The organism is Bradyrhizobium sp. CCBAU 11386 (assembly GCF_028128955.1).
Taxonomy (GTDB): domain Bacteria; phylum Pseudomonadota; class Alphaproteobacteria; order Rhizobiales; family Xanthobacteraceae; genus Bradyrhizobium.
Window position 1 is genome coordinate 1 of record NZ_LBKA01000256.1, and the last position, 56,439, is coordinate 56,439.

The following is a 56,439-nucleotide window of genomic DNA, read 5'->3' on the forward strand; positions in this document are numbered from 1 at the left end:
GGATCTTCCAGGACCGCGAGGTCCCGCCGGCGTCCCATCTTCCTTCAGGAAGATGCCGACAACATGCAATCCGGGACCCATACCCACCGGGAGAAGTTTGGCGAAGACTTGGAGTGGGAGCCTCGCGCAACGTCTCCTCCCTGTGGTTATGGGTCCCGGCCTACGCCGGGACGACACTGAATGTGTCGAGCCCGCTCGCGAAATTACCCCAGCCGCTGGTCCCGCACGTCCTGCGTATCTTCCGTCGCTGCCTTGACGGCTGCTTTCTCCGCGCCCCTGCCGGCTCCCTTGCGGCTCGCGATCTCGGTCGCCTTGCGGCCCGAGATCTCGTGACCGGCATCAGTGGGCATCTGCCAGAAGAACCAGCTCGACGCCGCCGAGGTCAGCGCGACCACGACGAAGGCCGGGGCGAACACGGTGGCGTTGAGCTCGCTGACATGGCTGAGCCACATCGTCGTCTCCACGGACGCTGCGCCGACGGCGACGCCGGCGGAGACTGCGAGCTGCTGGTTGACGCTGACCAGCGTGGTGGCGCGGCTCATCTGCGCGGTCTCGACCTCGGCATAGGCTATCGTGTTGATCGCGGTGAACTCGAGCGAGCGGAAGAAGCCGCCGACCACCAGGATCACCATGATGATCAGCAGCGGCGTCGTCACCGTGAACAGCGCGCAGACGCCGAGGAAGAACGCGCTGACGATCGCGTTCACCGTCATCAGATTGCGGAAGCCGAAGGTGCGGATGATCCGCGCCGCCAGCGTCTTCATGCCCATGGCGCCGAGCGAAGAGGCAAACGTGACGAGACCCGAATGGAACGGCGACAGGCCGAAGCCGATCTGCATCAGGAGCGGAAGCAGGAACGGCAGCGCGCCGATGCCGAGACGGAACAGGAAGCCGCCGAAGACGGCGGCGCGCAGCGTCGGCAAGGTCAGCAGCGAGAAGTCCAGCACCGGCGATCCGGTCCGCCGGGCGTGGAGCACATACAGCGTCATCGAGATCGATCCGCCGACGACCAGGGCGGCGACCGTGCTCCAGGGCAGCAAATTGAGGCCGGCTACCGACAGGCCGAAGGCGATGCCGGCAAGCCCGAGCCCGGCGAGCACCATGCCGTAGAGATCGAACGGCTCCCGCTCTTCGCTCTTGATGGGATCGATGAAGCGCAAGGCCATGAAGATGCCGAGCAGCCCGATCGGGATGTTGATCAGGAAGATCCAGTGCCAGGACGCGTAGGTCGTGATGAAGCCGCCGAGCGGCGGGCCGATCACCGGGCCTATCAGGGCAGGGACCGTCACCCAGGCCATCGCATTGACCAGCGCGCTCTTGTCGACCGAGCGCAGCAGCACGAGACGCCCGACCGGCGTCATCATCGCCCCACCCATGCCCTGGAGGATGCGCGCGAACACGAAATCGGTGACCGAGGTCGAGAGCGCGCAGCCGACCGAGCCGACCATGAAGACGCCAACGGCGATCGCGAACACCATGCGCGCGCCGAAGCGGTCGGCGGTCCAGCCGCTCGCCGGGATGAACACCGCGAGCGACAGCAGATAGGAGGTGATGGCGAGCTTCAGCGTCAGGGGGCTGGTGCCGATGTCGGCCGCGATCGCCGGCAGCGAGGTCGCGATCACCGTCGAGTCCATGTTCTCCATGAACAGGGCGGTGGCCACGATCAGCGGAATGACGCGTTGCTTGTCGACCATGACGGATTGGTAACGAAAATCGGAAGGAAGGGTGGAATTGCGGCTTAACACCGCCGCCGGGCCGCGACCATTGCGGATCGACGCATAGCACCTAAATCCTCGGTAATAACGGTGTGACCCTCTCTCGTCATTCCGGGGCGCGCCACTTGGCGCGAGCCCGGAATCCATCGGGCCCCGGAGACTGCTGCGGGATGGATTCCGGGCTCGCGACGTCGTCGCGCCCCGGAATGACGAGGACGGGCCGCCCCCCGGCCATCCACGCTGAATTTACCCAAAAAGCCTGTGCATGGCTGGCCGGCGGTTCGATTTGCTTTGATTCGTCACGCGGCCGTGCTATCGACCCGCGTCAACCCCACCGATGGGCTCCGATTCTCCGGCGATGCCGCAAGGTACGCCGAGGGCGGCGCTCATCCATAGCTATTTGCGGCAGGGCCGCAGGAAGGAGTTGGCAGATGGCCACGGTGCAAGTTCAAGGCATCCGCGAAGCCCTTACGTTCGACGACGTGCTGTTGAAGCCAGGCCTCTCGGACGTCATGCCGGGCGAGGTCGACATCCGCTCCCGCGTCACCCGCGCCATCCCGCTCAACATCCCGATCATGGCCTCCGCCATGGACACCGTCACCGAGGCCCGCATGGCGATCGCCATGGCGCAGGCCGGCGGCCTCGGTGTCATCCATCGCAATTTCGATCCCGAAGGGCAGGCCGCCCAGGTCCGCCAGGTCAAGCGCTACGAGTCGGGCATGGTGGTGAACCCGCTCACCATCAGCCCCGAGGCCACGCTCGACGATGCGCTCAAGCTCATGAGCGATCACGGCATCTCCGGCATTCCCGTCGTCACCGGCGCGGGCAAGTCCACACCGGGCAAGCTGGTCGGCATCCTCACCAACCGCGACGTGCGGTTCGCCACCGACCGCCGGCAAAAAGTCTCCGAGCTGATGACGCATGAAGGTCTCGTCACCGTGCGCGAGAACGTCAGCCAGGACGAGGCGCGGCGGATGCTGCACCAGCATCGCATCGAGAAGCTGCTCGTGGTCGACGAGCAATATCGCTGCGTCGGCCTCGTCACCGTGAAGGACATGGAAAAGGCGGTCGCCCATCCGCTCGCCTGCAAGGACGCGCAGGGCCGCCTCCGCGTCGCCGCCGCCACCACCGTCGGCGACACCGGCTTCGAGCGCACCGAGCGGCTGATCGACGCCGGCGTCGACCTCGTCGTGGTCGACACCGCGCACGGCCATTCGCGCCACGTGCTGCACGCGGTGAATCGCATCAAACGTCTCTCCAACTCGGTGCAGGTCGTCGCCGGCAACGTCGCGACCTCCGAAGGCGCGCAGGCGCTGATCGATGCGGGCGCAGACTGCATCAAGGTCGGCATCGGCCCGGGCTCGATCTGCACCACGCGTATCGTCGCCGGCGTCGGCGTTCCCCAGCTCACCGCGATCATGGATGCGGTCGAGGCCGCGAAGAAGTCCGACATCCCCGTCATCGCCGACGGCGGCATCAAATTCTCCGGCGACCTTGCGAAAGCGCTCGCCGCCGGCGCCGACATCGCCATGGTCGGCTCGCTGCTCGCCGGCACCGACGAGACGCCCGGCGAAGTCTTCCTGTGGCAGGGCCGTTCCTACAAGGCCTATCGCGGCATGGGGTCGGTCGGCGCGATGGCGCGGGGATCTGCCGATCGCTACTTCCAGCAGGACATCAAGGACACGCTCAAGCTCGTGCCTGAAGGCATCGAGGGCCAGGTGCCCTACAAGGGCCCGGTCGGCAACGTCATGCATCAGCTCGCCGGCGGCCTCCGCGCCGCGATGGGCTATGTCGGCGCCCGCGACATGAAGGATCTGCACCAGAAGGCCCAGTTCGTCCGCATCACCGGGGCGGGCCTGCGCGAAAGCCACGTCCACGACGTCACCATCACGCGCGAGAGCCCGAACTATCCGGGCGGGGGTTAGGCGCTTCGCTCGATCGCTCTGCTCTCTCCTTCGTCATGGCCGGGCTTGACCCGGCCATCCACGTCTGGCGGCTCGCTCTGTGGCCCGTGGATGCCCGGGTCAAGCCCGGGCATGACGACGGAGAATGAGGCGCCGGCTTTCTCAAACCCGCCAATGCGACAAACGCGAGCGACGAAGCGCTCCACCGCTTTTGTATTGACGCGCTTCGCTCCCTCCGCTTCGCTCGCGCCGAAGAAACTCAGGAGGAAGCCACCATGTCCCAAGCAAAGCGCATCGTTCTCGCCGCGCGTCCCGTCGGCGAGCCCAAGCCGTCTGATTTCCGCATCGAGGAATTCGCGGTCCCGACGCCCGGCGCGGGCGAAGTTCTGCTGCGCACGATCTGGCTGTCGCTCGATCCCTATATGCGCGGCCGCATGAGTGACAGTCCGTCCTATGCCGCGCCGGTGCCGATCGGCGGCGTGATGGAGGGCGAGGCGGTCAGCGAGGTCGCGGCCTCCAACAATCCTGATTTCGCCAAAGGCGACATCGTGCGCATCCGCTCGGGCTGGCAGACGCACGCCATCTCCAGCGGCAAGGGCCTGATCAAGGTCGATCCCAAGCTCGGCCCGATCTCGACCTCGATCGGCGTGCTCGGCATGCCCGGCATGACCGCGTACACGGGCCTGCTCGACATCGGCAAGCCGCAGGAAGGCGAGACCGTCGTCGTCGCCGGCGCCTCCGGCGCGGTCGGCTCGGCCGTCGGCCAGATCGCCAAGATCAAGGGCGCGCGTGCGGTCGGCATCGCCGGCGGCAAGGACAAGTGCGACTACGTGGTGAAGGAGCTCGGCTTTGACGCGTGTCTCGATCATCGCGAAACCGATTTTCCGGTCAAGCTGAAGTTCGCCTGCCCGAAGGGCATCGACGTCTATTTCGAGAATGTCGGCGGCGCCGTGTTCGAAGCGGTCTTCCCGCTGCTCAACCCGTTCGCGCGCGTGCCGGTCTGCGGCCTGATCGCGCACTATAACGACACCGAGGCCAAGCCGCCGAAATGGGCCGCCAGCATCATGCGCGCGACCCTGACCAAGCGGCTGACCTTCCGCGGCTTCATCGTCTCCGACTTCGCCGCGCGCCATGGCGACTTCCTGCGCGACATGTCCGGCTGGGTCCGCGACGGCAAGGTGAAATACAAGGAGTTCGTCACCGAGGGCCTGGAGAGCGCCCCCGGCGCCTTCATGGGGCTCCTGAAGGGGGCCAATTTCGGCAAGCAGCTGGTGCGGGTGGGGCCAGATAAGGCTTACTTGCATGGCCTGGTTGCACCGCCCTCCGGGCGGCGGATGGTTAACAAAGAGTCACCAAACGGCCACACCTGCCGGCAAAAGCCACAGGTGTGACCGCCGGTTCATTGACCGGCGAGCGAAGGCATTGAATCATCGCGCATATTTTGGGTGTTGCGATGTTAGAGATCAGTGTTTTCTGCGTAATCCTTCTCGCCGCCGGCTATTGGACGACGATGTTCGTCATGGGCCGCCGCGACGACGTCATCCATGGCAAGTTCGTTCGCGCCGAGGAGGAGGGCCATGTCACCCGGCCCGCGATGCCGGCACCGCCGCCATTCCCGAAGCGTCCGCTCAAAGCTGCGCAGCTCGCCGGTGTCCAGTCCGTCAACGTCCAGCCCGGGATGGCCGAGGCGAAGCCGGTGAACAGCGCAGCGCTGGAATCCTTGCTGGCTGCGATCCAGCAGGACCTCAAGAGCGTGGCGTAAGCCGCAATCCTCAAACGCTGCCGCGCTCGACCAGGAACAGGTCGACGGCGAGCCGCTGTTCGGCAAGCTGCGTGCCGGACAGGCGCGCCAGCAGCAGTTCGGCCGCGATACGCCCCACGGCCGCAGCATCGAACGAGATGCTGGTGAGGCCGGGCGTGATCTGATCGGCGACGTCGTTGTCGCCGAAGCCGAGCACGGCGAGATCGCGTGGCACCGACAGGCCGCGGGCGCGCGCCTCGATCAGCGCGCCGGTTGCGAGCAGATCGTTGGCGCAGAACACGGCATCGGCGCGGCCGCCGCGGTCGAGCAGGGCGGTGAAGGCGGCACGGCCGTCGACGAGGCCCGTGATCTCGCCGACGCCGATCTCGTGGACGATCTCGAGGCCGAGCTGTGCGGCTGCGGCGCGAAAGCCGTCGCGGCGCAGCGCGCCACGGCCGCTGCTGCGGCCGATGAAGGCGACGCGGCGATGTCCGGCCTCGGCCAGCCTGCGCGCCGCCATCGCACCGGCATCCGCGTTGGGCAGGCCGACCAGCATGTCGATGGGATCGCGCGGAAACGCCCAGGTCTCGATCACGGGAATGCCGAGCTCCAGGAGCGCGGCGCGATTCTCCTCGAGCTCGATCACGCCGGTGAACATCACCGCGGCGGGCCTGATGCCGCGCAGCGACTGGATCATCGCGACCTCCTTGGCATAGGAGTAGGAGGTCTGGCCGACCAGCACCTCGAAGCCTTCCGGCTCCAGTGTCGCGGCGAAGCTGCGCACGGCGAGCCCGAACTGCTGGCTGAGGATGTTGGAGACGAAGGCCACGACCACGTTCGAGCGGCCCGAGCGCAACGCGCGCGCATGCGGGTTGGAGGCGTATCCGGTCGCCTCGATCACTTCGAGGATGCGCTCGCGGGTCTCGCGGTTGACCTTTTGGGGATGGCGCAGCACCCGCGATACCGTGATCGGCGCCACGCCCGCGCGCTCCGCCACCTCCGCGATGCGCGGCGGCCGTCCGGTCGCACTGGCGCGGCCGGGCGGCGCCGGAATGCGCACCACGTCGTCATAGCCTGGCTTTGCCGGATCGGTCATCGAATCCCGAGGGTAATCGAAGTCGGTATCGTCTCCAAAGCTCAGCGCACCGGCACCTCGTCGCGCGACAGCGCGCGGCCGACCTGGACCAGGCAGTCGCCGCTCTGGCTGTCGGTGTGCAGGCGCTGCGAGATCACGATGCCGTCGGCCGGGAAGCGCAGCACCTCTTCCGGCAGCTCCGGCCGCTCGAAATCATGATACCAGCCGGCGACCTCGCCGGCCGCGACGCGCGCGCCGACCATGACCGCGGGCTCGAACCAGCCGCGCCGCGTCGCGAACACCGCCTGCGCATGGCTTTGCAGCGCCAGCAGCTCGGTGGCACGCTCGACCGGCGCGTGCGGCCCCAGCACCGGGGCCTGGACGATGCCGAGCGCGAGCAGCAGCCGGTCGACCGCGCGCGCGGTGAGCGCCATCGTCTGCGGCGTGACGGTGCCGCCGCCGCCGAACTCCCCTGACAGCCCGACAGCACCGGCGCGTGCGGCCGCCGCCATCGAGGTCGGCGCGGTGGCGCCGTTCTCTGCGACGAAGGCGAAGGGCATCCCCAACCCTTCCATCAGGCGCAATGCCTGGCCGAACATCTCGGGCGGCCCCTGCCGCTCGATCAGCGCGCAAGGCACATGCGCCATCGACGTGCCGCCTGAGTGGATGTCGAAGACGACGTCATGGCGCGGAAACAGCTCGTGCTCGAGGAAGTGCGCGAGGCGGAAGGTCGGCGTGCCCGCGGCATCGCCCGGGAAGGCGCGGTTGAGATTGCCCTCGTCGAGCGGCGAGCGGCGACGCGCCGCCATCACGGCGGGAAGATTGGCGAAGGGCAGGATGGTGATCTCGCCCTTGATGGCGTTTGAATCCAGCCGGCGATAGAGCCGCGTCAGCGTGATCTCGCCCTCGTATTCGTCGCCGTGGTTGCCGGCCATCAAAAGGAGCTTAGGCCCGGCGCCGTTCTTGATCCGGAAGATCGGGATCTTGAGCTGGAAGTAGGGCGAGCGATCGATCGAAAAGGGAATGCCGAGATGGCCGGACCATTTCTGGTCCTTCTCGAAATCGATCTCGTGGAAAAGTCCGGTATGCATGGCTTGCCTCGGGGCCGCGTCGTCGCCGACGCCGGCCGAAGGTGGAAGGAAGTGCGGTGCCTCTAGAGCGTTTTCGAGCGAAGTGGATACCGGTTCGCGTAAAGAAAACGCGTCAGAACAAAATCTAGAGCAAGGCGACCGCGGTCATCTCGACGCGCAGGTCGGGATCGGCGAGACGGGCTTCGACGCAGGCGCGCGCCGGCGGATTGGCCGGATCGATCCAGGAATCATAGACCGAGTTCATGGTGTCGAAGTCGGTGATGTGCGGCAGGAAGACGTTGACCGCGATCAGCCTGGAGCGGTCGGAGCCGGCCTCCTTGAGCAGCGCGTCGATCTTGGCGAGCACCTGCTGGGTCTGCGACACGATGCCCGCCTTGCGGTCGTCGGCGACCTGGCCGGCGATGTGCACCATGCCGCCGGCGGCGACGGCCTGGCTCATGCGCGAGCCGACGACGTAACGTTTGATCATGTTGGATTCTCCTCGTGAAGGTGAGACTCCCGCGGCGGGCGCGGGAGCCTGTCCGAAATTCACAGCGTCGGTAGCGCCTGTTCTTCCTTGAACCATTTCAGCTGCAAGGCGCCGAGCTTGCCGTTGAGCTTGTTGGTGAAGATGTCGGTGTTGATCCAGTTGAGCAGGTTCTGCTCGCCCTGGCGCACGCCGACATGAGCCGGCGACTGGCGGATCAGGAATTTCAGCTCGACCTCCTTGGTCGGGTTCTGGTCCTGCACCTTCAGCGCGATGGCGCTGTTCTCGGCGAAGGTGTCGGCCTGGCCCGCGAGATAGGCGGCGATCGCGGCCGGCGTGTCCTCGAAGCGCACCAGCTTCACCTTGGGCGCGTTGTCGGTGAGCCAGACGTCGAGCGTCGTGCCCTTGGCGACCGCAACGCTGCGGCCCTCGAGATTATCGGGCTTCTTGCCGGTGGCGGCGGGCAGCGACTTGGCGCCGTAGACGCCGAGATTCACCACCGCATAGGGCTGCGAGAACATCACCTGCTGGGCGCGCTCGGGCGTGGCGCCGAGGCCCGCGATCAGCAGGTCGATCTTGTCGGAGAGCAGGCTCGGGATGCGCGCTGCGCCCGTCACCGGCACGAGCTCGAGCTTCACGCCCATGTCGGCGGCGATCAGCCGGGCGAGATCGGCGTCGAGACCCGCGATCTCGCCCTTGTCGTCCTTGAAGCCCCAGGGCGCGGCGTCGGTCAGGATGCCGACGCGCAGCTTGCCGGAGCCGAGCACGTCCTGGAGCTTGTCGGCGTGCGCGAGGTTGGGGGCGGCGAGCATGGCGAGGGCGGTCGCTGTGATCGCAAAGAGGGATTTCAGTTGTCTCATGACTCTCTCCTGGTGGCGGATGGCTGGATGATCATTTCGCTGAGGCGATGAAGCTGGCGAGCTCGGGGGTTTCAGGATTGGCGAACAGTTTTGCAGGCGGCCCCTGTTCCCAGACGCGGCCCTGGTGCATGAAGACGATGCGGTTGGCGACGTTGCGGGCAAAGCCCATCTCGTGCGTGACCAGGATCATGGTCATGCCTTGCTTCGCCATCGCCTCCATCACCTTCAGCACTTCGCCGACGAGTTCGGGATCGAGCGCGGAGGTCACCTCGTCGAACAGCATGAGGTGAGGCGCCATCGCGAGGCAGCGCGCGATCGCAACGCGCTGCTGCTGGCCGCCGGAGAGCTGCTCGGGCCAGGCGTCGATCTTGTCGGCGAGGCCGACGCGCGTGAGCACGTCCTGGGCCAGCGTCCGTGCGCGGGCCTTGTCGATGCGGCCGGTGAGGAGCGGGGCGAGCGTGATGTTGCGCTCGACCTTCAGATGCGGAAACAGGTTGAAGGCCTGGAACACGATGCCGACGCGCTGACGGAATTTCTTCAGGTCGGGCATCCTGGCGTGAACCTGCTGCCCCTCGACGCGGATCTCGCCGGAATCGACGCTCTCCAGCGCGTTGATGCAGCGGAGCAGCGTCGACTTGCCGGAGCCCGAGCGGCCGATGACCGTGACGATCTCGCCTTCCTCGACGTCGAGCGAGACGCCCTTGAGCACCTCGACCTTGCCGAATGTCTTGTGCACGTCGCGGATTTCAACGAGAGCCATCGAGGCGGGCCTCCAAGGAGCGGGACCAGAGCGTGAGCGGCAGGCACAGCGCGAAATAGATCGCGGCGACGAGCGCGTAGGTGAGGAGCGGCTGGAACGTCGCTGCGCTCACCACCTGGCCGGCGCGGGCGAGCTCGACGAAGCCGAGGATCGAGGCGAGCGAGGTGCCCTTGATGAGCTGCACCAGGAATCCGACGGTCGGCGGCAGCGACAGCCGCAGCGCCTGCGGCGCGATGATGTGGCGGAATTGCTGCCAGGCGGAGAGGCCGAGGCAGGCGCCGGCCTCCCATTGCGCCTGCTTCACGGCTTCCAGCCCGCCGCGCCAGATCTCGCCGAGAAAGGCGGCGGTGTAGAGCGTGTAGGCGACGGTCACGGCAACGAGCGCCGGCACCTGGATGCCCAAAAACACCGGCATGCCGAAATAGAAGAAGAACAACAGTCCGAGCAGCGGCACGCTCTGGATCACCTGGATGCACGCCGCCATCGTCCAGCGCAGGCCGGCGAAGCGGCTGATGCGGCCCATGGCGAGCCCGAGTGCCAGCGGCGCGCCGAAGGCGAGCGCGAGCACGACGAGTGCGACGGTCCAGCGCAGCGCCGCGAACAGCGAGACGAAATCGATGAGGGAGAAGGATCGCATCGCTGTCCCCTCAGCGCCGCCGCGGCCAGCGGAAGGCCGCCAAACCGATGATGGCGAACAGCGCCTTGAACGACATCGCCATCGCGAAATAGACGGCGCAGATCACCGCATAGACCTCGAAGCTGCGGTAGGTGCGGCTCTCGATGAAACCCGCGACGTGGAAGAGTTCGTCGGCGGCGACCTGCGAGGCGAGCGAGGTGCCGAGCAGCAAGAGGACGAACTGGCTGGTCACGGCCGGATAGGCGTTGCGCAGCGCCGGCGGCAGCAGGATGTGACGGAACACCTGCCAGCCGGATAGCCCGAGGCACTGGCCGGCCTCGATCTGGTTCTTCGGCACGGAGTCGAGGCCGGCGCGGATGATCTCGACCGAATAGGCGCCGAAATACAGCGACAGCGCGACGGCGGCGGCTTCGAAGGCCGGCAGCTTCAGGCCGAAGGTCGGCAGCACGAAGAAGACGATGAAGATCTGGATCAGCGACGGCGTGTTGCGGAACAGCTCGATGTAACCGCGCACCAGCAAGCGCAGCGGCGTGATGCGGCCGTTCAGCGCGACCGCGCCGGCAACGCCGATCAGGAGCCCGGCCAGCGCCGCGATCACCGTCAGCTCGAGCGTGACGATGGCCCCGTCGATGAGCTGGTTCTGGTAGCGCCAGAGCGGCAGGAAGTTCATCGCGTGCGCTCTCAGCCAAACTGGGTGGGGAGGGCGCGGGTGACCACACCATCGGCGTCGAGCCCGAGGATGACGCGCCAGCGGTCGAGGCAGGTGCAGGGATGCGAGATGCCGAAGGCGATGATGTCACCGACGGCAAGGGCGCTTTCGGGAGCGACGGACAGGAACGCATGCTGGTCGTTGAGGCGGGTTACCGCCAGCGCAGTGGCCAGCCCCGGCTGCTCGATGCCGTCGCGGAACACGCGCAACGGAACGGGCAGTCCCTGATCGAAGGAGGCGTCGCGCATGCCGAAGCCGGCAATCGCAAGGCCCGTCTCGGGGCGCGACAAAACTTCAGCCCAGAGCGTCAGTGCAGGGCGAAAGCCTTCCACGGCGGAGCGGTGCAGACCGTCGATGAGGAGACCGCCGCGCCGGTCCACGTCGGCGAAGGCGCGGGCGTAGATGCCGTGATCGGCAAAGAACAGCGCGCCCGAGCGCAGGATCACGCCGGCGTTGCCGTCGGCCTGCGCGCTAGGTGCCAGCGCGCGCGCGACGATGTCGAAAAAGGCGGAGCCGCCGGCACTGATGATCAGCGGCCGCTGCGGGGCGGCGGCGCGCACCAGCGCAAAAGTCTCGATGGTGCGCTCCATCAGTGCCGCGATCGCGCGCATCGTCTCGGCGGGATCGGACGTTGCGGCGGCGCCCTCGTAGGTCGCGACGCCGCCGAGCGCGAGCCGGTCGGCGGCGAGCACGGCCGCGATCGTCGCCTCGATTGCGGCGCGATCGCGTGCGCCGGCGCGGCCTGCGCCGAGCTCGATCAGCACGGACAATTCGCGGCGCCCCGCGATCCGTGCCGCTTCAGTGAGGGCAGCGACAGCGGCGGGCGAATCCGCGAAGGCGTGAAATTCGACGTCGGGATAGGCGCCGAGCAGCGCGCCGAGCCGCCGGCCGGCTGCCAGCCCGCCGATCTCGTTGGCGAGCAGCAGGCGCCGCTCGCCGCTCGCGAGCAGCACCGCGGCCTGCTGGATGTTGGCGACCGTGGTGCCCCACGCACCGGCTGCGCGCAGCGAGCGGGCGAGCTCCGGCGACATCGGGGTCTTGGCGTGCGGCGCGACGCTGACGCCGGCACTCGCGCACCATTTGAGGAAGAGGTCGCGGTTGGCCGCGAAGGCGGCCTCGTCGAGGGTGAGCGTGGGCAGGGCAAGATCGCCGCGCGAAGGTGACCAGCGCTGGCTGCCGATGTCTTCAGTGGCCAGGCCATCGACCAGGGGAATGCCCCGAATCGTCGTCGAAAGGCGTTGGCTATCCCACCGGGACAAGAACTGCATCGTCGCTCCCTCGGCGGCCCTCGACCGCCAAGGGGAACGATATGTCGGAATGACAACGTTGTCATTATGCGTTTTATGGCATTTCCGGATCAAGATCAGTGCAGCTAGGTATAAAAGTAGGGATGCGTGCCCGCGGTTTGGGCTAGTGCGGGTCCATCTGGGCGGGGATCTCCTCGATATCGATGTCGACCTGGCCCGCGGCCCTGAGGTGGCGGACCTCGAGACTGTCGCCCTGGAAGCGGTACTCGACGAGGCCGGTCTCCTTGATCGCGATCCGGTCCTGGCGTGAATCGTTGATCTTGAAGCCGACCGACGGCGCCCAGACGTGGCGTGTGTGACCGAACGTGAAGTCGCGGCGCTGGTGCACGTGGCCGCTGGCGATGAGGCGCAGATCGACGCGCGCAAACATCTCGATCAGCCGTGCCCGCGCCGGCTGCGGCACGTAGCGGATCGCGGTCTCCGGTGTCTCAGGATCGTCGGGCAGGTTGAGGAACACCGGCTTGTGCAGGAACAGCGCGACCGGCCTGCCATTCGTGCGTGCGATCTCGGAGGTTAGCCAGTCGAACTGCTCGGCCTCGAACGCGAGGCCCGAATTCATCACCAGCGAGTTGAGGCCGATGAAGCACCAGCCCGCGGCCTCGAACGACCAATGGTCGTCGCCGATGATGTCGCGAAATTTCGGTGCGCCTCGCTGACCGGCGGCTTCGGCGCCGGCCCGATCGCGGTCGGATTGTCGCCGATGTCGTGATTGCCGGGGAGGTAACGGCAGGCAACGGGCAGGGCGTCGTGCAGGCCTTTGGCGAATGCGACATCGTCGCGACTGGTCGGCCCGTCGAACGAGACGTCGCCGGTGTTGACGACAAGATCGGGCCTGTCAGCGTCGATGTGCTCGCAGACGCGGTGGAAGTTGGCGACCAGGCCGGGAAAGCGCCGGCCGAGATGGGTGTCGGAAATCTGCGTCAGGCGAAATTCGGACATGGGGCAAGGTGTAGCCCGGCGAAGCGTCGGAACGATGACGGCGCCTGCATCGCCCGCGATCGAACAAAGTTTAAAGCACGCGGTAGCGGATCGTGTAGGCGTCCTGCGGCGCGACGCTGCCGGCCAGCGGCGAGGCGATGCGGTCGGCGAGATGCCACGGGCCGAACTGCTCGGAGCGATGCGGCTCGGCGGGCAGGCGGAGGCGGAATTCGAACGTGCCCCTGCCGGGCAGGCTCACGACCAGCACGCGGTCGGCGGTGCGGTGGTTGAGCGCCACCGCGCCGCGCAGCAGCGCGCGGCCGTCGGTGAGGTCGCGCACGCCGTCCACCAGCGCCAGCGTCTGGTTGCGGTCGGTATGCAGCTCGATCTGGGTGTCGGTTACAGCCGTCAGCGTCTCCCTGGGCATGCGGATCTCGAACTCGACCGCGGGCTTGGACGGGTTGAGGCCGAGATAGGCGAGCGCGGCGTGGCGCATGTCGTAGGCGGCAAAGGCGAACAGGACGATGGCGGCGAGCGTGGCCAGGCCGTGCCTGACGACGTCGCGCCAGGTCCGGTAGCTCATGCGGAAATACACCGTCATCGCCAGCGCAACCGCGAGCGCCATCGCGATACCTGCCAGCGCCGACATCAGGATGCCGAGCCGGCCGTCAGCGGATTCGGTCAAAAGGCTGGACAGGGTGTTCATGGCGCTAGCTCGCCTTGGGCCCGAACGGGCTGAAATCGCTTCAACTAATCGACATTTGGTCGCCGGATCGGGAACGCCGGTTCAACTCGTTGATTGTCAGCGCCAACGGGCGCGGCTAATGACGGTCCGCGGCGTTCCGCCTTACGGGAAAGTTCCGATGTCTGCCCAAATGGTCCTGCTGCCTGTCTTCGTGCAGGTCGGTCTCACCTTCGCGCTCCTGATCGGCATGGTCCTGGCGCGCCGCCGTTCGCTGGTCTCGGGCGAGACCAAGATCCGCGACATTGCGCTGGGCGAGCCGAACTGGCCCAAGAGCGCCACGCAAATCGCCAATTGCTACCGCAACCAGTTCGAGCTGCCGGTGCTGTTCTACGCGCTGATCGCGCTGGCGCTTCCCTTGCGCCATGCCGATCTCTTCATCGTGCTGATGTCCTGGGTGTTCGTGGTGACGCGCTTTGCCCATGCCGGCGTGTTCGTCTCCTCGAACGATCTCGGCCGCCGCTCCACGATCTGGCTCGCCGGCGTGCTGGTGCTGCTCGCGATGTGGATCTACTTCGCGCTGAGGATGCTGTTGCTGATCTAGGCGCGCGCATGATCCGGAAAAGTGGATACCGGTTTTCCGACAAGATCATGCGCAAAAACAAGAAATCCTGACCTGAAAGATTTGAAATGACTCCCGCTGCCCGGCTGTCCGCAGCCATCGAACTGATCGACACCATCGAGAAGGACCGCGTGCCCGCGGCCAAGGCGCTGAAGGAGTGGGGCACCGCGCACCGCTTCGCCGGCTCCGGCGACCGCGCCGCGATTGCCGGCCTCGTCTGGGACGTGCTGCGCCGCTATGCCTCGAGCGCCTTCCTGATGGACGCCGATACCGCGCGGGCGCGGCTGATCGGCATGCTCCGCCTCGAGCGCAACATGGACGCGGCCACCATGGCCGCCTTGTTCGACGGCGGCCGGTTCGCGCCGGCGCCGCTGACGGAGGCCGAGCAGGCCGCGCTCGCCTCGCGTTCCCTCAAGGACGCACCGGCCGCGATCGCCGGCGACTACCCCGAATGGCTCGATCCGCATTTGGCAAAGGTGTTCGGCGAGGACCGCGCGGCGGAAGCGGCCGCGATGGCGAGCCGGGCGCCGCTGGACCTGCGCGTCAACACGCTAAAATCCAACCGCGACAAGGTGCTGCGGGCGCTTGCTCATCTTCATGCGAAACCGACGCCCTGGTCCGCAACGGGCCTGCGCATCGAGCTTTCGGCCGATGCGCGCAACCCCGGCATCCAGGCCGAGGAGGATTTCATCAAGGGCGCCGTTGAAGTGCAGGATGAGGGATCGCAGCTTGCAGCCCAATTGACCGCGGCAAAACCCGGCGAGCAGGTGATCGATCTCTGCGCCGGCGCCGGCGGCAAGACGCTGGCGCTTGCAGCCATGATGCAGGGCAAGGGCCGGCTGATCGCGACCGACCGCGACAAGCGGCAGCTTGCGCCCATTCACGAACGCCTGTCGCGCGCCGGCGTCCACAATGCCGATGTCCGCACGCCCAAGGGCGAGGCCGATCCGCTGGCCGACATCAGTGCCACGGCCGACCTCGTCGTGATCGACGCCCCCTGCACGGGAACCGGCACGTGGCGCCGCAACCCCGACGCCAAATGGCGGATGCGGCCGGGTGCGCTGGAGATCCGCCTGCGCGACCAGGCCGAGGTGCTGGAACGCGCCGTGCCGCTGGTGAAGGCCGGCGGCCGCATCGCCTACATCACCTGCTCGGTGCTGGCGGAAGAGAACGGCGAGCAGGTGAGGGCGTTCATCGGCCGCCATGGCGAGTTCGCGGTGGTGCCGCCGGAGCAGACCGCGAGCGTGCTCTGGGACAAGGCGGAGGCCTTCGCGGAAGCAGCCCAGCAATCGCCCGAGGGCTGGCTGATGACGCCGCGCCGGACGGGGACGGACGGCTTCTTCGTCTCGGTGCTGCGGAAGACATAGCTTTCGTAGGGTGGATTAGCCCGCGGCTGCGCGAAACGCAGTCCGGGGCGTAATCCACCGCTTCTCTGTCCGGTGAAGCAGGCGTTGGTGGATTACGCTACGCTAATCCACCCTACGGCACCGCGAGCACCGCGGTTCAGTTCCACCCCCCAAAAAACAAAGCCCCGCAGACCGAATCCCGGTCGCGGGGCTTTCTAATTCTAGCGTTCTGCCGGTACGTCCGCGGTCAGAAGCGCTGGTGCGCGGGCGTTAGCCGACGCGGAGATTGTCCGCCGACGACTTGCCGCTGCGGCGGTCGGCGACGATGTCGAACGAGACCTTCTGACCCTCGTTGAGGGAGGAAAGGCCAGCGCGCTCGACGGCGCTGATGTGCACGAACACGTCCTTCTGGCCGTCGTCCGGCTGGATGAAACCATAACCCTTTTGGGTGTTGAACCACTTCACGGTGCCCATAGCCATGGGAATTTCCTTTAGTTAGTTAGAGAGGATACGCACGCGGACCGGAACGCAACGCTGCGCCCATAGCCCTGATGAGTCGATGTTTTGGAGAAATCATCTGAAGCGTGCGCGCCTGTCTTAGACGAGGCGAAGCGGCCCAGTCGTTCGGCCAAGTATCGATGATCACAATATAGCGAGAATTTTGGGCCACTTCAAGGCACCACCCGCCACCCGGTACCTCGCCCGGATTTTCTATTTTGCGGTGCAAATTAACCGCTCCGGCGCATCTCAATCGACGATAAACAGCGTCGCCCCGGTGGCCGTCGAGGACCGGTGCGCGGCGTCGCCGAAGTCCGAAACCTGGTAGCTCATCCCCGCCGTGAGCTTGAACTTGCGGCCGTCGCGCAGCTCCGAATCGAGCTCGCCCTTGACCACGAAGATGACGTGGCCGCGGTCGCACCAATGGTCGGCGAGATAGCCCGGCGAATACTCGACCATCCGCACCCGGAGATCGCCGATGTTGAGCGTGCGCCACAGCGCCTGGCCGGTCTCCCCGGCATGCGTGGTCGGCTCGACCTTGCTCCAGTCGGTGACGGTGAAGGGGGAGGTGGGGAGTTTCATTGGGGGATCCTGTCTCGGTGCCGGCGGCGCTGTTGTTAGCGCACGCCGTTGCCGCAGTCTCCGTCATTGCGAGCGCAGCGAAGCAATCCAGAAATGCATCCGCGGAGGCCGTCTGGGTTGCTTCCGCCATCGCAATGACACGTGTGGCACGCTCGCGCCTCAGTCTCGGTGTCATCGCCCGCGAAAGCGGGCGATCCAGTATTCCAGAGGCCGTGCCGTGATACGGAGAAGCCGCGGCGTACTGGATTCCCCGCTTTCGCGGGGAATGACAGCGGTGGGTGAAGGGGCACCGTCTGCACACGACAAGCGCGCGGCGGCCACAGCAACCCACGCAAACGTCACCCCACCAGATGGTTCGCCGACCCCTGCACGATCAGCCCCGCATCATTCACCCGCAGATACTCGCAGATCTTCTTCCCCCGTTCGTTCGCGTAGAACACCACCACGCTGTCAGGGCTGACGAACACATCGATCAGCGAGAAGTGCAGCTCCGGCACCAGGGCGAGCGCCTTGCCCCAATAGGCCCGCAACGCATCCTTGCCGCGCAACGTTCCGCTGGCGTCGAACCCCAGCGCGGGGATGCGGTCCGAGGTCATCACGGCCGCCTCGTCATAGAGCGTGAGCACGCGCTCGAGGTCGCGCGCGTTCCAGGCCTCGACCCAGGTCCGGCCGAGCGCGGCAAGCGATGATGGCTGATGGTGCTGTGGCATGGCGTTCTCCCTGATCGGCCCCTGGTTGATGAGTGGGGCAAATTAGGTCAATAATACTTACCTATATCCATTTGTCCATGCCCAAGAAGAATGTGGGCGCGCAAACCTGCGCGGTTGCGGGTCGTCGCGCCGTCGCGTATCTGCTTGCCATGACAGCAGCACAGCACGACCGCTCCGCGTCGACGCCCTCCGTGGCCTCGGCGCATGACAAGATTCTCATCGTCGACTTCGGCAGCCAGGTGACGCAGCTGATCGCGCGTCGCGTGCGCGAGGACGGCGTCTATTGCGAGATCGTCCCGTTCAACAAGGCCGAACAGGCTTTTCTGGAGATGAAGCCGAAAGCGGTGATCCTCTCCGGCGGGCCGGAGTCGGTGCACGAGGCCGGCTCGCCCCGCGCCCCGCAATTGATCTTCGCCTCCGGCGTTCCCGTGATGGGCATCTGCTACGGCCAGATGACCATGGCGGCGCAGTTAGGGGGCACCGTCGAGGGCGGCCATCACCGCGAATTCGGCCGCGCCGATGTCGAGGTCAAGGCCGAGAGCAAGCTGTTCGAGGACGTCTGGTCGTCAGGCAGCAAGAACCAGGTCTGGATGAGCCATGGCGACCGCATCACCAAGATGCCGCCGGGCTTCTCGGTCGCCGGCACCTCGCCGAACGCGCCGTTCGCGATCATCCAGGACGAGAAGCGCAAATATTACGGCCTGATGTTCCACCCCGAAGTGGTGCACACGCCCGACGGCGCCAAGCTGATCCGCAACTTCGTCCGCAAGATCGCCGGCCTCACCGGCGACTGGACCATGCGCGCCTTCCGCGAGGAGGAGATCGCCAAGATCCGCGCCCAGGTCGGCAAGGGCAAGGTGATCTGCGGCCTCTCCGGCGGCGTCGATTCAGCGGTCGCCGCGGTGCTGATCCACGAAGCCATCGGCGACCAGCTCACCTGCGTCTTCGTCGATCACGGCCTGCTGCGCCTCGATGAAGCCAAGACCGTGGTCGACCTGTTCCGCCACCACTACAACATCCCGCTCGTGCACGTGGATGCGTCGAAGCAGTTTTTGGGCGAGCTCGAAGGCGTCACCGATCCCGAAAAGAAGCGCAAGACCATCGGCCGCCTCTTCATCGAGGTGTTCGAGGCCGAGGCCAAGAAGATCGGCGGCGCCGACTTCCTGGCGCAGGGCACGCTCTACCCCGACGTGATCGAGAGCGTCTCCTTCACCGGCGGTCCCTCGGTGACGATCAAGTCGCACCACAATGTCGGCGGTCTGCCCGAGCGCATGAACATGAAGCTCGTCGAGCCCCTGCGCGAGCTGTTCAAGGACGAAGTGCGCAAGCTCGGCCGCGAACTGGGCTTGCCCGAAATCTTCGTCGGCCGCCACCCGTTCCCGGGCCCGGGCCTCGCCATCCGCTGCCCCGGCGACATCACCAGGGACAAGCTCGACATCCTGCGCAAGGCCGACGCCGTCTACATCGACCAGATCCGCAAGCACGGCCTCTACGACGACATCTGGCAGGCCTTCGCCGTGCTGCTCCCCGTGAAGACGGTGGGCGTCATGGGCGACGGCCGCACGTATGATTATGTGGTCGGCCTCCGCGCTGTCACGTCAACGGATGGCATGACCGCCGACTTCTACCAGTTCGATATGAAGTTCTTAGGCGAGACCGCCACGCGCATCATCAACGAGGTGAAGGGCGTGAACCGGGTGGTGTACGACGTGACGAGCAAGCCGCCCGGGACGATTGAGTGGGAGTAGTACGGCCGGCTGCGATCGCGCACTTTAGCGTGGTTTGGCGAGACTGATCTCACTTCCTCTCATATCAGAGCGCCGACCCGAGTTGTGGACTCCACTTAACCCCTTTCAGTGCGTGAATCCCACAGGCTTCCGCGAGCAGCGTATTGTGGCGCGCTGCAGCGTGCAGAACGGCTCGAGCCCGCCCTGACCTTTTGGTGGAGCTGGTGCAAATTGGCCCATCTTCGAAAATCGGGATCCCCAGCAGGGCCGATTCCTAATTCAAGCTCCGTGCTGGAGAACGGAGGTCGGCATAGATGACGTGCCCCAATTCGGAAGACCTTCCCGAGCGAGACCTGGATCAAGACCAACATGGCGCCATTGCGCAGTTCGGTCCGAGTGGACAGCGGCTCTAAGCGTCCGTCGTCCCTTTCGGTCACTGCAAGACCATGCCTTTCATCGCAGTGCTACGGCACGACCAGATCAGCGCACCTTTCAAACTCTTGGCCCGCTATGTGAGGCGCCAATTTCGTCAAGGACGGCCTCCACGAGCTCAAGAGGTGTTTTTGTTCTGATGAACCGATCGCACGTTGCGGCTTCGCGCACCGATCGGTGTGGGGATTCTTCGCCGATTAATAGCTAAGCGGCCATTCGCAGCAGATCGAGGATGTCAGCTTCGCTCTTGAAAGGCCGCGGATTGGCCTGCACGAAGCGATGATTGATTGCGATCTTGCTGATCTGATCGAATTTGTCTTCACCGATCCCGACGTCAGCGAGGCGGCCGGGTAGTCCAAGTTTTTTGGTGAATTCTGCAAAGGCGTCTGCAGCTTCGATACCCGGGGCGCCAAGAGCCGTTGCCAACCGCTTCTGCGCATCCTCGGTAAATGGTTTGTTGTAGCGAAGAAGGCTCGGCATGATGACAGGTGTGCAATAGTAGTGAGGAACGCCGAAGGTCCCTCCGAGCACATGGCCGATGCCGTGGCTGGCGCCCATCGGGACCCGCGCCTGGAGGCCAAAAGCGGCGAGCCACGCGCCGTATTGAGATAGTCGACGCGCCTCCAGATCATCGGGTTGCTCCAACGTCCGGAGCATTCCCTCGCGCAGGGTGCGGATGCCTGCCAGGACAACTTCGTCAGCCAGCGGGGTACCGGCCGGCGAGCACAAAGCTTCGATACCGTGGTCCATCGAGCGCGTTCCCGATCCCATCCATAGCTTCGAAGGCGTATGAAGGGTGAGGGCAGGATCGAGAATGATCGCCACTGGCATCATCTGGGGATGGAAGAAGATCTGCTTTAACTTATTGCGCTCATCGGTGACGAGTGCTGCTGCATTGTATTCGCCACCATTCAGCGTGGATGGCACCGCGATCTGCCGGACTTTTGGCGCTCGGAACGGAGAGATGCTTACGCCCGGGCCCATGGGAAATGGATCGAAACCCGCTTCATCGCGGATGTCATGTTCCATCGCCATGATGACGATCTTGGCGAGGTCGATCGCAGAGCCTCCGCCGACAGCGACGACCAGATCGGCTTGTGCGTCGTTAGCTTGACGGGCAACGTCGGCAGCCTGCTTGCGCGTGGTGTGCTCCGCGATTCCATCGAACGTCGCGACATGCCGGCTCCCGAGCGTATGCCGAATCTTCTCGATCTCGTCGGTCTTCGTGTTGAGGGTTCGACTGACGATAAGGAAGACGCGCTTGGCGTCCAGTCGCACCGCTTCATCGTTCAAGGCGTCAGATGCAGCCTTGCCATAAACCACACGATCGATTGCTGGAAAATTATGTATCCCTGCTTTGCGCATTTCTTTCTCCCTGTGAGTTATGAAGCACCGATCCTCAAGCGGCGACGGCGTCGCGAATCTGTCGGGACGCCGTTTCCAGAAAGGCCTGAGCGAGATCGGGATCGTTGACCACGCGTGAGAGTGTCAACGCCCCGACCATCGTCGAGAGAATGGCCATGGCTTTGCCCTTGGATTCCTCGTCGCTGGCCTCGGCGATCAGGCGGCTGAGGATCTCGATATGGGCTTTGATCCCACCTTCGAACGATGCTTTCACGTCGCTGCTCTGCCTGGCCACATCCGAGCCGAGCGCCACGATCGGGCAGCCGTCCATCTTTTCGTCGCGATGGTCCGTGCTCAGGTAGAACGCCATCACCGCGCCAAGCGGATCCTCGGGTTCTGCGGCGATGGCGGTCGACCATCGGAGCGTGGCGCTCTCCAGCGCACGCGCCGACGCCTGCGCGGCCAAATCCTCCTTTGACGCGAACTGCTTGTAGAAAGCGCCTTGGGTCAGCCCGGCAGCCTCCATCAGGTCCTTGAGGCCGATGCCGTCAAATCCGTGCGACCGAAACAGGCGGCTTGCGACATTGATGACGTTTTGCCGGTTTTCCTCAGCCTGAATGCGACTCACTCGCATCATCGACCTCCACATTTAGATTGCGTTCGACATCTATTATCTGATATAGAGCTCGAATGCAATCTATCTGGCATGAGGCGATGGCATGAAAAAACGACCCCTTATCGTGCTGGGAGGCATCCTGGTCGCGGGATGCGCGGTGGCTGTGTTCTTCGCGCTTCGCGCGCCGGCAGCGTCGGCCGTGAGCGATCCGAGGCAGGAAGCGCCGATCGTCAGAGTATCGGCCGCGGCGCGGGTCATCGGATCGGAGCGTGGCTTCACGGGCATCATAGGGGCGAGGGTGCAGAGCAGCCTCGGTTTTCGCGTTCCCGGCAAGATCGTGGAGCGGCTTGTCAATACCGGTGAGCAGGTCAAAGCCGGTCAGCCGCTGATGCGAATCGACGAAACCGACCTTCGTCTTGCGGTCACGGCGAAGCGCAACGCCGTTGCTGCCGCGCGCGCGTCTGTCGTTCAGACCGAAGCGGACGAACAGCGATACGCCAAGTTGGTGAGCAACGGCTGGGCTTCCCGACAGCGCTACGAGCAAGCGAAGGCCGCACTGGATACGGCCGAGGCGCAGCTTGCGAGCGCTGAAGCCGATGCACGGGTTGCCGAGAACGAGGCGACGTACTCGGTCCTGGTCGCGGACGCGGACGGAACGGTGGTCGAAACGCTTGGCGAGCCCGGGCAGGTCGTCTCGGCCGGCCAGACGGTCGTTCGGATTGCAAAGGCCGGTCCTCGCGAAGCGGTGGTCGCGCTTCCCGAAACGATCCGGCCAGCGATCGACTCCGTGGCCGAGGCCAGCGTGTACGGCGCAGCTGAAGGACGGCGCTATACGGCGCATCTGCGGCAATTGTCGGATGCCGCCGATGCCCAGACCCGCACCTATGAGGCTCGTTACGTCCTCGACGGTGAGGCCGCGGCCGCACCACTTGGCGCGACGGTCACTATTCGGCTGGCAAGCCAGACCGGCGAGCCGGAAGTCCAGGTGCCGCTGGGAGCTGTGCTCGATGATGGCCGCAAGACCGGAGTTTGGATCCTGGATGCCGCCACCTCAACCGTACGCTTTCGGCCGATCAAACTTGTTCGGGTGACCGACGAAACCGCCGTGATCTCCGGCTTGAGCTCTGGTGATGCGATTGTTTCGCTCGGCGCTCACCTCCTGCAGGAGGGCGCCCGCGTCAGAACCGCTGCTGAAAGCCGGAGCAACTGAAGAGTCTCAATCCTTCCGCGCCAGCCGTTGGACAAGCACATGTACAGCTACATCGTCGAGCAGGAAATCCGAAAGACCTTCGACCATGTCAACAACCATCGCTGGGATGAAGCGGTGAAGGCGGTCGCGCCGCACATTCATCACCGTGTTTCCGGCAACCACGCGCTTGGTGGGGAGCGCCACGACAAAGCGGCCCTGCGCCGCTGGTTCGAGCGGCTCGGACGCGTCCTGCCCACTCTCCATATCACGGTCAACAACGTCTGGGTGAAGGGCTGGCCCTGGAACACCACCGTGTTTGTCGAGTGGGACGGCACGGCAACGCTGCTCGACGGCGACGGCTCGTACGTCAACCGCGGTCTCCACGTGTTCACGCTGCGGTGGGGCAAAGTCCATGCACTCCAGGAATTTCAGGATTCGCAGGAAGCGGCCCGTGGGCTTGCCGCCCAAGCGGCAGCTGGCCTCAAGGAAGCTGCCGCCCAACCAATTGTAAGTTAGCAGATGAACCTCAATCTTTCCGCGATCGCCGTTCGCGAACGGGCCGTCACCCTGTTTTTCATCCTCCTGCTGGCGGCCGCAGGCGCCTACGCCTTTCTCATGCTCGGGCGGGCGGAGGATCCCTCTTTCACCATCAAGACCCTGACAGTCACCACCGTATGGCCGGGGGCGACGGCGCGCGAGATGCAGGACCTCGTCGCCGAACCGCTCGAGAAGCGGATTCAGGAACTTACCTGGTACGACCGGGTGGAGACGACCACGCGGCCGGGTTACGCGTATATGACTGTTACGCTGAAGGACAGCACCCCGCCATCCAGCGTGCAGGAGGAGTTTTATCAAGCGCGCAAGAAGCTCGGAGATGAAGCGCGTAACCTGCCGCCCGGGGTGCTCGGCCCTTTCGTCAACGATGAGTATTCGGACGTGAGTTTCGCCCTCTATGCCCTCAAGGCGAAGGGCATGCCGATCCGGGAACTTGCGCGGCAAGCCGAGACCATTCGTCAGGACCTCTTGCACGTGCCCGGCGTCAAGAAGATCAACATCCTCGGCGAACGTCCCGAACGCATATTCATCGAGTTTTCCTATGCCAAGCTCGCAACCCTCGGCGTGTCGGCACAGGATATCTTTGCCGCTTTGCAGCGGCAGAACACCGTCACACCGGCTGGCTCGATCGACACTCAGGGGCCGCAGGTGTTTATCCGGATCGACGGCGCCTATGACAGTGTCCAGGCGATCGGCGACACGCCCATTGTCGCTTCGGGACGGACGCTGAAGCTCTCCGATATCGCGGGGGTCCGCCGCGGCTATGAGGATCCTCCCACCTACCTCATCCGACATCAGGGTGAGCCCACGATCGAGCTCGCGGCGGTGATGCAGGAGGGCTGGGACGGGCTCGCACTCGGCAGGGCGCTGAAGGACAAGGCGGCGTCCATCGCAAAGACGCTGCCGCTCGGGATGACACTCGACAAGGTGTCCGACCAAGCCGTCAACATCACCTCGGCCGTTGACGAATTCATGATGAAATTCGCGATGGCGCTCGGCGTGGTGCTGCTGGTCAGCCTGCTCAGCCTCGGCTGGCGCGTCGGCATCGTCGTGGCGGCTGCGGTCCCCCTCACGCTTGCGGTCGTGTTCCTCATCATGCTGGAAACCGGGCGGTTCTTCGATCGCATCACGCTCGGTGCGCTCATCCTGGCGCTTGGTCTGCTCGTGGATGACGCCATCATCGCCATCGAGGTGATGGTGGTGAAAATGGAAGAGGGCATGGACCGCATCGCGGCGGCCGCCTACGCGTGGAGCCACACGGCGGCGCCCATGCTGTCCGGGACACTTGTGACGATCGCCGGATTCCTGCCGGTGGGGTTCGCGCGCTCGACCGCGGGCGAGTATGCCGGCAATATTTTCTGGGTCGTGGGCTTTGCCCTGATCGTCTCCTGGATCATCGCGGTGATCTTTACACCCTATCTTGGCGTCAAGATGCTGCCCGCGATCAAACCGATCGAAGGCGGTCACGACGCGATCTACGGCACGCCGAATTACCGGCGCCTGCGAGCGCTCATCACCTTTGCCGTGCGCCACAAATTCGTAACCTGCGGTATCGTTGCCGTCGCTTTCGCGCTCTCCGGCGTCGGCATGGGCGCCGTCAAACAGCAGTTCTTCCCGACGTCTGACCGTCCCGAAGTGCTGGTGGAGGTCCGCCTGCCGGAAGGCACCAGCATCGAGACGACGGCCGCCACAGTCGAGAAGCTCGAACGCTGGCTGGGCGAGCAACCGGAAGCCAAGATCGTCACGAGCTATATCGGGCAGGGTGCTCCACGCTTCTTCTTCGCGATGGCGCCGGAGTTGCCCAATCCGGCCTTTGCCAAGATCGTCATACTTACGCCCGACGCGGAGGCGCGCGAGGATTTGAAGCACCGGCTGAGACTGGCCGTGTCGGAGGGGCTCGCACCCGAAGCGCATTTGCGCGTCACGCAGCTTGTATTTGGACCCTATACGCCGTTCCCGGTCGAGTTCCGGGTGATGGGGCCTGATCCCGCGCAATTGTACGCCATCTCCGATAAAGCACTCGACATCATGCGGAGCGTTCCTGATGCGCGGCAAGCGAACCGCGATTGGGGCAATCGCACACCCGTGCTTCGCTTCATCCCGGATCAGGATCGACTGAATCTCATCGGCCTCTCGCCAGCGGAGGTGGGCCGCCAGCTGCAGCTCCTCCTGACCGGTGTCGCCGTTACGCAGGTTCGGGAAGACATCCGCAACGTCTCTATCGTAGCCCGCAGCGCAGGCGGCGAGCGGATGGATCCGACGCGTCTGACCGATTTCTCGCTGATGAGCCGAGACGGCCGCGCGATTCCGCTCGATCAGATCGGCCATTCGGAGGTGCGTCTGGAAGAGCCCATCCTGAAGCGCCGCGACCGCATCCCGGCCGTCACGATCCGCTCGGACATCAACGAGGCGACCCAGCCACCAGAGGTATCAAAGCAGATCATGACGGCCCTTCAGCCGCTGATCGCGTCCCTTCCAGCCGGCTATCGTATCGAACTCGGCGGATCGATCGAGGAAGCAACCAAGGCCAACGACGCCTTGGGGAAGGTCTTTCCAGCGATGATCGCGGCCATGCTGATCGTCATCATGCTGCAGGTGCGGTCGTTCTCGACGATGGCCATGGTCATGCTGACGGCACCGCTCGGCCTAGTGGGCGTCGTGCCGATGTTGCTCGCCTTCAATCAGCCGTTCGGGTTCAACGCCATTCTCGGCCTGATAGGACTGGCGGGCATCCTGATGCGCAATACCCTGATCTTGACCGAACAGATCAAGGAGAACCGTGCTGCCGGCCTCGATGACTATCACGCCGTCATCGAAGCCACCGTGCAGCGCACAAGGCCGGTGATCCTGACCGCACTTGCCGCCGTGCTGGCCTTCATCCCCCTGACGCATTCCGTGTTCTGGGGTTCGATGGCCTATACGCTGATCGGCGGCACGGCGGTCGGCACGGTCCTGATTCTGCTGTTCCTTCCTGCGCTCTATGTCGCCTGGTTTCGTATCAAGCCGGCCCCGGACGAGCTCTATCAGCATTCTGCGAACAAGCCGGAATTGCGAACAGCAATGGCTGCCGAGTAGGGCTCTTGTAGGAGGAGACACCTGAAGTTCTCGCCCGCTCGGTTTGCTCGATGATGACCAACTGCACGATCTTGCGGCTTGCAGCGATCGTCGAGGGCGGCCCCGGTAGATCAGATTCATCATTCTGGAGGCATCCGTGAAGTGTCCGGTCCGAACGGGAATAGATGCCGACGAGACGCGCGCGCGCATTCTCGAGGTCGCGGAGGAACACTTTCGCCGTGTCGGGTATCACAAGACATCGGTGGCCGACATAGCCTCCGAGCTCGGTATGAGCCCGGCGAATGTCTACCGCTTCTTTCCCTCCAGGGATGCGATCAACGAGTCCATCTGCGCGCGGATGGTGGACGAGGCTGCGGACGTCGCTTCTGCGATCGCGCGCGCAAATGCGCCGGCCACGGAGAAACTCGGCCAGCTCCTGACTGCCGTTCACCACCACAACAAGATGACGCTGATCGGGGAAAAGCACATGCACGACCTGATGGTCGCAGCCACGCAAGAAAACTGGCCGATCATCAACGCGCACACCCGGCGGATGGCGACGTTCTTCGAGGCAATCATACGGGAGGGCATCGAAGCCGGCGAATTCGTGATCGAAGATGCGACGGAAGCTGCGCGAGCGGTGAAGTCAGCGTTCATGCCGTTCTTCCATCCGGTTCTGATCGAGCACTGCGTTCGAAACGGGGAAGATACCGAAGCAGGCCTGTGCAACCAGATACGTTTCATCCTGAAGGCGCTCGGCAACTCTGACCCGGCATGGACACAGCAACGGTCACATAGTTCCTCAAGTGTTTCGCACGGGCCGACACGGTGACCCAGTGCACGCGATCGCGACGACGAACGTCGCGCTCTTCCCATGGACGAAAGGAAATCCCATGAAGACCGTCGCCGCAACCAATCCGGAACTGCGTGATCACCGAACCTCCAGACTGGAAAAACTCGGCGTCGAGAAACCTCTCAACTTCTTCATAGCAAGCGTCTGATTAGGTGAGGCGGGTGCTACGTCGCCCGCCGGTTAGTTCTGAGCATCTACGGGTTCGAAAATAGAATTAATTGAGCGTCTCCAAATCACACAGCCGCGTCTGGCGGCCCGCGTCAGAGTAGCTCAAAAATCCACGCGTTTTGCGCGCAGTTTCTGAACCAGCTTACCGCGCACGAGAGCAGGCCTGGCGTTCGCCGGAGGGGAATGACCATCTAACGGCTTGACTAGTTCAAAAAAAGAACTGTATCCTGCAAGGAGAAGATGGCCGAACGCAACGGCCGCAATGTGCCGAAATACGGCTGGACCCGTTCAGCCCGATGCGTCTTTGCAATGACGCGCGACGAGTCGCGCCGGCGCAACAAAATAAAGCCACGTACCCGGAAAGGGTGCAGGTTTGGGAGGACGAGCAATGTTGGTGAGATGGAAGATCGTTGCGGCTCTGGCTCTATTCTTGAGCGGCCCGGCATTCGCCGCCGACGAGCCCGGAATCTCTGCCACCGAGATCAAGATCGGCGGGGTTTTTCCCTTCAGCGGGCCGGCGTCATCCATCGGTCTCGTGGGCAAGGGACTGATGGCCTACATTCAGGCCTTAAACGACCGCGGCGGCGTCAATGGACGCAAGATCAACTACATCGCCTATGACGACGGATATAGTCCGCCCAAGGCGGTGGAGCACGTCCGCAAGCTGGTTGAAAGCGACGAAGTGTCGTTCATGTTCGGCCAGCTCGGCACTCCCGGCATTTCAGCCACTGCAAAATACCTGAAGGCCAAGGGGGTGCCGAGCGTCGCCATCGTCAGTGGCTCGTCCAAGTTCACGGACGTCGCCAACTACCCGCTGATCACCACGGGTCTTGTCAGCTACGACACCGAAGGAAAGATCTACGCCAAATACCTGACGAAGACGCTGCCGAACGCCAAATATGCCATCCTCTACCAGAACGACGATCTCGGCAAAGATTATGTCGGCGCCTTCAAGGCGTTCCTCGGCAAGGATTTCGACCGGAAGGTCGTCAGCGCTTCCTATGAGGTCACCGAACCGACGATTGATTCTCAAATCACCAATCTGAAGAGCTCGGGTGCCGAGGCGCTGGTGATCGCCGGCACGCCGAAGTTCGCAGCCCAGGCCATCCGGCAGGCTTCGGTGATCGGCTGGAAGGCGACCGTAATCATCAATTTCCCTTCCGCCTCGGTCGGAGGCACGCTTGCACCGGCTGGCCTCGACAAATCGGTCGGCGTGATGGTCGGGACGACCAACAAAGATATTCTGGACGAGACATGGAAGGATGACCCGGGCATGCAGGCCTACCGGGCGTTTTTCGACAAGTATCTGCCGGGCGCCGATATCACCAACGGCAGCTATCTGACCGGCTATCAGCAAGGCATCCTGCTCGAGCAGATACTCAAGCAATGCGGTGATGATCTGTCGCGGAAGAATATTCTGGCGCAGGCGAAGAATCTCAAAGATGTCGTCGTTCCGACTGCGCTGCCTGGGATCAAAGTCAACACCAGCGAGACAGAGAACATGATCTGGACGCAGATGCGGCTGCAGCGCTGGACCGGCACGACGTGGCAAGCTTTCGGAGACGTCCTGGATGCCAGGTCCGAGTGACGTGGCGTAGCAGCTCGCTCTATCCGTCCGCGGTAATTCAGGAGATCGCTTTCGATGTCGACGAAACCACTGACATTTGCGCCTAGGGAGCTCTCCATCGAGCGCCGGATCGACGGCACGCTCATATTGAGGTCGCCGCTTGAACTGGGACCGTGCAACTGGCGCGTCACCGAGTTTCTCCCGCGCTGGGCAAGTGCGGCTGCAGACCGAATCTTCCTCGCACAACGCAATGCCAAAGGGGGATGGGACGAGATCACGTATCGCGAGGCATGGTTGCAGGTCCAGGCGGTCGGCCAGAGCCTGATCGATATGGGCGCAAAGCCGGCGGACAGGCTGGCGGTGCTTTCGGGGAATTCCATCGAGAACGCGGTGATTTCGTTTGCGGCGATGTCGATAGGAGTCATTCTGGCGCCAATATCGCCGAACTACACGCTGATGCCCGGCGGCCTTGCGCGCCTCAAGGACATCGCGCAGGTGCTGCGGCCGAACTTCGTCTTCGTTCAGAGCGGACGCGACTTTTCCGCGGCCCGCTCCATTCCCGAATTGGCGGACGCGGCCTGGATCAGCGTCGATGGTGCGCCGGATACGACGCCCTTCCGCGTCCTGACTGATCGACCGGAGTGCGACGGGTTCGCGCATGCTTCGGCTGCGGTCCCTTGCGACGCCGTTGCGAAAATTCTCTTCACGTCCGGCTCGACCGGCCTGCCAAAGGGCGTGCTGAACACCCACCGCATGATGGCGAGCTCCCTGCAAATGGGCAGCCTGCTCGTGTCGCCTCCGGAGGCGCCGGTCCAGGTCGAGTGGCTGCCGTGGCACCATACGATGGGCAGCAACGTCATTCTTCACGGCATTCTCAAGAACGGCGGGACGCTCTACATCGATGATGGCCGGCCGCTGCCGCAGCTCTTTCACAAATCGGTGGCGAATCTCAAGGAGATCTCGCCGACGGCGATGTTCAACGTGCCCGCCGGTTATAATCTCTTGTGCGACGCCATCGAGAACGACGTCGCCCTCGGCGCGAGCATCTTCAAGCGGATGGATCGATTGAGCTACGCGGGGGCTGCAATTTCGCAGGGAACGCTTGAAAAACTCTATCGGCTGACATCATCGATCACGGGCCGGCGGATTCCAGTCATGTCGGGCTATGGAACGACCGAAACCGCGCCGACAATCAGCACGACGCATTGGGCAACGGATCGGCCCGGGGAGATTGGTCTTCCCGCGCCGGGCGTGCAGCTGAAACTCGTTCCCGTTTCCGACACGTACGAAGCCAGGGTCAAGGGCCCCAACGTCACCCCCGGTTATCTCGGAAGGGCCGATTTGACGGAGAAGGCCTTCGATGAGGAGGGGTTCTACCGCATCGGCGATACCGTGTCGTTTCTCGATCCCGAGAAGCCGGAGCTCGGTCTTCGTTTTACGGGCAGAATTTCGGAGAACTTCAAGCTCGCGAACGGCACCTGGGTTGCGATCGGGACTATGCGTGCCGCCATCCTGGCCGCAACGCGCGGCGTCTTGCTCGACATTGTCGTTGCCGGAGAAAACCGTGAAGCCTGCGCGCTGCTGTGCTGGCTGAACCCGACCGAGGCGGCGCGGATTTCGAACGCGCCCACTGCGGATTTGACCTCCGAGCCCCGAGTGATCGAATTCCTGAAGCATCGTTTGCGGGAATACAATGAGGCCGTTGGAAGCAGCGAAAAAATCTGCTCATTCACCCTGCTGAAGGATCCGCCCTCATTGGCCGCGGGAGAAATCACCGACAAGGCCTATGTCAATCAACGCGCCGTACTCAAGCACCGGGCTGAACAAGCGGAGCATCTCTACTGCAGCGAACCCGACGCAGCTGTGATTCCAGTCTGAGGATGCGTTCGGTCGGTGATGCCGGTGGTCGGCTCAAGCGGCGCTGCGGCGCGCCTTTGCCTTCGGCTTGTCAGGTGTCGCTATCGTCAGCGGGCTTTGGGCGCCTGGGCCCGGATGGGTATGAACCTCCTTGGCCAGGAGCGGCTCGCCGCATTCAGAGCACACCATGACGGGGTCGAAGTTCTTTCCGCACTTGCGGTGCTGGTGCAGCAGCGGCCGGCCGCGCTCGTCGACCATGTGAGTGTCGCCCCAATGCACCAGCGCCATCATGATCGGATAGAGATCGAGGCCCTTTTGGGTCAGGATATATTCGTGACGCTTGGGCGCTTCCTGGTAGGGAATGCGGCGCAGGATGCCCAGCCGAACCAGCTTCTTCAGCCGTTCGGCAAGCAGATGGCGGGTAATTCCGAGCGCCGACTGGAATCCTTCGAAGCGCCGCGTGCGCAGAAAGCATTCGCGCAGGATCAGAAGCGTCCAGCGGTCGCCGATCACGCCAATGGTTCGGGCCATCGAACACGGCTCTTCCTCAAGTTCCTTCCACTTCATCCGTACTCTCCAGTCGTCCTTGCATGGCCGCCTCAAACCGTCGCTGAGGTCGTTCCATTTCCTTGCATTCTAGATAGGTACTGAACTCCAAACAATACCCCGATCATTAGGCCAAACTAGCACAAGTCCGGCCAAATTTGACAGTTCAATTTTAGAACTGTAAAGACGAGATCAGGCAAGCATGCGATTGGATCACAGGTCACGGACCATCCAATTCGCTCTGCGGGAGAAAGCGGTCATGACCCCCAAGGTTGAATTCCAGTTCGATTTCGGCAGTCCGAACGCCTATCTGGCGGAAGTCGCCATTCCCGGGATCGAGCGGCGGACCGGCGTGAAGTTCGAGTACGTCCCAGTCCTGCTAGGCGGGATCTACAAGGCGACGGGCAACATGTCGCCGTTCGACTCGCTTCGCGGAATCAAGAACAAACCGGAATACCAGGCGCTCGAGACCCAGCGCTTTATCCGGCGCCACAACATCACGAAATTTCGCCAGAATTCGTTCTTCCCGGTCAATACATTGATGCTGATGCGCGGGGCCGTGGCGGCCCAGTTCGAAGGCGTGTTCGAGCCATATTTCCGCGCCGCCTATCATCACATGTGGGAAGAGCCCAAGAAGATGGACGATCCCGAAGTGTTCCGGAGCGCATTTGCTTCCTCGGGGATCGACATCGACAGGCTGGTCGCGCGCGCACAGCAGGACGACGTCAAGAAGAAGCTGATCGACTTGACCAACGACGCGGTCGCTCGCGGTGCGTTCGGTTCGCCGACGTTCTTCGTTGGCAAGGAGATGTTTTTCGGCAAGGATCAACTCCGGGACGTCGAGGAATCGATCGTCGAACAGAGTCGGCAGCCCGTTTCCAAAACCGGCTAGTTACCGACTTGCGGTCCGGGCGTGTTGTGGTGAAGGGGCTGGCGGGAAGCTAGAATTTTACCCTCAGCCCGCTGGCAGAAAAAAAGATCCAGGGAGAGTGAAATGGCTGGTCCGCTTGGCGGCGTTCGTGTCCTCGATCTGACCGGCGTGGTGTCGGGCCCGTTTGCGACCATGTTTCTGGCGGACCAGGGCGCTGACGTGCTCAAGATCGAGCCGATCGGCGGCGATATCACCCGTCGCAGCCGGGCCACCATCGACAAGGACGGCGAGTTCTCCGCGCTGTTCATCTCGTCGAACCGCGGCAAGCGTTCACTCTCGATCGACGTCAAGAGCCCGGCCGGGCGCGAGGTGCTGGCCAAACTGGTCGCGCAAGCCGACGTCCTGGTGCAAAACTTCCGGCCCGGCACCATGGAGCGCCTCGGCCTCGGCGTCGAAGAGCTGCGCCGGCGTCATCCGCGCCTGATTTACGTCTCCATCAGCGGCGTCGGCGAGACCGGACCCTATGTGAAGAAACGGGTCTACGACCCGATCATTCAGGGCCTGTCGGGCTTTGCCGATATCCAGTCGCAGCCGGTCACCAATCGCCCTCAGATGATCCGCACCATCGTTTGCGACAAGACGACAGCCGTGTTCACGGCGCAGGCGGTGGCGGCCGCACTCTATGCGCGAGAGAAAACCGGGCAGGGGGATCATATCCAGGTGGCCATGCTGGATGCGATGATTTCCTATCTGTGGCCGGAAGGCATGATGCAGTACACCGTGGTCGGAGCCGAGGCCGCCGCCGCCGATCCCAACGACCGGCCGGATCTGGTGTTCAAAACCAGTGACGGCTACATCACGGCCGGCACCATCTCCGATTCCGAATGGCAGGGCTTCTGTCGCGCGTCCGGCGACCCCGAGCTCGCCAAGGATCCCCGGTTTGTGACCCCGTCGGCGCGTTCAGTGAACGCCACGGCGCGCATCAACAAGATGGCGGAGTATATCGGCCAGCACACGACGGCCGAATGGCTGGAGCGTCTGGACGCCGCGGATGTTCCTTGCGCGCCAATCCTGCGGCGCGGCGAAATCATTCACAATGAACAGGTGGTGGCGCGCGGGATCATCGCGGAATTCGACCAGCCCAAGGTTGGCCGGGTGCGCCAGCCGAATCCTGCGGCCCGCTTCGAGGTCAACCAGGTTGCGATCGGTGGACCGGCTCCTCGCGTCGGCGAGCACTCGCGCGAAGTGCTGCGCGGGCTGGGTTATGGCGATGACGCGATCGACGACATGGTCGCCGCGCGCACATTGCGCGTGGCCGTGTAGGCCGACGCGCTTCGCGCGATTCTCAATCGGCTCTCAAGCCTTGGCAGGCATCGGTGTAATCGGTGCTATCGGAACGTTCGCCGCAGCCGCTCGCTGGTAAGCCTCCCGACTTCGCATGCGCTCGAGGTAAGGCTGCGCATTGTCGCAAATGCCGACACCGTAGGCGACGGCCCAGTCCAGGCACGTCGTCAGCAGGATATCGGCGCTGCTGAAGCGGTCGCCCATGAGGAACTGTCGGCCATCGGCCAGCGCGACCTCGACATGGCGCAGCTGCGCTCGAAAATATTCCGCGGCTTGAGCCACGACCTCCGGCGCCACGCCGTAGATCGGGCCGAGCGCATCGGCGCGGTGACGGCGCATCACGTACAGGCTGGTGGAGTCGAGCTCGGTGACGATAAAGAAGCACCATTCCAGCCACGCGGCATAGTCGCGGGTGGATTCCGGAATCAATGCATGCTCCGGCGTGGAGTACATGCGCGACAAATATGCGACGATCGCGGCACTTTCGCCGATGCAGAAATCGCCGTCCTGCAGCAGCGGAACCTTCTGGCGCGGATTGAGCCTGGTATATTCGGGCGACTTGGTCTCACCCGTCCGCGGGCCGATCGGTTTGGTTTTGTAGGCCAGGCCAAGCTCGTGCATTGCCCAGTGAGGTCGAACGGTGCGGCTTGTCCCAACGCCCCACAGGGTGAGGTCTGGATCGTCGCTCATGTCACCATTTCTCCGCAGCCGGACGAAGATCGAGTTCATGGGTCCAGCCGTCGCGGCTTTGCTGATGGGCAAACCAATACGCTTCGGCAATCGAGGAGGTCTTGGTCAGGCTGTCGGGAGGGATCTCGCTTGCCTCGATCCCCTTGGCCGCCTTCATGCGCTGATGAATGGCTTCGCTATCGACGCCGGCGTCGATAATGAGGTGGACGACGTGAATGTTCTTGGGCCCGAGCTCGCGCGCCATGGCCTGCGCCAGCGCGCGAAGACCGAATTTTGCCGATGAGAACGCGGCAAACCCCTTGCTGCCGCGGATGCTTGCGGTCGCGCCGGTAAAAAAGATGGTGCCGCGTCCGCGCTGTAGCATGACGCGCGCAGCTTCGCGTCCGACCAGGAAGCCCGCGTAGCACGCCAGCTCCCAGGCCTTGAAGAAGAGCTTCTCAGTGGTCTCCAGCAGGGGCTTGTTGACGTTCGAGCCGGCATTGAACAGACAAATCTCGATCGGCCCGATGTCGCGTTCGACCTCCGCGAACAGCTTCTGGACCTCCGCTTCCTGGCGGGCATCAACGCTGAAGGCGTGGATGCTTTGGCCTTTCGCCTTGAGCTCATCGACAAGCGCCTGGGACTTAGCTGCATCGCGCCTGCAGATGCAAACAGTGTAGCCGCCGCTGGCAAACCGCCGCGCAACAGCAGCGCCGATGGCATCACCCGCGCCGACCAGCATCGCGACACCGCGACTTTCTCCCATGCTTGTCCTCCCTTAAGTTCTTATTTGATACGCATAGGTATCGGCTGAAAACCGCGTTGTAAACGGAGTTCTCGCGAGGCGGTAAATATGGCAGTGAACTTGCCATTTCCTGATGCGAACGTTGCAGCAAAATAGCGATTGACGAGTTCTAAAAAAGAACGCATGTTTGATCCCGAGGCGCAATGATGAAAAAGCGTCGATGTTCTTCAGGTGGGAGGCGGTTGGTCGTGGCGAAACTATCGCAAGCGCTCGGTCTCGATGAGACTGTTTTCGGTTTGCCGGGCCGCATCCATCAATCAATTCGTCGCCAGCCTGCCAAAGCCCTGGATCGAACCACGCAGGTCGAAGACTGTGCCTCCGGCCATGGTACCCTTGGTCAGCGCGCTGGCGAGGTGAGAGCGGATGAGCGCATAGTCATCGGCCGCGAAAATTGCGGCCCACATTCCAGGTCCGACAGAACAGCTTCGCACACAGCGAGCCTAACCTAACCGGGAGAAGACCCTTGAAAAAGAGAAATGCAACCGTCGCCGTGGTCGGCGCGGGCGATTTCATCGGCGGCGAGATTGCCAAGAAGTTTGCCTCCGAGGGCTTCACCGTCTTCGCGGGCCGCCGCAACGGCGACAAGCTGGCGCCGCTGGTCAAGGAGATCGAGGCCGCCGGCGGCGAGATCCAGGCGCGTTCGCTCGACGCACGCAAGGAGGAAGAGATTATCTCCTTCCTCAATGACGCCGACAAGCGCGCGCCTCTGGATGTCTGCATCTTCAACATTGGTGCCAACGTCAACTTCCCGATCCTCGACACGACCGAGCGCGTGTTCCGCAAGGTCTGGGAGATGGCCTGCTACTCCGGCTTCCTCGCCGGCCGTGAGGCAGCCCGGCTGATGCTGCCGCGCGGCCAAGGCAACATCTTCTTCACCGGTGCGACCGCTTCCTTGCGCGGTGGCAGCGGCTATGCCGCTTTTGCCAGCGCCAAATTCGGACTGCGCGCCGTGGCGCAGGCGATGGCGCGTGAGCTGGGCCCGAAGAATATTCATGTCGCTCACCTCATTATCGACTCGGGTGTCGACACCGAGTGGGTCCGCCAGCGACGCCTGGAGGCACTCGGCCCCAATGCGCTCGACGATCCGGACCTGCTGATGCCGCCGGCCTCGGTCGCGACGTCCTATTGGCAGCTCTATCAGCAGCCGAAGAGCGCCTGGACCTTCGAGATGGAAATCCGCCCCTTCGGTGAGAAGTGGTAGGACGCGCCCGATGGAACTCGCATTGTCTCCCGAAGACGCGGCCTTCCGTGATGAGGTGCGCGCTTTCATCGCCGAAAACTATCCGAAGGAAATGCGGGTCCCCAATCCGGAGACCGACCTGACCAAAGAGCAATCCTTGCTCTGGCACCGCATTCTCTACAAGAAGGGCTGGATCGCGCCGCTCTGGCCCAAGGAATATGGCGGCCCCGGCTGGTCGATCACCCGACGTTTCATCTTCGAGCAGGAAACCAGCCGGGCCGGGACGCTACCGCCGTTGGCGTTCAGCGTCACCATGGTGGGTCCCGTCATCTACACCTTCGGCAACGATACGCAGAAACAGAAATTCTTGCCCCGGATTCTTTCCGGCGAGGATTGGTGGTGCCAAGGCTATTCCGAGCCGGGCTCGGGCTCGGACCTCGCCACCGTCCGGACCAAGGCTGTGCGCGATGGCGACCATTACATCGTCAACGGTCACAAGACCTGGACAACGCTGGCGCAGCACGCCGACTGGATCTTCTGCCTGGTGCGTACAGATCCGGGCGCAAAGCCTCAGGCCGGAATCTCGTTCCTCCTGATCGACATGAAATCGCCCGGCGTAACCGTGCGTCCGATCATCACGATCGACGGATCGCACGAGGTCAATGATGTCTTTCTCGAAGATGTCCGCGTCCCCGTCGAGAACCTGATCGGCGAGGAGAACAAAGGCTGGACCTACGCAAAATTCCTGCTGGGCAACGAGCGCACCAGCATGGCCGGGATTGGCCGGTCGACGCGTTATCTCGATCGATTGAAGAAGATTGTGAACGCGGAGATTTCCGCGGACGATCCGGCCCGTCTCGAATTCAGCAAGGAGATCGGCCGGATCGAGCTCGATGTGCTCGCGCTCGAGGCCACCGAGCTGCGCGTCATTGCCCAGATGGCGCGCGGCATTGATCCGGGTCCTGCGGCTTCGCTGTTCAAGATCCGCGGCACCGAGATCTTTCAGGGGATTACCGAGCTCACGCACCGCGCCATCGGCAATTACGGACTGGCACTTCGCGAGCAACCTTTGAGCGCAAACCAGTTCATGCCGGGTCCTGATTACGGCCACACCGCGTCGGAAAAGTACCTGAACGCGCGCAAGCTCAGCATCTACGGTGGATCGAACGAGATCCAGCGCAACATCATCGCCAAAGCGGTGCTCGGTCTCTAGCAACAGCGCAACAAGAGGATCGGATGGATATCCAGTTCACGGAAGAGCAGGAACTGTTGCGCTCCAGCGTACAGCGGATGCTGCGCGACCAGTACAGTTTCGAGGCGCGCCGCAAGATTGTTGCCAATGAAGAGGGCTGGAGCCGCAAGCAGTGGGGGGCCTTTGCCGAGCTCGGCCTACTTGCCGCGCCGTTCTCCGAGGCGAGCGGCGGACTCGGTGGCGGCCCGCTCTCGACCATGATCATCGCCCAGGAATTCGGCCATCACCTTGTCGTGGAGCCGTTCGTGGAGACTGTGGTGCTGGCTGGCGGCTTGATCGAGCATGCAGGGACCGAAGAGCAGAAGCAGGCCTTCATTCCCGATATCATCGCCGGACAGAAGATCTGGGCGCTGGCCTGGACCGAAAGAGGCTCGCGCTTCGACCTCGCCAATGTCGCGACCACGGCGCGGCCCGATGGCAAGGACTACATCCTCAGTGGTGAGAAGACCGCCGTCATCGCGGCGCCCTGGGCGGACTATCTCATCGTCTCCGCCCGCACCGCCGGCAAGCGCCAAGATCACTCCGGCGTCAGCTTGTTCGTCGTCGATGCCCGGGCGGCCAATCTCGAGCTGCGGAGCTTCAAGACCATCGACGGCCGCCGCGCCGCCGAAATCACGCTCCGCGATGTACGCGGCGAGTTGCTCGGCAGCGAGGGAGAAGGTGTCGCCCAGCTGGAAGCCTGCCGGGATCGGGCCATTGGCGCGCTCTGCGCCGAAGCGGTCGGTGCGATGAGCGAATTGAACTCCGCGACGCTGGAGTTCTCCAAGACCCGGAAGCAGTTCGGCGTCACCATCGGCAGCTTTCAGGTTCTGCAGCACCGGATGGTCGACATGTTCATCGCCCATCAGGAGGCGCTCTCCCTGATGCAGCATCTCAATCTCAGCCTCGGCGCCGGCGAGAACGGTATCTCGCGCCTCGCCTCGGGGGCCAAGTCGAAGATCGGCTATGCCGGCAAATTCATCGCGGATCAGGCGGTGCAACTCCATGGCGGCATGGGCATGACCGACGAACTGAATGTCGGCCATTACCTCAAGCGAATCTCTTCCATCAACATCCAGTTCGGCGATCCGGCCCACCACTTGCTGCGCTATGTGCAGCTCGATGCGGCCGCGTGACAAAGAGGCAAGCATGACGACAGAGGCAGTTATCGTTTCCACCGCCCGCACCGGTGTCGGCAAGGCCTATCGAGGTGCCCTGAACAACACCGAGGGTCCGACCATGGCCGGCCATGTGATGGCCGAAGCGGTGAGGCGCGCAGGGATTGAACCTAGCGAGGTCGAGGACGTGGTGATGGGTTGCGCGATGCAACAGGGCACCATGGTGATGAACGTCGCCCGCAAGGGTGCGATACGTGCCGGCTTGCCGGCAACGGTCGCCGGTACCACGATCGACCGGCAGTGCGCGTCCGGCTTGCAGGCCATAGCGGTCGCCGCACGCTCCGTCATGCTGGACGGCGTCGAAATCGCGATTGGAGGCGGTATCGAATCGATCAGCCTGGTGCAGAACGAGCACATGAACAGGTTCCACGCCGTCGACGACGAACTGATGGCGATGAAGCCGGACATGTACATGTCCATGCTCGATACCGCCGAGGTCGTCGCCGAGCGCTACAAGATCGGCCGCGACCGGCAGGACGAATACAGCCTCGAATGTCAGCGCCGCATCGGTGCCGCGATGCAGGCCGGCCGCTTCAATGACGAGATCGTCCCGATCACGACCAGGATGGCTGTCGTCAACAAGGACACCAAGGAGGTCACCTATCAGCAGGTGACCCTGTCGAAGGATGAAGGCCCGCGCCCCGAGACTACGGCGGAAGGGCTTGCGAAAATCAAGCCGGTGTTCGAAGGCAAGACCATCACCGCGGGCAATGCCAGCCAGCTTTCCGACGGCGCGTCGGCCTGTGTGATCATGAGCGACAAGATCGCCGCGAAGAAAGGCCTGAAGCCGCTCGGCATCTTCCGTGGCTTCGTCGCCGCCGGTGTCGAGCCGGACGAAATGGGCATCGGTCCGGTCGCGGCGATCCCGCGTCTTCTCAAGCGGCACGGTCTGAAGATCGATGACATTGACCTCTGGGAGCTCAATGAGGCCTATGCCGTCCAGGTGATCTACTGCCGCGATAAGCTCGGCATCGATCCGAACAGGCTGAACGTCAATGGCGGCTCGATCGCGATCGGACATCCTTATGGCATGACGGGCGCCAGGCTTGCAGGGCACCTCCTGATCGAGGGGCGCCGGCGCAAAGCGAAATACGGCGTGGTGACCATGTGCATCGGCGGCGGCATGGGCGCGGCGGGCCTGTTTGAAATCGTCAACTGATCGGAAACCGGAGAAGCGCACGTGAAGACAGCAATTACTGAACTGTTCGGCATCCAGCATCCGATCATCCAGGGCGGCATGCACTATGTCGGCTTCGCCGAGCTGGCCGCGGCGGTGTCGAACGCTGGCGGTCTCGGGGTCATCACCGGCCTCACGCAGAGGACGCCGGAGTTGCTGGCCAAGGAAATCGCGCGCTGCCGCGACATGACGGACAAGCCGATCGGTGTGAACCTGACGTTCCTGCCGAGCTTCACTTCGCCGCCCTATCCTGAATACATCGCCGCTATCAAGGAAGGTGGCGTCAAGGCGGTGGAAACCGCCGGCCGCAGCCCCGAACAGTACATGCCCGCGCTGAAGGCGGCGGGCATCAAGGTGATCCACAAATGCACTTCGGTGAGGCATTCGCTCAAAGCCGAAAAGATCGGTTGCGACGCCGTCAGCGTCGACGGCTTCGAATGCGGCGGTCATCCCGGCGAGGACGATATCCCGAACATGATCCTGCTGCCGCGCGCGGCGGATGAACTGAAAATTCCGTTCGTAGCCTCGGGTGGCATGGCGGATGCCCGGAGCCTCGTTGCCGCGCTATCGATGGGGGCCGCCGGCATGAACATGGGTACCCGCTTCGTCGCAACCAAGGAAGCGCCCGTCCATGCCAACGTGAAGCAGGCCCTGGTCGAAGCCACCGAGCTCGACACGGTGCTGGTGATGCGTGCGCTGCGCAACACCGAGCGCGTGCTGAAGAACAAGGGCGTCACTCAGCTGCTCGAGGTCGAGCGCGAGAAGGGGGCGAGCCTCAAGATCGAGGACATCCACGAGCAGGTGGCGGGTGTCTACCCCCGGGTGATGGTCGATGGCGATATGGACGCCGGCGCCTGGAGCTGCGGCATGGTGGTCGGGCTGATCAACGATATCCCGACGGTGAAGGAGCTGATTGATCGCATCATGACGGAGGCCGAACGGATCATCCGGCAGCGGCTGACTGGATTTCTTGACGGTACTGTCGCCAATGCGGCCACGCGCGCCGTTGCTTGACAAAGACTTGCGAGCGAAGGCTTCAGCGCCGAGATCAATACTCGCTGATCGGATTCAGCGCCCGTCTGCGTGACCTGTTATCAATCTGAGCGCGGCATGGCGGTTTGCGAGCTGTTGATCGAAGGAGGATGCAAGGTGAGGGCCGCCGCCATTGCCGCAAGCCCGCATCCCGCCCCCGGATCATCGCGGTTTTAGTCCGACACGTAATGACGCACGAACGACTCCAGGGATCATCGCTCGCTGCAATACGGCTCGCGATATCCTCGCTCATATCGTCGTAGACCCGCTTGACCGCCTGAACGATAGGTCGTCCTTGGACCCGCGAACCAGGCTGACAATCGAGCGGAAATGTCGTTTTCACCGAGGAGCGACCAATGAAGTACTATCTCTGCAAGTACATTCCGCCCCGGGCGGATTTTCTGGCGACCATGAGCGCCGATGAGAAACAATGGATGAAGCAGCACGGTGCGTTCCTGGATGATTTGCTCGCAAAGGGGCAGATCGTCGCGCACGGTCCTGTCATGGACCCGAGCGGCGGTTATGGCGTGTCGCTCTACCAGATCGCGGATGATCTCGACATCGAGGCGATCACCTCGGAAGACCCCATCGTGAAGAATGGCGCCGGCCACTACGAGCATCACCCGATGCTGCATCTGAAGGCGCGGGGCTGACATCCTTGTCTGGACCAGTTTGGCAACACTCATTGAGAGCATATCCACGACGACAGCACTCATTACCGGCGTCTCGAGCGGCATCGGCGCCGCCTATGCCCGCCGACCGGCCGCGCGAGGCCACGGTCGGCCTGCAAAGCCCGGCGAGACTGTCGGATCGTCGAGCAACACAATCCGAACCTGGATCAGCAGGTCCGACATCAAAGGACTGGCAATCAACAAGAGCCAGCCGGTTGCGGGAATATCCGTGTTATCGGTGGATGACTCTCTCGACAGCGATGGCTGTCGCTTCACCGCCACCAATGCAGAGTGCCGCCACGCCCCGTTTGAGATTTTGGGCTTCGAGGGCATGCAACAATGTGACGATCAGCCGCGCGCCGGTGGCGCCGATGGGATGACCGAGCGCGCAGGCGCCGCCGTTGACGTTCAGCTTCTCCCTGGGAATGCCGAGGTCTTTCTGCGCCGCCATCGCGACCACGGCAAAGGCTTCGTTGATCTCGAACAGGTCGACATCGCCGACACTCCAGCCGACCTTGTCGAGCAGCTTGCGGATCGCCGGGATCGGCGCCGTGGTGAACCATTGCGGCTCCTGGCTGTGGGTGGCATGACCTTTGATCTCTGCCAGCACGGGTAGGCCATCGCGATCGGCGAGAGAGCGTCTTGCAAGAATGAGAGCCGCAGCGCCGTCGGCATTGGCGGAGGAGGCCGCCGGCGTAATAGTGCCGTTGACGCGGAACGCTGCCTTCAATCCGGGAATCTTGGCGGGATCCACTTTCAGCGGATGCTCGTCGTTCGCGATGATCCGCTGTCCGGCCTTTTCTGTGAGCGTGATCGGCGCGATCTCGGCCCTGAACGCGCCACCTTCGACCGCGTTGCGCGCGCGGGTCAACGTCTCGATCGCGTAGGCGTCCTGGTCCTTGCGGGTGAATTGATAAGCCTCCGCTGTTGCCTCGCCGAAATCGCCCATCGAACGCCCGGTCTCATAGGCGTCTTCCAGTCCGTCCATCATCATGTGATCAATGATCCGGTCGTGCCCGGCGCGATATCCACTCCTCGCTTTCGTCAGCAGATAGGGTGCATTGCTCATGCTTTCCATTCCGCCGGACAGCACGATCTCCGCTGACCCCGCCTTGATGATATCATGGCCGAGCATAGTCGCCTTCATGCCGGAGCCGCAGACCTTGTTAATGGTCGTGGCGCCCGTCGCGTCGGGCAGTTTGGCGCCGCGCGCAGCCTGGCGCGCCGGTGCCTGACCCTGTCCCGCCGGCAACACATTGCCCATGAACACCTCGCCGATCTTTTCCCGTGACAACGTCGCTCGCTCAAGCGCAGCGCCGATCACGTGGGAACCGAGCTTGTGGGCGCTCAGAGGCGACAACTCGCCCATGAAACGGCCGAGCGGCGTGCGGGCGGCGGAAAGGATAACGACAGGATCTGAAGCAACGGCCAAGGCGAACTCTCCTGTTGATAGCTGTTGTTATATGACGATAATCATATAAGCTGGTCAGCATTGCAATGGAATGTTTGCCGACCCTGTCTTCAGGGCTGTGCGGCAAATGTCCAGGGGGAGGGGAGCGGTTGGGACAGCAGGTCGTCCTGGAAGCTCGCACGGAGTAGCGATGCGATACGTAGAAAGCCACAGACGTCAGACCTACAGACGGATCGTTGAGAACGCGTCTCTTGGCTTGCGCCAAAACGGTACCAAGGGGATCAGCGTCGTCGGCTTGATGAAGCTCGCTGGTCTGACGCATGGTGGCTTCTACAACCATTTCGGTTCCCGTGCAGAGCTTGTTGGCGAAGCGATCGCTTTTGCCATGGACCAGATGGTCGCGCGTTGGAAAGATCTGGCAAACAAGAAAGCAAATGGGGAGCGCTTCGAGGCGTTGATCGCTGACTATCTTAGCCCCCGCCATCGGGATAATGCGAAACAAGGGTGCGCGCTTCCGGCTCTGGCAGCCGATGTCGCCCGATCGGGCCCGAGTGAACGGCGAGCCCTTGCTTCGAAGCTGGAGGAGATGATCGAGGTTCTTGTCGAGCTGATTCCGGATGAAGCCCCTCAAGAAGCCCGCCAAATCGCAACAGGAGCTATCGCCACGATGGTCGGGTCTATCGTGCTGTCGCGCGCGGTTGGCGCCGGAAAGCTTTCCGACAGCATTCTCGAGACTGGACGCCTGACGGCCGAGGGCCGGGTTCGAAAGCCACCGCGAAGAGCAGTAGAGGCGATCGGCTGCAAAAAATCATAACCTTCGGGAGGTCCCCATGACGGCCGGCAGATGGCTCAAGACAGCCTGCAACTTGTGTTACATAAACTGTGGCATTGAAGTCTCGGTGAACGATGGCCTCATTGAGAAAGTTCGGGGCGACCGTTCAAGTCCGAGATCGCAGGGCTACCTGTGCAACAAGGCGACCAGGATTCCATATTACGCGCACCATAGAGACCGGCTTACCACTCCGCTGCGTCGTCGCGCCGACGGCGGTTTTGATGAAATCGAGTGGGACGTGGCGATCGCAGAAATCGCGGAGCGGCTGCGAGGTATCGTCGACAGGTATGGTGGCAAGAGTATCGCTCTTTATGGTGGGGGCGGGCAGGGAAACCACGCTGGCGGCGCCTATGCCGCTGGATTGTTGCGTGCGCTCGGTTCGCGTAACGTCTTCAACGCTCTTTCGCAGGAGAAGACCGGCGACTTCTGGGTCAATGGCCACATGTTCGGCAGCCAGACGTGCCACACCACCGAGGACGTCCATCATTGCGATCTCCTGCTTGTCATCGGTGCAAATCCCTGGATTGCGCACGGCTTTCCCAATGCGCGCGATCATCTCAATCAAATCCGCAAGGATCCCGCACGCAAGCTGATCGTCATTGATCCCCGGCGAACCGAAACCGCCGAAATGGCGGATCTGCATCTCGCGGTCCGTCCCGGCACGGACTCGTTTCTCCTTGGCGCGCTGCTGGCCACGCTTGTTCGGTCTGACCGGATCGACCACGCCTTTATTCAGGAGCACACGATCGGCTTCTCGGAAGTGAGGCAGGTGCTATTGGATATCCCCGTAGGAGAATGGGCCGCCGCCGCAGATATCTCGATCGCGGATCTGGAGCGTTGCGCCGCGATGATCGCCGCGGCGAAGGCCATGGTGGTTCGGGTTGAGCTCGGTATCCAGCAAGGCATTAACTCGACGCTCAACTCCTACCTCGAAAAGCTCCTGATCATGCTTTCCGGGAATTTCGGCCGTAAAGGGACGAACCAATTGCATAGCTGGCTTCAACCGTTGTGGGGCAATTCTCCGAACCAGACATTCGTGCCGACTGGCGATGCGATTATCGGCGGCCTGCTGCCGCCGAACATTTTTCCCGAGGCCGTGCTCAATGACCATCCCGACCGGCTACGTTGCGCCTGGATCGACAGTTCCAACCCCGCCAACACGGCAGCGAATACGGAGGCCGTAGAACGCGCGCTGCGCTCGCTCGAACTATGTGTGGTGGTCGACGTCGCGATGACTGAAACCGCCCAGCTGGCGCATTACGTTCTCCCGGCGTCATCGCAATACGAGAAGACCGAGTTCACGCTCTTCAACTTCGAGTTTCCAACCAATTTTTTCCATGTGCGAGCCGGCGTATTACCGCCGTTTGCCGGCACCTTGCCTGAGCCTGAGATCTACACGCGGCTTGCGTCCGCCCTAGGGCTTCTTCCCGGCGACAATGCGCTCGCACCGCTGCTCGATGCGGCACGGCGCTCGCGACCGGAATTCGCAGCCGCCTTTCGTGCCTTCACTGCAGAGAATCCAAGGGCAGTAGCTGCCCTTGTGCTCTATCACACGCTTGGGCAAACGCTTCCGGATGGCACGGCGGCCGCGGCTCCGTTGTGGATCGCGGCGCTGGCTTGCGCAAAGCGAACACCGCAAGCGGTGCGGCGGGCGATCGGCGCATCCGACAAGGTGGCGGATCATCAGCTCGGCGACCTCCTGTTCGATACGATCGTGGCAGCCAGGCAGGGCACCGCAGTGACCCGCCACGAGTATGAGGAGGTCTGGTCGTTGATCGGTCATTCGGATCGCAAGGTTCGGCTGGCGGTGGCGGAAATGCTGGATTGGCTGGCGCGTCTCGATCCGCAAGCCGCGGGCGCTCCAAAGGAGTTTCCCTTCATGCTAGCCGCCGGCGGCCGCCGCATGTTCAACGCCAATCAGATCTTTCGCGATCCCGCGTGGCGTCGCGAGGATCCGGACGGCGCAATGTTGATCAATTCGAGCGATCTGAGCCAGTTGGGTGCGCAAGATGGCGATTGGATCGCAGTCGAGTCGGTGGTTGGCCGGCTCGTCGTGCGCTGTAAGGTCGATAACGCCATGCGAAACGGGTAATTGGCGCTGCCGCACGGCTACGGTCAGGCCTATCCTACGCCGGACGGAGAGCGCTTGATCAATGGGCCCCGAATCAATCTGCTCACCGAGAGCGGCAACCGCGATCCTATCGCGGGCACGCCCTACCACAAGAACGTCGCGGTTCGTCTGGCACTGGTGTCCCCGCGCGAGGCCGCCGCCTATCAGGCGCGGTCCGAGCGAATTCATATGAGAGCCGCCGGACAATAGCTGGAGGGGAAGCGTTAAATGACCGAGAAACCGATCGCGATCGTAACCGGGGTAGGGCCAGGCACCGGAGCTGCCATCGTCAGGCGGTTCTCCGCCGGCGGGTTCCGTGTCGCAGCACTTGCGCGCTCAGCGGAGCTCATCAATCGCCTCGCCCAAGAGCTCCCCGACGTGCACGCGATGACCTGCGACGTATCAGATGAGAGCCAAGTGCACACCGTTGTCAGCGATATAAAGCGCCGCTTTGGCGCGGCCGAGGTTCTCATCCACAACGCAGTAGGAGGTGGCTGGGGGAGTTTTCGCGAGATCGATCCGAAGGTGCTGAAGGGCAATTTCGAGGTCAACGTGATGGGCTTGTTGTACCTCGCGCGCGAAGTGGCTCCTGACATGGTCAACCGGGGCAGGGGCGCGATCCTGGTGACCGGAAACACGTCTTCAATCCGAGGCAAGGCCAATTTCGCCGGCTTCGCCCCGACAAAGGCAGCGCAGCGCATTCTGGCCGAATCGATCGCGCGTGAGATGTGGCCTCTCGGAGTGCACGTCTCCTATGTGCTCATCGATGCCGTGATTGACACGCCTCGGATGCGCGCGCGGATGAGCGACAAGCCCGACGAATTCTTTATCAAGCCTGCTGCCATCGCGGACGAACTCTATCATCTCTATGGGCAAAACCGGTCGGCCTGGTCGTTCCTCACGGAGCTGCGGCCATTCGGCGAGAACTGGTGACGCCCGGCTCGCTGGAAGCACGGTCACAGCGGGTTCCGTGTCACCTCGTCTTGGAGAGCGCCGTAGCGCAGGACTTAAAGGTCAAGATGATTAATGGAGGGACGAACGGCCGTGTACGGACGAGGATCGCGTCACCGTGACTACCCTGAACCGACCGGAGGTCCGAAATTCGCTGTCCGATGTCATCTCACGCCGGCGTTGCGCCGGATGATCAAACGCAACGGTGAGGATCCGGATTTCGGAGTAAACCCACCATCGCTGCCTTGCCGCGCCAGGCGTAGCGAAGGCGCGGGGAAGAAATCTCTTCACGAAAATTGTGGCAGGGACCGTGCCGGTCACCAAAATGCAGCCGAGGGGCAACATGACTAAATCCGACCGCGGTATCCAAAGTTCCGTGCACGAGATTGCGGTTATCGTCGGGGGCGGTCCGGGCATCAGTTCGAGTTGCGCCAGACTGTTCGCGGACAACGGCATGCGTGTCTGCGTCGCAGCCAGGAATCCCGAAAAGCCGGTCCTTGAAGCCTTGGAGAAGACGCATGGTGTGCTTCGATACGTCTGCGATGCAAGTGACCCGGCGGCGGTGGCACAGCTGTTCGGGAACGTCGTTCAGGACGTAGGCACGCCAAGGCTTGTCGTTCATAACATCGATGGCCGGGTTCCCGGCATTTTCCGCAAGAACGTGATCGAAGCCGACCCGGTCATGGTGCTCGAAACCCTTCGAAACTCTGCGTTCAGCGCGTTTCTGGTCGGTCAACAAGCAGCTCGGCTCATGCTCGGAAACGAACCCGACGCGAACGGCGCGAGAGGAACGATCATCTTCACGAACGCCAGCGCAGCGCTCAAAGGCTTCCCGTCAAGTGGCGCGTTTGCAATGTCATGTCATGCCAAGTCCGGACTCGCGCAAAGCATGGCGAGAGAACTGATGCCTCAGGGTATCCACATAGCAAATGTGCCGATCGACGCTGCGATCGGCTGGACTCAGGAGGACGGCACTCGCGCGCACCGGCTGGCGGGGACGACTGTCGAGGACAATATGGCCGACCCCGACCATATCGCGGAAACCTATCTGCAACTGCATCGTCAGCATCGATCGACCTGGGCGTTCGAGGTCGTGCTCCGGCCGTGGGCCGAGAAATGGTGATTATCACTCACGTCGGCACGCAACTACAGCCGCGCGCAGTTGTCGATCGCCGTCAGACCGCTGCTTTCGTCTTGCGCTTGCGCGAATGGAGTCCATGCTCGGCGGACAGATCGAAGCTCTCGGCGGATATCTGATCCGCCAGTTCACGAAGCTTCGCTGTTTTCGTGCTTCCCATGATCTTTTCGACGTGACGGTTGGCGATCGCCCAGTGTTCTACCGCCTTGGCCAGGCGCGCCGTGCCTTTGGACGTCAACAGCGCGTGCTTCACGCGCGCGTCGAGCAAGTCCAGCCTCAGCTCGACGAGTCCGTCGCGGACCAACGGCGCCAGAGCGTGCGTGATGCCGGAGACGCGCAGAGACAGCTGGGATGCCAGCTCCTGAAGCGTCGGCCCGGCACCATTGCCTCGATTCGTCGGCAAAGTCATTGCATCGATCTGCGTCAGCAGGCTGACCTGCGTTCCGCGCAATCCGGTCGGAGCCAATGCTTCGTCGTAAAGTTGACCGAGGCGGCGCGAGGCGCGCCGCAACGCCGTGTTTGTGCAGGCGACCTGCTGCAGGTCCGCCAGTGCTTCGCTGACGTCCGGCCTCCCGCCCGACTTCCTGGTTGTCGTGCCCATGACACCTAAATGCCCTGTTCCCGCGGTCGCGGCAAGATGCGTTTCCTCGACGCCGCTTCCCGGGAGAACGTTCCGGGGCTGCATTCATCTCCGGAACGGCGATGCGATTGGTGCCGGCGTGGGCCTGTCAGTTCACGCCGTAACGGGATGCGGGTTGTCCCGTCTGCGAGGCCGCAACAAGGCCACCGCGAGCCGCATCATAGGCCTCCCATAAGCGCGTGTCGTCGACGGAAGGAAGGGTGACGGCTTCGCCCCGATCATAGCCAGCGAGCGACGCGTCGACCATGTTCTCCGCCGTCATGATCGAGGACTGGTTCAACTGCGACAGCGGGACGCCGGCGATGTCCCAAAGCTCGGTCGATGTTGTAGCGGGGAGGACAAGCTGCACCCTGATTCCGGTATCGGTCAATTCCGCCTGAAGGCCGCGGCTGAAATTGAGGACATAGCCCTTGGTGCCGCTGTAGACGCTGCTGATCGGCAGCGAATGCAGTGAAAGCACCGAAGCGACATTGATGATCGAGCCGGAGTTCCTCTTCAGGAAATTCGGAAGGACTGCCTGCGTAAGCCGCGTCAGGGCGGTGATGTTCAAAGCGATCATCGACGCTGCCTCGTCGGTCGAGGTGGCGGACATCGGCGCCAGCTTGGCGCTGCCGGCATTGTTGACAAGCATGGTGATCCGCTCTTCTGCGGCCAGGTGCTGCTCGACGCGGCCGAGGTCAGCGGAATCGGTGAGATCCGCCGCGACGATTGCGACCTTCGTGCCGTGTTCTTTTTGAACTTCCTTGGAAAGCGTGGCGAGGCGGTCGGCTCTGCGTGCGACGAGCATGAGATCGAAGCCTCGGGCGGCCAACCGCCGTGCGTATACGGCACCGATCCCAGCCGAAGCTCCGGTCACGACCGCGACCGGTTTGCTCGATGAATTGTCAGACATGAGTTAACTCAATTTGATGAGTACTCAAGTATATGGAGCCATCTGGTCCGCGCGCAAGGTGTAGTCTCATTTTCTCCAAACGGCCGTTGCGTATAGGATCGCTTGGAAGACCATGATGTATTCGCACGACGTCGTTTAGGCCGGAACATTACCTTCAGCCAAGTACATCGCCGCGCAGGTGAGGCGCACGGGAGACAGCGAACCGAATGTTGCGGCCTCTTACGCTTTCATGTGTGCGAGCAAGCGTTCGAACGCTGCGCGTCAGATGTTGGCTGCTTCAAAGCAGTGCCATCGAATGAATCTTCGTAGTGTTGGCCCCACTTCCGAAGCGAAAGAAGTATGGGACTAAGGCTCTGGCCGAAGGGAGAGATTTCATATTCCACTCTCGGCGGAATCTGCGGATACGCATGGCGCACGATGACACCATCGGCCTCCAGCTCGCGCAGCTGAAGGGTCAACATTCTCTGCGTGACGTTAGGGATCGCTCGGGACAGCTCCATGAACCGCTTCTTGCCGGCAAAGAGATGAAACAGGATCAGCGGCTTCCAGAGCCCACCGATGACGGACAGCGTCACTCCCACGGCACATCCGCTTTTGGCGTCAAACCTTCTGGGGCGCACCGGATACCTCGCTAAACCTGGCGCGTTCGTCGCCATTGCAGAACAGGCTCTCAGATCAGAGTAGTCATATCACATGATGATCATACTACAATATGCATGTCATGCATTCAATATGCCAGGACTCGCGCTCGCGCTTCGGGGCATCACGCCACAAGGCGGCGGTGCCTGGACGAGGGAGACGTTTGCTGCGTCGGATACGTTCATAAATGATAGTACCCGCGTTAATTGTGCCTTCTTGAGCTCCGGCAGGCGGGCGCCTAGGTCCGTCGACGGCAAACAAAAACCCGGGGACATTGCGATGGCGTTCAAGGCACTGCTGGCAACAAAGACGAGTGAGAAGATTTCGACCAGCGTGGTCGAAATGAACGACCAAGATCTCATGCCGGGCGACGTTACGGTTGCGGTCGATTATTCAACAGTGAACTACAAGGATGCTATCGCCATTAGTGGACGCGGGGAGATCATTCGCCAGTTTCCCTTGATCCCCGGAATCGATTTGGCTGGGACGGTCGAGGCATCATCCTATCCGGGCATCGCGGTCGGAGACCGCGTCGTCGCCAATGGCTGGGCGCTAAGCCAAACCCATCACGGCGGATACGCCCAGAAAGCGCGGTTGAAGGGCGAGTGGCTCGTGAAGATCCCGGCGCCATTTTCAACAAAGGATGCAATGGCGATCGGCACGGCGGGCTATACGGCTATGCTGTCCGTGCTGGCCCTCGAACATGGTGGCCTCACACCGCAGCGCGGTGACGTCCTGGTTACTGGCGCCAATGGCGGCGTCGGTTCGATCGCCGTCGCAATACTGTCCCATCTTGGCTATCGCGTCATTGCTTCGACGGGGCGTCTCGAAGAAGCTGCCTATCTTCGCGCTCTCGGCGCAGCTGAAATTATCGATCGGCGGACGCTTTCGGAGCAGGGAGCCCCGATCTCGCGCGAGCGTTGGGCTGGTGCAGTCGACTCCGTCGGCAGCCACACCCTGGTGAATGTATTGGCGCAGACGCAGTATCGCGGCGTTGTCACAGCCTGCGGCCTGGCTCAAGGCGTGGATCTTCCCGGAACGGTCCTGCCTTTCATCTTGCGCAATATCACTCTTGCCGGGATCGACTCGGTCAATGCCCCGCAAGAGGTGCGGTTCGAGGCTTGGTCGCGTCTGGCACGCGATCTCGATCTGGCAAAACTGGCGCGAACTACACAGGTGGTTGGCCTCACACAGGTCCCCGATGTCGTGCGCCGAATGTTCGCGGGAAAAGTCCAGGGCCGCACGGTCGTCGATGTCAACGCGTGATTTTCGTCGGAAAGGATCTCCCATGATTTCAGCTCACCTCTTCGCCCCTCTCAAGCTTGGCCGCTACTCGCTCTCGCATCGTGTGGTGATGGCGCCGCTCACGCGCATGCGCGCGGCAGTGCCCGGCAATGTGCCTACGGATCTCGGAGCCGAGTATTATTCACAGCGCGCGTCGGCTGGCGGTCTGATCGTTACCGAGGCTTCGCAGGTCGCACCTTCCGGGCAAGGCTATCCGGCGACGCCCGGCATTCATTCGGCGGAACAGATCGCAGGATGGAAGAAGATCACGGATGCAGTGCACGCCAAGGAAGGCGTCATTTTTATGCAACTTTGGCACGTTGGTCGAGTGTCGCATACCAGCTTCCAGCCGGATGGCGCGCTGCCGGTGGCTCCATCGGCGATTGCAGCTGCCGGCAAGTCGTTCACGCCGTCGTTCCAGATGGTGCCATTCGAGACCCCCCGCGCACTTGAGATCGGAGAGATTCCGGGAATTATCGAGGCTTACCGCGAGGGCGCGCGCAACGCGCTGGCCGCAGGATTTGACGGCGTCGAGCTCCACGGCGCAAACGGCTACCTGATCGAGCAGTTTCTTCACAGCAAGACCAATCACCGCACGGACGCTTATGGCGGCTCGGTCGAAAATCGGTCCCGTCTGCTGATGGAGGTGATGACCGCGTTGGTCGAGGTCTGGGGCGCTGATCGCGTCGGCGTGCGGTTGTCGCCATTCGGTACATTTAACGACGTCGGTGACGCGGACCCGATCGGACTGTACAGCCATGTCCTGAGCCGGCTGGCTCCTCTCAATATTGCGTACGTTCACATGATCGAAGCCCGCGACACCGATGCCGGTGAAGCCGGCGCGCCGCTCGCGATCCATGATTTGCGTCGGTTCTGGCCCGGAACATTGATTCTCGCGGGCGGCTTCGTCGGTCCGTCGGCCGATGCTGCGATCCGCGCTGGCCAGGGCGACGCCGTCGCTTTCGGCAGGCACTTCATTGCCAATCCGGACTTACCGCGCCGTCTCCAATTCGGCGCGGCGCTCAATCCCTACAATCGCGCTACGTTCGCAGGTGGCGGCGCCGCCGGTTACACCGACTATCCAGTACTGCAATCGGCTGAAGCGGTGGGGTGAGTCCAATCATAGTCGGGCGATTGCCCGAATACGGGCGGTCCGGACCGTCAGGCAGGATCGGCAAACCCGCGCGAGCGCCGGACCGCGATGAAGCACGTCAACGAGCACTGCGCTTCCTCAGGTCCTATCTGATCGATCTCTCGAGCGTCCTGCATCCGAAGAATTCCAAATAGGAATTGTCGAAAAGGGACGATGCTATTCGCCAAGGCGAATGTGGTAAAATTGTCAGAACTTGACAGTTCTATTTTAGAACGTTTTACTCAATTTGCCGATAGACTGAAAGGACGGACCTGCCTCGTTTGAAGGCGGCCGCAGCGCTTCCGAAAAGGGGGGCACCAGGGAGGAATGGCATGAGTAGCGTGGACGCATTCACCGCGGCCGAATTGCTGAACGGCCTGCCATCCAGGGTACACGAAGTCTACGGGCCGTTCGTGCGGGACATGCCCGATCAACCAGCCTTCGTGGAAGGAGGTCGTCCGTGGAGCTACCGGCAGTTCTCGGATGCTGTCGACGCGGCGACGAAGGATCTCGCCGGTTTGGGCATTGGACCCGGCGATCGTGTGATAATTGCGAGCGAGAACAGCGTTGCTCTTGGGGCGATGCTCTTCGCGGCGAGCAAGCTCGATGCCTGGGGTATTCCAGCCAATCCCCGCCTTTCGCCCCGAGAGGTCGACTTGATTGCAATGCACAGCGGCGCCAAGCGCGTGCTGTTCAACTCAGCGCTATCGAAGGAAGCGGCCGATCATGCCAATCGCGTCGGTGCGAAAATCGGCGCTGTGGGGCCATTCGGTGGAATCGGTATCGGTTCTCTCAATGCAGCTGCGCAAGCTGAGCCAGTCGAAGAGGACGGCGCCCGCCAGGTCGCGGGCCTTTTGTACACCTCGGGTACGACCGGTGCGCCGAAGGGAGTCATGCTGAGCCACCGCAACCTGCTCTTTACCGCGAAGACTTCGGGAGTGCTTCGCCAAAGTAGGCCGGGTGACCGCATCTACGGTGTGCTGCCGATGTCGCACATTGTCGGGTATTCGATCCTGCTGATCGCAACGCTGATGCACGGCTGCACGTTACATGTCGTAGCCAAGGCCGTTCCCGCCGCGCTGGCTCATGCTATCGCCGAGGAGGGGATTACGAGCCTGTTTGGCGTGCCTGCCACATATCAGCGTCTGCTCGAATACAAAGCGGTCAAGGGCATCCAACGGCTCGAGCGGGGCAGTCTGCGGGTCATGGCGGTCGCCGGCGCTCCGCTCGACCTCGATCTCAAGAAGCGGATCGAGGACGAGTTCGGCATCCCGCTGTTGAACAACTACGGCATAACCGAGTGTTCGCCGGGGCTATCGGGGGTCCGTTCGGAACACCCTGTCTCGGATGAGTCGGTCGGCCCATTTCTTCCCGGCATCGAGCACCGGATCGTGGATGGGCAAAGCAAAAAAGTGGCACCGGGCGAGGTCGGCGAATTACACGTTCGGGGTCCGAACGTGATGCTCGGCTACTACCGCGCGCCGGACCTGACGGCCGCGGCGATCAATAGCGAGGGATGGTTCAACACGGGGGATCTTGCTCGCGTGAATGCTGACGGGCATCTCTACATCGCTGGCCGGACCAAGGAATTGATCATCCGCTCCGGGTTCAACGTCTACCCCGCCGAGGTGGAGGCAGTGCTGAACGCGCACGACCAGGTCGTTCAATCGGCCGTAGTCGGACGAAAGACGAGCGGCAATGAGGAAGTGGTCGCATTCGTGCAGCTTCTCCCCGGCGCCAGCGTCAACGCCGAAGACCTGAAGACGTACACGTCCCAACTGCTCACTTCCTACAAGCGTCCGACCGAAGTGATCGTGCTTGACGTTTTGCCCTCGGCCTCCACCGGCAAGATACTGAAACACAAGTTGCGGGAGATGGCGAACGCGCGGGTAAGCGCAGAGACCTCCAGCGCGACGGCCGCAGGCTGACGGACGCGGGAAACGGCGAGGCGTCCCCAATCGAATTGATCCGTCAAAGGAAAATGGCGCGCGACGCGGTCGTCGCCGAAGGGAGATGGCAATGTTCGGAAGGACCATGATTGTTGCGACGCTGGCGGCATCGATCGCCGGCGCGGCCGCGCGCGCGGAGGCGCCTGGAGTGACGGAGTCCGAGGTGAAGATAGGGGCGACCTTTCCGTTCAGCGGCCCCGCTTCGCCGCTCAGTAACACTGGAAAGGGCCTGATTGCATACGTCAATTCGATCAACGATCGGGGCGGCATCAACGGACGAAAGATAAACCTCATCACCTACGACGATGCCTACAGTCCCCCCAAGACGGTCGAGCAGACCCGTAAGCTCATAGAAAGCGACGAGGTCGCCTTCCTGTTCGGTCCGCTGGGTACCCCCGGCATCAGTGCCACCATAAAGTACGTCAACGCCAAGAAAGTGCCTCATCTTTTCGTGGTGAGCGGGGTCACCAAATTCACCAATTTTGCTGAATTCCCCATGACCACGACGGGGTTGCCGAGCTACGATACGGAGGGACGAATCTACGCGAAGTACATCACGCAGAGCCGCCCGGACGCGAAGATAGCGATCCTCTATCAGAACGACGATTTGGGTAAGGACTTCGTCAATGCATTCAAAGCCTACCTGAAGGACGATTTCGACAAGAAAGTCGTCGTGTCCTCTTACGAGGTGACCGAGCCGACGATTGATTCCCACGTCGTGTCGCTGAAGGCGTCCGGCGCCGAGGCGTTTTTGGTCGCGGGCACGCCGAAATTCGCGGCACAAGCCATCAAGAAAACCGACGAGATCGGTTGGAAGCCTCTCTTCCTGATCAACTTCGTTTCGAGCTCTGTGTCTTCGACCATCGTTCCGGCGGGGCCGGAGAAGGCCATAGGCATCATCGCTGCGACGATCACCAAGGATCCGAACGATAAGAAATGGGCCGACGACCCGGGCATCAAATGGTATCGTGACCATTTCGCCAAATACCTTCCTGGCGCCGATATCGGCGATGCCAATTATGTGTTCGGGACGCAGCAGGGACAGATTCTGGAGCAGCTACTCAAGCAGTGCGGCAACGATCTCTCGCGCGAGAATATCGTCAAGCAGTCGCGGAGCATCCGCGGGCTGTCGCTGCCCACCGTCATACCGGGCATTACGATCAACACAGGTCCCGAGAATAGCATGGCCTACACGCAGCTTCAGCTCCAGCGTTGGTCCGGAAGTTCGTGGGAGCAGTTCGGGGACGTGCTCATTGCAGGCCAAAAATGAGCTCAATCGTTGAGGCCGGAGTCGACGGCGCGGTTTGTTGAGTTTGCGTCGGAAAGTTCGCGCGAAGTTCGAATTCACGGAGTGCAGATAGTGACCGACGTTCTTTTCCGGCCTTTTAAGCTGAAAGGGCTGAACCTGCCAAACCGGGTCGTGATGGCGCCGATGACGCGCTCATTCTCTCCGGGCGGAATTCCAACCGAAGACGTCGCGCAGTATTACCGCCGCCGTGCCGAAGGAGCGGTCGGGTTCATCATATCGGAGGGGACGGGCGTGGATCGTCCGGCATCCCTGAACGATCCGAATGTTCCCCGCTTTCATGGCGAGAAGGAGTTGGGCGGGTGGCGCCGCGTGGTTGACGAGGTGCATGGCGCGGGGGGCCTGATGGCGCCGCAGCTATGGCACGTCGGAGCCGTCCGCACACGTGCTCAGAATTGGTCTCCGCCCGGAGCCTACGACAGCCCGTCTGGCCTGTCTCGACCCGACAAGAAGTTCGGCGAGCCGA

53 protein-coding genes and 2 pseudogenes (1 of these 55 only partly in view) are annotated in these 56,439 nt (G+C 62.9%); 31 read left to right on the forward strand and 24 right to left on the reverse strand.

Going from position 1 to position 56,439, the window contains the following annotated elements; genetic code table 11:
• Positions 1 to 203 precede the first annotated feature (203 nt).
• Positions 204 to 1,694, reverse strand: coding sequence for an MFS transporter (locus XI09_RS36985; RefSeq protein ID WP_271571290.1), 1,491 nt, complete (start codon positions 1,692 to 1,694; stop codon positions 204 to 206).
• A gap of 452 nt (positions 1,695 to 2,146) precedes the next feature.
• On the opposite strand from XI09_RS36985, the gene guaB reads away from it, so the two are divergent.
• The 3 genes from guaB (at position 2,147) to XI09_RS37000 (ending at position 5,381) form a co-directional block, all read left to right on the forward strand.
• A complete protein-coding gene (gene guaB / locus XI09_RS36990) occupies positions 2,147 to 3,640 on the forward strand; it encodes an IMP dehydrogenase (RefSeq protein ID WP_271571291.1) in 1,494 nt (497 codons plus the stop codon).
• A gap of 254 nt (positions 3,641 to 3,894) precedes the next feature.
• The gene (locus tag XI09_RS36995; protein WP_271571292.1) at positions 3,895 to 5,010 is read left to right on the forward strand and encodes an NADP-dependent oxidoreductase; all 1,116 of its coding nucleotides are present in this window, start codon (positions 3,895 to 3,897) and stop codon (positions 5,008 to 5,010) included.
• Positions 5,011 to 5,072: 62 nt separating this feature from the next.
• The gene (locus XI09_RS37000; RefSeq protein ID WP_271571293.1) at positions 5,073 to 5,381 is read left to right on the forward strand and encodes a hypothetical protein; all 309 of its coding nucleotides are present in this window, start codon (positions 5,073 to 5,075) and stop codon (positions 5,379 to 5,381) included.
• A 10-nt stretch (positions 5,382 to 5,391) separates the two neighbouring features.
• Here XI09_RS37000 and XI09_RS37005 read toward each other — a convergent pair whose 3' ends face one another.
• From XI09_RS37005 to XI09_RS37050, 10 genes and pseudogenes are all read right to left on the reverse strand, one after another.
• Positions 5,392 to 6,456 (reverse strand): LacI family DNA-binding transcriptional regulator, encoded by a 1,065-nt coding sequence (locus XI09_RS37005; protein WP_271571294.1) that lies wholly within the window; start codon positions 6,454 to 6,456, stop codon positions 5,392 to 5,394.
• 41 nt (positions 6,457 to 6,497) lie between these two features.
• Positions 6,498 to 7,526, reverse strand: coding sequence for a succinylglutamate desuccinylase/aspartoacylase family protein (locus tag XI09_RS37010; protein ID WP_271571295.1), 1,029 nt, complete (start codon positions 7,524 to 7,526; stop codon positions 6,498 to 6,500).
• A gap of 124 nt (positions 7,527 to 7,650) precedes the next feature.
• Positions 7,651 to 7,995, reverse strand: a complete 345-nt coding sequence (locus XI09_RS37015) for a RidA family protein (protein WP_271571296.1) — start codon at positions 7,993 to 7,995, stop codon at positions 7,651 to 7,653.
• 59 nt (positions 7,996 to 8,054) lie between these two features.
• The gene (locus tag XI09_RS37020; RefSeq protein WP_271571297.1) at positions 8,055 to 8,852 is read right to left on the reverse strand and encodes a transporter substrate-binding domain-containing protein; all 798 of its coding nucleotides are present in this window, start codon (positions 8,850 to 8,852) and stop codon (positions 8,055 to 8,057) included.
• Positions 8,853 to 8,883: 31 nt separating this feature from the next.
• Complete coding sequence (locus XI09_RS37025; protein ID WP_271571298.1) at positions 8,884 to 9,612, reverse strand: amino acid ABC transporter ATP-binding protein; 729 nt, start codon at positions 9,610 to 9,612, stop codon at positions 8,884 to 8,886.
• On the reverse strand, positions 9,599 to 10,249 hold the full coding sequence (locus tag XI09_RS37030) for an amino acid ABC transporter permease (protein ID WP_092182998.1): 651 nt from the start codon (positions 10,247 to 10,249) through the stop codon (positions 9,599 to 9,601). Before XI09_RS37030 ends, XI09_RS37025 begins: the two co-directional genes overlap by 14 nt.
• 10 nt (positions 10,250 to 10,259) lie before the next feature.
• Complete coding sequence (locus tag XI09_RS37035) at positions 10,260 to 10,919, reverse strand: amino acid ABC transporter permease (RefSeq protein ID WP_271571299.1); 660 nt, start codon at positions 10,917 to 10,919, stop codon at positions 10,260 to 10,262.
• A gap of 11 nt (positions 10,920 to 10,930) precedes the next feature.
• Positions 10,931 to 12,226, reverse strand: a complete 1,296-nt coding sequence (locus tag XI09_RS37040) for an amino acid deaminase (protein WP_271571300.1) — start codon at positions 12,224 to 12,226, stop codon at positions 10,931 to 10,933.
• Between the two features lie 142 nt (positions 12,227 to 12,368).
• A pseudogene (locus XI09_RS37045) lies at positions 12,369 to 13,204 on the reverse strand (metallophosphoesterase family protein).
• Between the two features lie 70 nt (positions 13,205 to 13,274).
• Positions 13,275 to 13,889 carry an acriflavin resistance protein gene (locus XI09_RS37050; protein ID WP_271571301.1) on the reverse strand — a complete coding sequence of 205 codons (615 nt, stop codon included), beginning with the start codon at positions 13,887 to 13,889 and terminating at the stop codon, positions 13,275 to 13,277.
• 157 nt (positions 13,890 to 14,046) lie between these two features.
• On the opposite strand from XI09_RS37050, the gene XI09_RS37055 reads away from it, so the two are divergent.
• Both XI09_RS37055 and XI09_RS37060 read left to right on the forward strand, forming a co-directional pair.
• Positions 14,047 to 14,469 (forward strand): MAPEG family protein, encoded by a 423-nt coding sequence (locus XI09_RS37055; protein ID WP_271571302.1) that lies wholly within the window; start codon positions 14,047 to 14,049, stop codon positions 14,467 to 14,469.
• 86 nt (positions 14,470 to 14,555) lie between these two features.
• Complete coding sequence (locus XI09_RS37060) at positions 14,556 to 15,854, forward strand: RsmB/NOP family class I SAM-dependent RNA methyltransferase (protein WP_271571303.1); 1,299 nt, start codon at positions 14,556 to 14,558, stop codon at positions 15,852 to 15,854.
• 249 nt (positions 15,855 to 16,103) lie between these two features.
• Here the strand turns inward: XI09_RS37060 and XI09_RS37065 are convergent, their stop codons facing one another.
• The 3 genes from XI09_RS37065 to XI09_RS37075 form a co-directional block, all read right to left on the reverse strand.
• Positions 16,104 to 16,313, reverse strand: a complete 210-nt coding sequence (locus XI09_RS37065; protein WP_008141931.1) for a cold-shock protein — start codon at positions 16,311 to 16,313, stop codon at positions 16,104 to 16,106.
• Positions 16,314 to 16,580: 267 nt separating this feature from the next.
• Positions 16,581 to 16,913, reverse strand: coding sequence for a DHCW motif cupin fold protein (locus tag XI09_RS37070; RefSeq protein WP_092182989.1), 333 nt, complete (start codon positions 16,911 to 16,913; stop codon positions 16,581 to 16,583).
• Between the two features lie 338 nt (positions 16,914 to 17,251).
• Positions 17,252 to 17,623 carry a nuclear transport factor 2 family protein gene (locus XI09_RS37075; RefSeq protein ID WP_271571304.1) on the reverse strand — a complete coding sequence of 124 codons (372 nt, stop codon included), beginning with the start codon at positions 17,621 to 17,623 and terminating at the stop codon, positions 17,252 to 17,254.
• A 149-nt stretch (positions 17,624 to 17,772) separates the two neighbouring features.
• On the opposite strand from XI09_RS37075, the gene guaA reads away from it, so the two are divergent.
• Positions 17,773 to 19,371, forward strand: a complete 1,599-nt coding sequence (gene guaA / locus XI09_RS37080; protein WP_271571305.1) for a glutamine-hydrolyzing GMP synthase — start codon at positions 17,773 to 17,775, stop codon at positions 19,369 to 19,371.
• 615 nt (positions 19,372 to 19,986) lie between these two features.
• Here guaA and XI09_RS37090 read toward each other — a convergent pair.
• Positions 19,987 to 21,147 carry an iron-containing alcohol dehydrogenase gene (locus XI09_RS37090; RefSeq protein WP_271571306.1) on the reverse strand — a complete coding sequence of 387 codons (1,161 nt, stop codon included), beginning with the start codon at positions 21,145 to 21,147 and terminating at the stop codon, positions 19,987 to 19,989.
• Positions 21,148 to 21,181: 34 nt separating this feature from the next.
• On the reverse strand, positions 21,182 to 21,760 hold the full coding sequence (locus XI09_RS37095) for a TetR/AcrR family transcriptional regulator (RefSeq protein ID WP_271571483.1): 579 nt from the start codon (positions 21,758 to 21,760) through the stop codon (positions 21,182 to 21,184).
• An 85-nt stretch (positions 21,761 to 21,845) separates the two neighbouring features.
• Between XI09_RS37095 and XI09_RS37100 the strand changes: the two genes are divergently transcribed.
• From XI09_RS37100 to XI09_RS37125, 6 genes are all read left to right on the forward strand, one after another.
• Positions 21,846 to 22,952 (forward strand): efflux RND transporter periplasmic adaptor subunit, encoded by a 1,107-nt coding sequence (locus XI09_RS37100; protein ID WP_271571307.1) that lies wholly within the window; start codon positions 21,846 to 21,848, stop codon positions 22,950 to 22,952.
• A 39-nt stretch (positions 22,953 to 22,991) separates the two neighbouring features.
• Positions 22,992 to 23,447: a nuclear transport factor 2 family protein gene (locus tag XI09_RS37105; protein WP_271571308.1), complete on the forward strand. Its 456-nt coding sequence runs from the start codon at positions 22,992 to 22,994 to the stop codon at positions 23,445 to 23,447.
• A 3-nt stretch (positions 23,448 to 23,450) separates the two neighbouring features.
• Positions 23,451 to 26,561 (forward strand): efflux RND transporter permease subunit, encoded by a 3,111-nt coding sequence (locus tag XI09_RS37110; protein WP_271571309.1) that lies wholly within the window; start codon positions 23,451 to 23,453, stop codon positions 26,559 to 26,561.
• Between the two features lie 136 nt (positions 26,562 to 26,697).
• Positions 26,698 to 27,372: a TetR/AcrR family transcriptional regulator gene (locus tag XI09_RS37115; protein ID WP_271571310.1), complete on the forward strand. Its 675-nt coding sequence runs from the start codon at positions 26,698 to 26,700 to the stop codon at positions 27,370 to 27,372.
• 577 nt (positions 27,373 to 27,949) lie between these two features.
• Positions 27,950 to 29,149: an ABC transporter substrate-binding protein gene (locus tag XI09_RS37120; RefSeq protein ID WP_271571311.1), complete on the forward strand. Its 1,200-nt coding sequence runs from the start codon at positions 27,950 to 27,952 to the stop codon at positions 29,147 to 29,149.
• A gap of 54 nt (positions 29,150 to 29,203) precedes the next feature.
• Entirely contained in the window at positions 29,204 to 31,006 is a 1,803-nt protein-coding gene (locus XI09_RS37125; protein ID WP_271571312.1) for an AMP-binding protein, read from the forward strand.
• Between the two features lie 33 nt (positions 31,007 to 31,039).
• Here XI09_RS37125 and XI09_RS37130 read toward each other — a convergent pair whose 3' ends face one another.
• On the reverse strand, positions 31,040 to 31,552 hold the full coding sequence (locus XI09_RS37130) for a winged helix-turn-helix transcriptional regulator (protein ID WP_271571313.1): 513 nt from the start codon (positions 31,550 to 31,552) through the stop codon (positions 31,040 to 31,042).
• Between the two features lie 238 nt (positions 31,553 to 31,790).
• On the opposite strand from XI09_RS37130, the gene XI09_RS37135 reads away from it, so the two are divergent.
• Both XI09_RS37135 and XI09_RS37140 read left to right on the forward strand, forming a co-directional pair.
• A complete protein-coding gene (locus tag XI09_RS37135; RefSeq protein WP_271571314.1) occupies positions 31,791 to 32,423 on the forward strand; it encodes a 2-hydroxychromene-2-carboxylate isomerase in 633 nt (210 codons plus the stop codon).
• Between the two features lie 102 nt (positions 32,424 to 32,525).
• Entirely contained in the window at positions 32,526 to 33,725 is a 1,200-nt protein-coding gene (locus tag XI09_RS37140) for a CaiB/BaiF CoA transferase family protein (protein ID WP_271571315.1), read from the forward strand.
• Positions 33,726 to 33,758: 33 nt separating this feature from the next.
• On the opposite strand, the gene XI09_RS37145 is transcribed toward XI09_RS37140, so the two are convergent.
• The 3 genes from XI09_RS37145 to XI09_RS37155 form a co-directional block, all read right to left on the reverse strand.
• Positions 33,759 to 34,436, reverse strand: coding sequence for a glutathione S-transferase family protein (locus XI09_RS37145; RefSeq protein WP_271571316.1), 678 nt, complete (start codon positions 34,434 to 34,436; stop codon positions 33,759 to 33,761).
• Between the two features lies 1 nt (position 34,437).
• On the reverse strand, positions 34,438 to 35,157 hold the full coding sequence (locus XI09_RS37150) for an SDR family NAD(P)-dependent oxidoreductase (RefSeq protein ID WP_271571317.1): 720 nt from the start codon (positions 35,155 to 35,157) through the stop codon (positions 34,438 to 34,440).
• Between the two features lie 320 nt (positions 35,158 to 35,477).
• Positions 35,478 to 35,624 (reverse strand): hypothetical protein, encoded by a 147-nt coding sequence (locus XI09_RS37155; protein WP_271571318.1) that lies wholly within the window; start codon positions 35,622 to 35,624, stop codon positions 35,478 to 35,480.
• A gap of 59 nt (positions 35,625 to 35,683) precedes the next feature.
• Here XI09_RS37155 and XI09_RS37160 point away from each other — a divergent pair, with 59 nt between their 5' ends.
• The 6 genes from XI09_RS37160 (at position 35,684) to XI09_RS37185 (ending at position 41,671) form a co-directional block, all read left to right on the forward strand.
• Positions 35,684 to 36,421: an SDR family oxidoreductase gene (locus XI09_RS37160; RefSeq protein WP_271571319.1), complete on the forward strand. Its 738-nt coding sequence runs from the start codon at positions 35,684 to 35,686 to the stop codon at positions 36,419 to 36,421.
• 10 nt (positions 36,422 to 36,431) lie between these two features.
• Complete coding sequence (locus XI09_RS37165; RefSeq protein WP_271571320.1) at positions 36,432 to 37,613, forward strand: acyl-CoA dehydrogenase family protein; 1,182 nt, start codon at positions 36,432 to 36,434, stop codon at positions 37,611 to 37,613.
• A 23-nt stretch (positions 37,614 to 37,636) separates the two neighbouring features.
• Entirely contained in the window at positions 37,637 to 38,767 is a 1,131-nt protein-coding gene (locus XI09_RS37170) for an acyl-CoA dehydrogenase family protein (protein ID WP_271571321.1), read from the forward strand.
• Positions 38,768 to 38,780: 13 nt separating this feature from the next.
• Positions 38,781 to 39,968, forward strand: a complete 1,188-nt coding sequence (locus tag XI09_RS37175; RefSeq protein WP_271571322.1) for an acetyl-CoA C-acyltransferase — start codon at positions 38,781 to 38,783, stop codon at positions 39,966 to 39,968.
• Positions 39,969 to 39,989: 21 nt separating this feature from the next.
• Positions 39,990 to 41,000 carry an NAD(P)H-dependent flavin oxidoreductase gene (locus XI09_RS37180; RefSeq protein ID WP_271571323.1) on the forward strand — a complete coding sequence of 337 codons (1,011 nt, stop codon included), beginning with the start codon at positions 39,990 to 39,992 and terminating at the stop codon, positions 40,998 to 41,000.
• A 374-nt stretch (positions 41,001 to 41,374) separates the two neighbouring features.
• Entirely contained in the window at positions 41,375 to 41,671 is a 297-nt protein-coding gene (locus tag XI09_RS37185; RefSeq protein ID WP_271571324.1) for a YciI family protein, read from the forward strand.
• Positions 41,672 to 41,921: 250 nt separating this feature from the next.
• On the opposite strand, the gene XI09_RS37190 is transcribed toward XI09_RS37185, so the two are convergent.
• Positions 41,922 to 43,121: an acetyl-CoA C-acyltransferase gene (locus XI09_RS37190; RefSeq protein WP_271571325.1), complete on the reverse strand. Its 1,200-nt coding sequence runs from the start codon at positions 43,119 to 43,121 to the stop codon at positions 41,922 to 41,924.
• Between the two features lie 169 nt (positions 43,122 to 43,290).
• Here XI09_RS37190 and XI09_RS37195 point away from each other — a divergent pair, with 169 nt between their 5' ends.
• The 6 genes and pseudogenes from XI09_RS37195 (at position 43,291) to XI09_RS37220 (ending at position 48,116) form a co-directional block, all read left to right on the forward strand.
• On the forward strand, positions 43,291 to 43,914 hold the full coding sequence (locus tag XI09_RS37195; RefSeq protein WP_271571326.1) for a TetR/AcrR family transcriptional regulator: 624 nt from the start codon (positions 43,291 to 43,293) through the stop codon (positions 43,912 to 43,914).
• 16 nt (positions 43,915 to 43,930) lie between these two features.
• Entirely contained in the window at positions 43,931 to 46,024 is a 2,094-nt protein-coding gene (locus XI09_RS37200; RefSeq protein ID WP_271571327.1) for a molybdopterin-dependent oxidoreductase, read from the forward strand.
• A gap of 54 nt (positions 46,025 to 46,078) precedes the next feature.
• The gene (locus tag XI09_RS37205; protein ID WP_271571328.1) at positions 46,079 to 46,252 is read left to right on the forward strand and encodes a hypothetical protein; all 174 of its coding nucleotides are present in this window, start codon (positions 46,079 to 46,081) and stop codon (positions 46,250 to 46,252) included.
• 18 nt (positions 46,253 to 46,270) lie between these two features.
• On the forward strand, positions 46,271 to 46,975 hold the full coding sequence (locus XI09_RS37210) for an SDR family NAD(P)-dependent oxidoreductase (RefSeq protein ID WP_271571329.1): 705 nt from the start codon (positions 46,271 to 46,273) through the stop codon (positions 46,973 to 46,975).
• A gap of 112 nt (positions 46,976 to 47,087) precedes the next feature.
• Positions 47,088 to 47,218 (forward strand): annotated as a pseudogene (locus XI09_RS37215) (enoyl-CoA hydratase); the annotation flags it as partial.
• 118 nt (positions 47,219 to 47,336) lie between these two features.
• The gene (locus XI09_RS37220; protein ID WP_271571330.1) at positions 47,337 to 48,116 is read left to right on the forward strand and encodes an SDR family oxidoreductase; all 780 of its coding nucleotides are present in this window, start codon (positions 47,337 to 47,339) and stop codon (positions 48,114 to 48,116) included.
• A gap of 52 nt (positions 48,117 to 48,168) precedes the next feature.
• Here the strand turns inward: XI09_RS37220 and XI09_RS37225 are convergent, their stop codons facing one another.
• The 3 genes from XI09_RS37225 to XI09_RS37235 all read right to left on the reverse strand — a co-directional run bounded on the left by XI09_RS37225 (position 48,169) and on the right by XI09_RS37235 (position 50,238).
• Positions 48,169 to 48,732 carry a MarR family winged helix-turn-helix transcriptional regulator gene (locus tag XI09_RS37225; protein WP_271571331.1) on the reverse strand — a complete coding sequence of 188 codons (564 nt, stop codon included), beginning with the start codon at positions 48,730 to 48,732 and terminating at the stop codon, positions 48,169 to 48,171.
• A 127-nt stretch (positions 48,733 to 48,859) separates the two neighbouring features.
• Positions 48,860 to 49,663, reverse strand: coding sequence for an SDR family NAD(P)-dependent oxidoreductase (locus XI09_RS37230; RefSeq protein ID WP_271571332.1), 804 nt, complete (start codon positions 49,661 to 49,663; stop codon positions 48,860 to 48,862).
• A gap of 227 nt (positions 49,664 to 49,890) precedes the next feature.
• Positions 49,891 to 50,238, reverse strand: coding sequence for a winged helix-turn-helix transcriptional regulator (locus XI09_RS37235; RefSeq protein ID WP_333939165.1), 348 nt, complete (start codon positions 50,236 to 50,238; stop codon positions 49,891 to 49,893).
• Between the two features lie 343 nt (positions 50,239 to 50,581).
• Here XI09_RS37235 and acuI point away from each other — a divergent pair, with 343 nt between their 5' ends.
• The 5 genes from acuI to XI09_RS37260 form a co-directional block, all read left to right on the forward strand.
• A complete protein-coding gene (gene acuI / locus XI09_RS37240) occupies positions 50,582 to 51,568 on the forward strand; it encodes an acrylyl-CoA reductase (NADPH) (protein WP_271571334.1) in 987 nt (328 codons plus the stop codon).
• A 22-nt stretch (positions 51,569 to 51,590) separates the two neighbouring features.
• Positions 51,591 to 52,700, forward strand: coding sequence for an alkene reductase (locus tag XI09_RS37245; RefSeq protein ID WP_271571335.1), 1,110 nt, complete (start codon positions 51,591 to 51,593; stop codon positions 52,698 to 52,700).
• A 350-nt stretch (positions 52,701 to 53,050) separates the two neighbouring features.
• Entirely contained in the window at positions 53,051 to 54,646 is a 1,596-nt protein-coding gene (locus XI09_RS37250; RefSeq protein ID WP_271571336.1) for a class I adenylate-forming enzyme family protein, read from the forward strand.
• 106 nt (positions 54,647 to 54,752) lie between these two features.
• Entirely contained in the window at positions 54,753 to 55,937 is a 1,185-nt protein-coding gene (locus XI09_RS37255) for an ABC transporter substrate-binding protein (protein ID WP_271571337.1), read from the forward strand.
• 87 nt (positions 55,938 to 56,024) lie between these two features.
• Positions 56,025 to 56,439: the 5' end (the start) of an NADH:flavin oxidoreductase gene (locus XI09_RS37260; RefSeq protein WP_271571484.1), read on the forward strand. It continues 686 nt past the right edge of the window; only the first 415 of its 1,101 coding nucleotides appear in the window; the start codon lies at positions 56,025 to 56,027; its stop codon lies off the right edge, out of view.

Bases quoted from the DNA above. Each gene is read 5' to 3' on its own strand.
- XI09_RS36985 (WP_271571290.1), bottom strand. From the start codon at position 1,694: ATGGTCGACAAGCAACGCGTCATTCCGCTGATCGTGGCCACCGCCCTG.
- guaB (WP_271571291.1), top strand. From the start codon at position 2,147: ATGGCCACGGTGCAAGTTCAAGGCATCCGCGAAGCCCTTACGTTCGAC.
- XI09_RS36995 (WP_271571292.1), top strand. From the start codon at position 3,895: ATGTCCCAAGCAAAGCGCATCGTTCTCGCCGCGCGTCCCGTCGGCGAG.
- XI09_RS37000 (WP_271571293.1), top strand. From the start codon at position 5,073: ATGTTAGAGATCAGTGTTTTCTGCGTAATCCTTCTCGCCGCCGGCTAT.
- XI09_RS37005 (WP_271571294.1), bottom strand. From the start codon at position 6,456: ATGACCGATCCGGCAAAGCCAGGCTATGACGACGTGGTGCGCATTCCG.
- XI09_RS37010 (WP_271571295.1), bottom strand. From the start codon at position 7,526: ATGCATACCGGACTTTTCCACGAGATCGATTTCGAGAAGGACCAGAAA.
- XI09_RS37015 (WP_271571296.1), bottom strand. From the start codon at position 7,995: ATGATCAAACGTTACGTCGTCGGCTCGCGCATGAGCCAGGCCGTCGCC.
- XI09_RS37020 (WP_271571297.1), bottom strand. From the start codon at position 8,852: ATGAGACAACTGAAATCCCTCTTTGCGATCACAGCGACCGCCCTCGCC.
- XI09_RS37025 (WP_271571298.1), bottom strand. From the start codon at position 9,612: ATGGCTCTCGTTGAAATCCGCGACGTGCACAAGACATTCGGCAAGGTC.
- XI09_RS37030 (WP_092182998.1), bottom strand. From the start codon at position 10,249: ATGCGATCCTTCTCCCTCATCGATTTCGTCTCGCTGTTCGCGGCGCTG.
- XI09_RS37035 (WP_271571299.1), bottom strand. From the start codon at position 10,919: ATGAACTTCCTGCCGCTCTGGCGCTACCAGAACCAGCTCATCGACGGG.
- XI09_RS37040 (WP_271571300.1), bottom strand. From the start codon at position 12,226: ATGCAGTTCTTGTCCCGGTGGGATAGCCAACGCCTTTCGACGACGATT.
- XI09_RS37050 (WP_271571301.1), bottom strand. From the start codon at position 13,889: ATGAACACCCTGTCCAGCCTTTTGACCGAATCCGCTGACGGCCGGCTC.
- XI09_RS37055 (WP_271571302.1), top strand. From the start codon at position 14,047: ATGTCTGCCCAAATGGTCCTGCTGCCTGTCTTCGTGCAGGTCGGTCTC.
- XI09_RS37060 (WP_271571303.1), top strand. From the start codon at position 14,556: ATGACTCCCGCTGCCCGGCTGTCCGCAGCCATCGAACTGATCGACACC.
- XI09_RS37065 (WP_008141931.1), bottom strand. From the start codon at position 16,313: ATGGCTATGGGCACCGTGAAGTGGTTCAACACCCAAAAGGGTTATGGT.
- XI09_RS37070 (WP_092182989.1), bottom strand. From the start codon at position 16,913: ATGAAACTCCCCACCTCCCCCTTCACCGTCACCGACTGGAGCAAGGTC.
- XI09_RS37075 (WP_271571304.1), bottom strand. From the start codon at position 17,623: ATGCCACAGCACCATCAGCCATCATCGCTTGCCGCGCTCGGCCGGACC.
- guaA (WP_271571305.1), top strand. From the start codon at position 17,773: ATGACAGCAGCACAGCACGACCGCTCCGCGTCGACGCCCTCCGTGGCC.
- XI09_RS37090 (WP_271571306.1), bottom strand. From the start codon at position 21,147: ATGCGCAAAGCAGGGATACATAATTTTCCAGCAATCGATCGTGTGGTT.
- XI09_RS37095 (WP_271571483.1), bottom strand. From the start codon at position 21,760: ATGCGAGTGAGTCGCATTCAGGCTGAGGAAAACCGGCAAAACGTCATC.
- XI09_RS37100 (WP_271571307.1), top strand. From the start codon at position 21,846: ATGAAAAAACGACCCCTTATCGTGCTGGGAGGCATCCTGGTCGCGGGA.
- XI09_RS37105 (WP_271571308.1), top strand. From the start codon at position 22,992: ATGTACAGCTACATCGTCGAGCAGGAAATCCGAAAGACCTTCGACCAT.
- XI09_RS37110 (WP_271571309.1), top strand. From the start codon at position 23,451: ATGAACCTCAATCTTTCCGCGATCGCCGTTCGCGAACGGGCCGTCACC.
- XI09_RS37120 (WP_271571311.1), top strand. From the start codon at position 27,950: ATGTTGGTGAGATGGAAGATCGTTGCGGCTCTGGCTCTATTCTTGAGC.
- XI09_RS37125 (WP_271571312.1), top strand. From the start codon at position 29,204: ATGTCGACGAAACCACTGACATTTGCGCCTAGGGAGCTCTCCATCGAG.
- XI09_RS37130 (WP_271571313.1), bottom strand. From the start codon at position 31,552: ATGAAGTGGAAGGAACTTGAGGAAGAGCCGTGTTCGATGGCCCGAACC.
- XI09_RS37135 (WP_271571314.1), top strand. From the start codon at position 31,791: ATGACCCCCAAGGTTGAATTCCAGTTCGATTTCGGCAGTCCGAACGCC.
- XI09_RS37140 (WP_271571315.1), top strand. From the start codon at position 32,526: ATGGCTGGTCCGCTTGGCGGCGTTCGTGTCCTCGATCTGACCGGCGTG.
- XI09_RS37145 (WP_271571316.1), bottom strand. From the start codon at position 34,436: ATGAGCGACGATCCAGACCTCACCCTGTGGGGCGTTGGGACAAGCCGC.
- XI09_RS37150 (WP_271571317.1), bottom strand. From the start codon at position 35,157: ATGCTGGTCGGCGCGGGTGATGCCATCGGCGCTGCTGTTGCGCGGCGG.
- XI09_RS37155 (WP_271571318.1), bottom strand. From the start codon at position 35,624: ATGTGGGCCGCAATTTTCGCGGCCGATGACTATGCGCTCATCCGCTCT.
- XI09_RS37165 (WP_271571320.1), top strand. From the start codon at position 36,432: ATGGAACTCGCATTGTCTCCCGAAGACGCGGCCTTCCGTGATGAGGTG.
- XI09_RS37170 (WP_271571321.1), top strand. From the start codon at position 37,637: ATGGATATCCAGTTCACGGAAGAGCAGGAACTGTTGCGCTCCAGCGTA.
- XI09_RS37175 (WP_271571322.1), top strand. From the start codon at position 38,781: ATGACGACAGAGGCAGTTATCGTTTCCACCGCCCGCACCGGTGTCGGC.
- XI09_RS37185 (WP_271571324.1), top strand. From the start codon at position 41,375: ATGAAGTACTATCTCTGCAAGTACATTCCGCCCCGGGCGGATTTTCTG.
- XI09_RS37195 (WP_271571326.1), top strand. From the start codon at position 43,291: ATGCGATACGTAGAAAGCCACAGACGTCAGACCTACAGACGGATCGTT.
- XI09_RS37200 (WP_271571327.1), top strand. From the start codon at position 43,931: ATGACGGCCGGCAGATGGCTCAAGACAGCCTGCAACTTGTGTTACATA.
- XI09_RS37210 (WP_271571329.1), top strand. From the start codon at position 46,271: ATGACCGAGAAACCGATCGCGATCGTAACCGGGGTAGGGCCAGGCACC.
- XI09_RS37220 (WP_271571330.1), top strand. From the start codon at position 47,337: ATGACTAAATCCGACCGCGGTATCCAAAGTTCCGTGCACGAGATTGCG.
- XI09_RS37225 (WP_271571331.1), bottom strand. From the start codon at position 48,732: ATGGGCACGACAACCAGGAAGTCGGGCGGGAGGCCGGACGTCAGCGAA.
- XI09_RS37230 (WP_271571332.1), bottom strand. From the start codon at position 49,663: ATGTCTGACAATTCATCGAGCAAACCGGTCGCGGTCGTGACCGGAGCT.
- acuI (WP_271571334.1), top strand. From the start codon at position 50,582: ATGGCGTTCAAGGCACTGCTGGCAACAAAGACGAGTGAGAAGATTTCG.
- XI09_RS37245 (WP_271571335.1), top strand. From the start codon at position 51,591: ATGATTTCAGCTCACCTCTTCGCCCCTCTCAAGCTTGGCCGCTACTCG.
- XI09_RS37250 (WP_271571336.1), top strand. From the start codon at position 53,051: ATGAGTAGCGTGGACGCATTCACCGCGGCCGAATTGCTGAACGGCCTG.
- XI09_RS37255 (WP_271571337.1), top strand. From the start codon at position 54,753: ATGATTGTTGCGACGCTGGCGGCATCGATCGCCGGCGCGGCCGCGCGC.